Genomic DNA, 57,671 nt, shown 5'->3' on the forward strand with positions numbered 1-57,671 from the left:
TCAAAGCGATTGAGGCGGCTCGACGTGCACAGCTTGAAGAAGCGAAGAAACAGTCAGTGAAAGGCGACAACTCTGGTCGTGGTAACAGCGCTGACAGTGATAACAACGACAATAAAGATGATTTGGAGACGACGTATGCAAGCTAATACTCCGTCACACACTTATGATCTTGCACACTCGCATGATCATCACCACGAAGCTGCGGGCAACAAGTTGTTCGGCTTTTGGGTTTACTTGATGAGTGACTGTGTCCTGTTTGCCACGCTTTTCGCGACTTATGCCGTGCTTGAGAGTGGATCAATCGCAGGGCCGACAGGCAAAGACATCTTTGAACTGCCGTTCGTGTTTGTCGAAACCATGATGCTGCTGTTCAGTAGTATCACCTTTGGCTTTGGCATGATTGCAATGAAGCGCAAAGACGTTACCGGACTGAAGCGATGGATAAAAGTCACTTTCGTATTGGGCTTAGCCTTTATCTGTATGGAAGTGTACGAGTTTCATCACTTGATTGAAGAAGGCTATGGTCCTCAAGAGAGTGCGTTTCTTTCTGCGTTCTTTACCTTGGTTGGCACACACGGATTGCACGTAACGTTCGGTCTGATTTGGATGGCGGTGGCGTATCACCAGCTTTCAACCAAAGGCTTGAACGACAACATGTCGATGCGTTTCCAGTGCTTAAGCCTGTTCTGGCATTTCCTTGATATCGTTTGGATTTGCGTATTTACCATCGTGTACTTAATGGGGGTGATGTAATGGAACAGCATCTAGACAGCGGTGCAACGGATTATGTGAAAGGTTTTATTGCGTCACTAATTCTGATCATTATTCCGTTCTACATTGTGTGGTCGCATGCGCTACCAAGCACGGAAACTTACGTGATCTTGTTCGGTTGTGCGCTGGTGCAAATCTTTGTGCACTTTAAGTACTTCTTGCACATGGAAGCGAAATCTTCCGATGGGCGTTGGAACTTGGTGTCATTGATGTTTACTGCCATTGTTGTATTGATTCTTATCGCTGGCTCGGTATGGATCATCTACAACATGAACGTCAACATGAAGTTGTAGGCCAAGGTATGCTGAAAAAATATTTGTCTATTACCAAACCGGGCATCATTTTCGGCAACCTGATTTCTGTTGCGGCGGGGTTCTTCCTCGCCGCAAAAACAGAACCAGCCAGTGCGATGTTGTTACTTACAACATTAGCGGGTGTAGGGCTTGTGATTGCATCAGGTTGTGTGGTGAACAACATCTTTGACCGAGACATCGACCAGAAGATGAAGCGCACACAAAATCGAGAATTGGTTCAGGGCAACATCAATACAGACGTCGCATTCATTTATGCGTTAGTCATGTTGTTGGTAGGCACGGCGCTGCTGTTTCAATTTGTTAATCCGATGTCTGCGGTTGTGGTGTTGCTTGGCTATGTGTTTTACGTCTTTTTCTACACCATGTGGTACAAGCGTAATTCGGTTTACGGCACCTTAGTGGGAAGCATCTCTGGCGCGGTTCCTCCATTGGTTGGTTACCTTGGCGTGACTAACTACCTGAGCTTAGAAGCCGTCCTATTGTTCATCATGTTCTGTTTATGGCAGATGCCACACTCGTATGCGATTGCGATGTTCCGCATTCAAGACTACCGCGATGCAGGCATTCCCGTTTTACCGGTCAAAGAGGGCGTTGATAAAGCGCATCAACACATGAAAGCGTATGTCGTGGCGTTTGGTGCGGTTGCTTTGGGGCTATTTTTGCTTGGAGAAGCGGGTTATGAATACCTAGCGGTATCGGCAGCGGTTTGCTTTATGTGGACCAAAGTGACGTTCCGTAAGGTTGATTGCCTTAACTACATCCAATGGTCAAAGACAGTGTTTAAAGTTTCTTTGCTGGTGGTCATGAGCATCAGTGGTGTGCTAGGACTGGAGTTGATTCCGTTGCACTTTCTGTAAGCCCATATAAATAATAAAGGTAACGTGGGATACCCCGCGTTACCTATTATTAATAGACAGCTACTATCGTTATTTATAATCTAAAAATTAGCTATTGAAGTTAGCCCGGTTAATTTACATCTGTCATCACAATGTTTAACAATTTCTGTTGAGGATGTTGTAATCAGATGAGCTTCTTAAATTACAATTTAACTTACGGCTACCGTTTGCTACGTTGAGTATCACTTTGTTATAGATACCGTTAACATTATTAATGTCTGCATATCCGAAACTATCAAAGGTTGAATCATAGGAGTGATCACGATTATCACCTAATACCATTATTTTACCTTCTGGAACGTGCCAAGTAAGATTACTTTTTAATAATTTTGATTTTTCTTTCGAATACCTTACATTATAATCGTGAAGACCAACTTTCTCGTTTATATATATGTAACCATCTTCTTCATTCGTTATTCCATGAGATGCCTTTATACCATTGATATAAAGTTTTCCCATATCTAACATAACAGTATCACCTGGTATACCAATCACTCTTTTTCTGAATGAGATGTTTTCAGAACGGTGTTTTGGATGGTGCAGGAACCGAATGACATCACCGTGTTCAGGATTGTATCTACCCAAACGAACACCATTGACCATAGTCCAGTACTTACCTTCAAAAGTAGGCGCCATACTTGCTCCAGTGTTGGCGTTGATTGAGTTAGAGAAGTAGTAACATAGTATGAAAATCCAGAATGTTAGCGAAGTTGATGCCGAGATTACCCATTTAATGATCTTCATGTTGAACCCTACGGCTGCAATACTTCTCGGCCAATAATGTTACGCTATAGTTTGCAAAAACAAATGAGCCATGAGTCAGCACCAATACAGCAATTATTTCAAGAACATCGTTGAATCCACCATTAAACAAGTTCTTACATAAGAAGTAGTAAAGGAAGACACTAAGACTAATGAAAGTAATTGTTGTCACCAATAGTGACCATTCTAATTTTGATAAGTTTTTGTTCATTACAATTAAACCATAAATAGAAATATGATGGGTAAAACAAGTAATCGGCTCATTAATTTAAATGGTCGATACCAATAAAATGGAAGACGATGTGTAATGCTAGTCGATTTATAGTTGAGACGATAAAGTTCATCAACAAAAATCTGTAATAATTTTTTAACCACGGATAAGCCTAATTTATTATTTTAGTGTGTTGATTGTGGCAGTAAAACCTGACGTTTTTTGTCCAAAATTGTAATTTAGTTAAAATATTTTTTAAAAATTAATCTTATTTGATATATTTATAATTCCTGATAAATATATCATGGTATGAATGTGTATTATATTTTCACTTGGAGGATCCAGGTTGAAATTAATATATGATGACTATGCTATCTAATGTGAATAGACATTCATCGCTTGTTTAAGGTCTCGTATTACATTTTGACGTAGTTTTAATGGCTCTAAAATTTCCACACAATCTGCGTTGTGAATGAGCCAATGTTTAAAATCTAAGCTATCTCGAGCTCTTGCTCTGACAATGTAGTGGCTTTTCGATGTTTCTTCTATTTCCTGGCATTCACTCAGTTTAAATTCATTTACAAACTTGCTGTTACCTTCAGAATCTCTCGTCATTTTAAGTAATACTTCGCACGTTTCACCGCCGTTAACCCATTTACCCTTTGTCGTCGACAGGTAAGCGTGGAGGCAAAATTCAGACTTGTTACCCATTGAAAAACTTTGATTTGAGCGTATTTCAATGTTGTTTATCTTGTGCATCGTATAGGTACACATTTCTCCAGACATGGAGCTACCGTTAGAGCTTCTTTTGTAACGCTCTCGAGCGACAAGATAAAATACTTTTTGATAGACAAACGAAGCGTATGGATCAACCTCACAGCGATGATTGTTGTAATCAAATGAGAGTACTTGTCTATTTTCAAGTGCACTTTCTATGTCATAAAGCACGGATTGTTCAACTTGTGGCGCTACAAAGTCGTAGCAACTTACTTGAATTTTGAATGGCGCGCTATTTAGCGTTGTTTTTGCTCTTGAAATAAGCCTTAGGGCGTCGTTGAGTTTCGCTCCTGCTGACGGCAAAAGCCGTTCTCGCAATTGATTGCCAATACTACCTAACATTGAGATTGAATCACTCAATCCAGGGTTTACATCAAAATCAACGCCTTCTTTTACTTTATAACGAGCTTTCGATGCAGCCCCGTCACGTACTAATAACTCCGAATGCCCGGCCGGACCAGAACCTTGGGCTCCATGGTATTTATATACGGAGTCTAATATGCGCTCTGCCCACTTTTGTTGAGCCTCTTGTGAGGTGTCTCCACGGTAATAAAAAGGCTCTTTTCGAACATCATCAAGATACTCTTTAGGTGTGAGCCCTAGCTCCTTTGTTGAAAGTAAAGTGAGGCAGTGTAAATAGCAATAGAAGTCACCAAATGCTTTTGTAGACATGCTTTCTCTTATCTTTGATTCATGATGTGCCGTATTTAACCACAAATTTATTTTGGAGATTCGCAGGAAGTCACATTTTTTTTGTGGATATTGCTGTGACTGATTTTTTTTTCACCAATTACAGAGGGTATTTTGTAACTATTTGTTTTTGGGTTGAATTTTGAACAAAATTGCAAGGTGGGCTTTCAATACGGTGATGTTAATTCCAATAATGGTGGCTTTATATAATTGAGAGGGGATTTGTTTGTGGTTTCGAAGTGTTTTTGCTTAGTTAGCACAATGTTTTCTTGCTATCGGATCGTTATCGTTTGTGCTCAATGTTGAGGGGAGTGCCATTGAGCAAGTAAGGTTAGAATGAGTTGCTTACTCAGCAAAAATGTCATTAAACCAAGCTTCCAATTGCTCACGTTTATCTTGGGGGCCGTTGATGACGATTAAACGTTGCAAGCTTGCTTGATCCCAAGAAATGGTTCCTGTTGCTAGCGCATCGAACACGTCTAACTCTGTGATCAGAAGTAAATCTTCCTCGGTTGGTAATGTATCTCTTCCTGAAACTTTGACACCTTTAGCAAAGCTGATTTCGCTGTAGTGGCCTTTGATTGCTTCAAATAGATTGAACTCAATTTTGTTTGGATGTGCTTTGCCAAGTGCTGCTTGTATCGCAAAAAGGCGGAAATGATCAGGCTTATTTAAATTGCCAAATTCGTCATCTTGTCTTGCATTGATTATGTTGCCAAAGACTTCGAGAGAGCCCGGTTCAGTGATCAAGCTAAGTCCAGTATCTTGATGCAGGCCGCAAGCAAAAACCAAAGATGAACTGAGTGAAAGTAGCAGAGCGAAACGTTTTAGCATCTAGAAACCTTGAGTCGAACGTATATATTTCACATCACGCCATCAGTAAAGTTGATGTGAGCGGAGGAGTTTGAATTATATAATAAGCAAAAGATAAAGGGACCGCGAAGGGTCCCTATGTTTATCCGTTTGCTATCCTAGCGAGCCCTTAACTAACGTGTGTCAGTTAACGAACGATAAGCATCAGCTCTTCAGGGGAAAGAGGCTTATCGAAGTAGCTCATGAATAGACCAAAGGCTTGAATGTCGCCATTCGAGAACTTAAACGCACCAGACTGCATGTTGGTACCAATCACTTGTTGAGCGTTTGGACCAGCCATCAAGATTTGGTTCAATACTTGACGAGAAGTGTTGATTTGAACATCAGCGCCTTCTAGTGCCGTTTCATGAAGCTGAGCAATACCGTTACGCACTTCGATAGTAAATGACTCGTTGGTATCAGAGAAGTTGTAAGTTAGCGCAGTGTTCACATCTAGCGTGTTCTCTGCGATTAACGTCGATGTCATCATATCGAAGATTTGTTTACTTGGTAGGGCAGTTAGAACGTCTACAGAAGCAAAACTGATCATGTTAGAGAAGTCACGAGTACCTTCTAGTTCAGCTGCAGCATTCAACGCCCAGTTACGCCAGTTGATGTTCACTTGATCGGCAGACCATGCTTTGTAAGCTTGTGCCTTTAGTAAGCGCGCTTCCATGTCATCTTTGTTTACCGTGATAGGGTAAGAAAGAATCTCCGCTGCAAAAGTGTAGTTCTCTGCTTTCATCGCTGCTTTTGCTGTGTCGATGATGTTATCACGGCCGCCCATGATTTCTACGAAAGCTTTAGCACGCTGCTCATAAGCCATTGGCTCTAGTTGCCACGGATCGGCTTCGAAGAAACCGTTGTAGCCTACGTAAATTTGGCGAACAGCGTGTGCAACAGTACCATAATGCTCACCCAACCAAGGGTGTTCAGCTAGGTGTTTAGGCAGTTTAACTACTTCAACTAGCTCGTCAGGTGTTAAGCCTTTGTTCATGTGGCGAATGGTTTGGTCATGCGTGTATTGAATCGCATCGCGATAAGCGGTTAGTACATCTGCTACTGCTTCTTTACCTTCAACAGGGCGACCATGAGAGTTGATCATGACCTCTGTATCGAATTGACGCATTACGTCGATGCCTTTGAACCACATGCTCGGATCGCGGAACTTAGTACCACGAATGGTGTGTAGGTTCGGGAAGTTTTCACCTTGTAAAACCTCTGCGGCGTGCAGAATTTTCTGTTCAGGCAGATAAACCACGACTTCATCTTTAGTTTCAGACGGTACGTTTACGATTTGCATACGTACGCCAGAGATAGTGATGTCTAGCGTACCATTAGCTTCAATAAGTGTGTTTGGTTCAATGAAAGAGATATCGCCTTGCATGAAACGCGGACCGAGGCCATCGTTTACAGTGCCGTGTTCACCTTCTTCAACGTGTTTTGCTCCGGTGTAAGAGGTGCGATGGCCAAATAGCGTACCTAGGTTTGAAGACCAGTTTGCCACAGCTTCAGTTAGGCCCTCTTGAGCAATGATCTTAACTTCACCAGAAGCTACTTTCTCATCAGTTGTCCATGCACGAACACCAGAGATGTGGTCAATGTGGTTATGAGAGTAAATAATTGCAGTGACTGGTTTATCGGTAATCTGGCGGAACTGCGCTTTTGCTGCTTCTGCCATTTGAACAGATTCGCCAGGATCGACAATGATGATACCGTCATCGCCTTCAATCATGACTGGAGTATCTAGGCCAAAACCGTAAGCTAAGTAAACATTGTCATCGACTTGTATAACCGCTTGGTCCATTTTACGACTGTGTTTTGTTAGCGTTGGGTGCACGTGTTCAGACTCTTCTGTGTACGCCAATGTTTCACCGGTTTTAGAAAGAACCTTAATACGATCGCCTTTACCCCAAAATAGGTTTGATTCATGTTCGAACAAAACATCGTTTTTGTAGCGTGCGTTTAGATCAATATTTTGGTATTGAGCCGCTGAACTTGTTTGCAGTTCTTGACCTACTTTTGACGTTGCTTCTACCACTGGGGTCGCTGATGTAAAACCAGACACCAATAAAGCGCTCGCAATAGCAACAGGAAGTGCCATTTTTTTGAATGTATTAGTCATGAAGTGACCTTATATTTGGATACAGGAATTGGATTTCTTGGTTTGAATGATAGAGGTGAGAGAGGGGGCTATCTACGAGGTAATGATATTTTAAATTATCGTTTTTACGATGATTGGTTCTTTGAATGATTACATAAACGATTTATTTTGATTTGAATCAATTAGGGCTATGGGTTCATCTCAGATACAAAAATGCCCCGAAAATCGGGGCATTGGGTATTCTATGAATGAAAAGAAATCACACCTGATTTTGAAGCTCATGCGAGCGTTCAGCAGGTGATGATACCATCCAGTGCCAGCGTGTTTACCAAGCGCCTAAGTAAGACTTGTATGATTGTAGGCGAACGGTTGCTGCGCCAATAACATCAATGAAGCCCCAGAAAGGATGTGGTTTTTATGCTGAAATCCAAGCCGCGCCAGTTGAACCAATAGGGATGTTGTAACCTTCTGGTTCGATGATCTCAAGTACGATAGTACGACCTAAACCATTACCGTTTCTGACCACGTGTTGACCGACGCTTTGTGGCCCCTGAAGTGGAGAAATACTCGACTCTCCCGTACCTGCGTTGAAACTGTGTACTTTTGCTCTGAACACGTGCCCTGGGTATGCATCAACGAAGAACTCTGCAAAATCGCCTACTTGAACATATCCGTAAGTTTGGTCTGAAATACGCATCTCAAGGAACTTTTTGCTGGTGTTGTAAAGGTGCATGTTCCCCATTACAGACCCCTCAGCAATATTCACTATCGATACCTGACCGTCAAATTCAGCTCTAATCGTTTTCTTCTCTTGCGCCCAATTTACTTTTTGTAGATCGGCTTTTAACGACACAAGTTGAGCGTGCAGCACTCGAAGGTCTGAGTCGTACTTTTCTACGTCACGCAGATTGAAAATTTCAGGTGAAGTTTCAGCGCGCTCTAAGTCGCGAGTCATTTGCTTAATCTGTTCTTCTTTCTGAACAATTGAAGATTCGATCTTTGCTTTGTCTGCGGCAGAATCTATGTCGACAAGGGTGTAGATTATATCGCCTTCTTTAACCATTTGGTTGTGCTTAACAAGCACTTTGTCGATCTGCTGACCAAAGATAGGTGACATTACCGCGTGTGGTGCTTTCACAGTGGTTGAGTTTGTTAGATCAACAGGGGCCCACAAGCGAGAAATTACCGCTAACACTGCTAGAATTACCACGCCACCAATGGCAGCCCATGTATAGTTTTTGATGCTCTTTTTAAGTGCACCTGTCGCAAATAGTGACCATACGATTAGGATGTATGGGATCATCATCTCTTTCATTATGCGACCTCTTTTTCTGTAGGGGATGGTTTTGTTGGAGTCTTTTCATCGGCAGACTTTTTTTCTGAAGATTGTTCTACTGGAGACTGTTTTGTTTGAGACGGTTTTTCGGATGATACGCGGACTACAGCAGTTTCTGTATTGGTAGTGTCTTGTTTAGGCTGTACGCCACGGCGAATAACATCACTCAGTGATTGACCAATATGCTTCCAGTTCGCCAACGCGATAACTAATGCAATAACCCAGAATGTTTTGCTAATGAATAGACCACAAAGTGACAGTGCAAACACGATTTGTACGTGAGCACTTTTGTGTTCTTTCGCTTTATGCACGCCCAATTCATGTATTTGCCACATGCCATAAATGACAGCTAAGACGACCGCTATCGTGACCGAGAATAGGTAACCAGAGAAGTATTCTGTCTGGAAGAAGTTCATCATCATTTCGTTGGGATGATTATTGAATTGAGACATGTCGATGTCTTTAGAGTGGATTGTGCCTAACGGAGCAAGAGCCCATGCACCAGCTAACATCACTGCCATAAACAGGCAGAACTTAATCAAGACCAAAGCAATGGCCCAGACTTTCTGGAAAACGATTTTAATAAAATTCATATCTCAACCTACACAAATAAGGAGAGAGAATTTGTAGCCTAGAAGTCTAACTTTTGATGACATCTTGAAAAATAGGTGCTTATTATCTTGAATATGGGTGCGCATAATAAACAAGAGTATTAGATGGCCTTTAAAGTGAGACTACTTAGTCTAGACAACGGATTCTCGGTATCAAGAAGCGAATGCTTCCCTATAAATCAACACTTGTTGTCAGCCAGCAGACCGAAACTGAATGGCTAATGAGCAATTATCTTATTACGTGTAGTTCCTCAGCTATCGAGGGGGTCTTCCATGATCATTGACGCATTGCAGTTAGATATTTGTCAGCGTTCTGTTTTGGCTAAGAATTGATTTGTTGGCAGGATAATAGGAAGAGTTTTGAACAGTATCCACCCAGAATTACGATTTGATAATATCGTAATTACGATAAGTTACTTTAATTTCAAATCAGTTAGTTGATTTATTTGCTAGCGCTCAAATTCGGCTTGAAAACATCGTTGCTTAAGTTGGCTTGGATCAATGAAATGATTAATAAAAGCATCAATAAGTAATTGAGTGAAATTTATTTTTTTCATGATTATTTACAATAAGAGAGAAATGAAAATCAGTGACGAATGAGGCATCACTATGAGGTGTTAAAAATACATGCTTTCAATAATGAGTAAACGCGACTTTCAATCGTTGAATTCGAAGCATTGTAGCTAATAATAATCAAATGTATACCAAATCCAATCAGAACACAGTGTCACATTTAATGAGACAATATCATGTTTTTTTCAACGTATTGAAACTAGAATCTAAACCAATCAGTTGCCATTTGAGTTTAAGATACTTGGTGAACGGTAGATTAAGTAAAAGTTAGTGAGTTGGCTCTTGCGGTACTCACTTATAAATAAGTAAGCTCAGGAAGAAGGAGTGCTGCTGTCCTTATTGGGTTTGAAAGCATCACGCTGCTCGTCATCATCTCGCTAGGAATAGCAAGTTAATGTTTTTGCTGCTAAACCTATTGAGATACTTATTACGTGGGATGTTAGTGTCTCAATTTACCGCTCTAATGACGGATTCCTATTTCATTCTATCGTTTTTACGATAGCATGGTGTTTATGGTCGCCTAATGAGTAATTATATATGAGCAACGACATTCCAAACTTTAATTTACTTGCGGTGTTTTCTGCTGTAATGGAGCAAGGCAGTTTAAGCAAGGCCGCTGATCAACTCAGTACTAATCAGTCGACCATCAGTACCGCACTAATACGCCTAAAAAAAGAGATTGGCCAAGAGCTTTTTGTCCGTAAAGGACGAGGTGTGGTTCCTACATCGTATGCACAAAGCTTGTATGAACAGATCAAAACGCCAATTAATGAATTGAACGGTGTATTTCAATCTATGGCGAGCTTTGATGAGCAAGCCTCTGAACGTAAGTTTGTTATCTCTTCACCAGAGCATCTTCAATGGGTTTTACTCAATAGCTTTGCCGCGCTTCCTAACCAAAATTTGTCGCTTGAAGTGTTTGACCAACCAGACAATGATGATCGTATTTATGAAGATCTTCTGACTCAAGAATTCGATGCTATGATTGAAATTTTGGTTCCTGAGCATCCAAGTATAGCCAGTGAAGTCCTTTATCAAGGTGACTTTGCTATTGTGTGTCGTGAGGGGCACCCTCGAATTCAAGGTGAGATCAGCGAGGCTCAGTTTATGACTGAAAAGCATGCGGTACTAGACCGAACTCGCCGTAAAGTTCGTAGCTTGAGCCATTACACTTCTTTGGATTTATCTAAGCGCAAAATAGCGTTTCACGGACGATCACTGTTTAGTAATATCCTCTTATGTAGCCAGTCGGATTATATAACGGTTGTCCCACTTTCTATGGCTCTCCAGTTTCAAGAGAGGCTTGGTCTACAGTTGTTTAAGCCTCCGTTTGTTTATGAGCAGATGTCTCATTACTTAATTTGGCTTAAGAAGCAGAATAACGATCCCGCACATAAATGGTTTAGAGAGCAAGTCATCCGCACATCTGATGCGATGTCGAAAACGCTTAAAGATAGACGCTTGAGGTTCTAAGTGCGTATCTGACAGAAAGTATCAATTCAAGGGGGGAGCGCTAGCTTCCCCTTTTAATTTCATCGATCCACGCCTGTGTCACTTAATAACAAATAATTATCAAAATAAGAATATTTAATAATTTCACTGATTTTGAAGACTTCAGTAGTATGAATAACAACAGAGATAGGTAGCCTTTATGGCAAACCTAAACGAACATTTATTCGCTTCGTATTACGAGGCTTAGGTTCAAGTACGAAGGGCGAAATATGAAATTCCTACACACAATGATTCGAGTTGCTGATCTAGATAAGTCTATTGAGTTCTACACCAAAGTATTGGGGATGAAAGAACTAGAACGCCATGACAATACCGAATACCGTTACACATTGGTTTTTGTTGGCTATCAGCAAGGCGGTACGACTATCGAATTGACGCACAACTGGGATACTAATGAATATGAAATGGGTAACGCTTTTGGCCATTTAGCATTGGGTGTGGAAGATATTTACGCGGCATGCGACAAGATCAAATCGCTGGGTGGCAACGTGACTCGCGAAGCGGGCCCAGTGAAAGGCGGTTCAACGCGCATCGCTTTTATCACTGACCCAGATGGCTACCAAATCGAACTGATTCAACTAGGTTAATCGAGGAAATGACAATGACAAACGCACTATTTCAACCCATTCAACTGGGTAACATCGAACTAAAAAACCGTATTGTTATGCCTCCGATGACTCGTTCTCGTGCAACGCAACCTGGTAATTCAGCAAACGAAATGATGGCGGCTTACTATGCTCAACGCGCCTCTGCAGGTTTGATTGTGGCAGAAGGTACACAAATTTCACCTATGGGCCAAGGTTACGCTTGGACACCGGGTATCTACTCTGACGAGCAGATCGTTGGTTGGAAAAAAGTAACCGATGCAGTACATGAAAAAGGCGGTGTTATCTTCGCACAACTTTGGCATGTTGGCCGTGTTACGCACCCAGACAACATTGGCGGTGAGCAACCCATTTCATCTTCTGCACTAAAAGCAGAAAATGTAAAAGTATTTATCGATAACGGTACAGATGAACCGGGCTTTGTTGATGTGGTTGAACCTCGTGAGATGACGAAAGAAGACATCAAAGAAGTGGTTGAACAGTATCGCCAAGCTGCACTTAATGCGATCGAAGCTGGCTTTGATGGCATTGAACTTCACGCGGCAAATGGCTACCTGATTAACCAATTTATTGATTCTGAAGCAAACAACCGTACCGATGAATACGGTGGTTCAATTGAAAACCGCCTACGTTTCTTAGGTGAGGTGGTTGAAGCTATGGTTGAAGCGATTGGTGCTGACCGTGTTGGTGTTCGTCTTGCTCCTTTTACTTCGCTAAATGGTACGGTTGACGCGACGCCAGTTGAAACTTACACAGCGGCAGCTGCGTACTTAAACCTATACAAGATCGTTTACCTGCACATCGCAGAAGTAGACTGGGACGATGCGCCTGAAACGCCAAAAGCATTTAAGGCCGCCGTTCGTGCAGCTTATGACGGTGTACTGATCTATGCTGGTAAGTACGACAGTGAGCGCGGAGCAAAAGCGGTCGCGGAAGGCGTAACCGATATGGTTGGTTTTGGTCGTCCATTTGTTGCTAACCCTGATTTACCCGCTCGTATTCAAAATGGTCATCCGCTTGCTCTGCACGATCCAAATACCTTGTTTGGCGGTGCTGAAAAAGGCTTAACCGATTACCCAGAATACGCAGGTTAAAAACAGCTGTCTGAAGCAGAGTATTGAGATAGTATCTTGATCCTGTTGAATGTTTATAAAAAGCAACCTTGCAGAGTCGGGTTGCTTTTTTGTTATTGGATCGAATGAAAATGATGAACGTAAAAGCGATGCGCGGCGAGCTTTACCTGTTATGTGCAACTTTACTGGCTGGAGTTGGGTGGATTGCATCTAAGCTGGTGGTATTGGAAATGCCTGGGCCTGTGTTCATTGGTGTGCGATTCTTTGTCGCAAGCTTGATTTTATTACCGTTCTGTATCCATCATATCCGTAAGCTTTCTTTTAAGCAGATTCTCTCTCTCTGTGGTGTTGGATTGTTATTGTCTGCTTCATTGCAAGTGTGGGTGTTTGCGGTGTCGGTGACCGAAAGTTTATCTGAAGGGGCGTTTATCATGAGTTTGGCCATGATCATTGCACCGTTTGTTTCTTGGATAATATTTCGTGTTAAGCCTAATCGCGCCTTCTGGATGTCATTCCCAATTGCAATTATTGGTATGTTATTACTGACTTTAACGAACGGTTGGCACGTTGAACAAAGCCAGATCTACTTCCTATTGGCTTCAATGTTACTCTCTTTCCATTTTGTGATGAATAAGCGTGTTATCACTAACATCAAGCCAATTGCTTCGATTTGCGTACAGCTTTTTGTGGTGGGTATCAGTGGAATGGCGTTTGCGTCGATGACGGCTCAGCCGGAGTTTGAAATAACCAAAACGCTCATCTTCTGGTTTATTGTCTCTGCGGTTGTCGCAACATCGATCCGTTACTTATTGCAAACGGTGGGTCAACATTCAGTGAATATGGAAGTGGCAGCGCTGATTATGATTCTTGAGCCAGTTTGGACGTTGTTGTTGAGTGTGAGTATGTTGGAAGAAACAGTGGAGATGCAAAAATTAGTCGGAGGGGCAGTGATCATTGCCTCGCTTTTCTGTTATATCAAATGGTCGAGAAGAAAATAAAAACCCTCGCAGCTGAAGCAAGGGCTTTGTTTCTGCTTTTTTCATCGTAACTAATATAGATGCAATTAGCATCAACAACGTTTTTCTATTTAGGTAAAATGTCCACTGACTACCATTTACTTGGAGTGGTATTCTAATAATAATTTGACAATTATATCTTGGTTGCCCATTTCAGTTTCTTCGCCAAACATCATGGTTACGTAAATTCGTTTGGACAAAAATTATTTTAGTCGCCAGCTGAGAGTGTGATTTAACCGTTTATAGTGACCTTGGTGATCACAATATCTTCGCAAGGTACATCTTCGTGTCCCCAGCGGGTGGTCGTTGGCGCTGCAGCAATTTTGTTTACGATATCCATACCTGCCGATACTTTACCAAACACCGCGTAGCCCCAACCAGCATTGGTTGTTGAGGTATGATCTAAGAAGTCATTGTCATCAAGGTTGATAAAGAATTGCGCTGTCGCTGAATGCGGTGCGTCAGTACGAGCCATTGCTATCGAACCAATCACATTTTTCAATCCGCGATTAGCTTCGTTGACAATCGGTGCTCGTGTTGGTTTTTCTGTCATGTCGAGCGTGTGTCCGCCACCTTGGATCATGAAACCGTCGATAACACGGTGAAATGTAGTGCCTTCATAAAAGCCATCCTGGCAATACTTAAGGAAGTTTTTCGACGTTACTGGCGCTTTTTCAAGGTTCAGTTCAATCTCGATATCGCCAAAGTTGGTGGTGAAAGTAATCATAGTGCTACCTAAAGTTGAAGTTTTACTGAGTCGTAATGACGAAAGTGGGTTGAAGTATAGGGAAAATAAAAATGGATACCAGTGATGGTTTCGTTGTGGTTGAATTCCAGATAATCGCCAAAATCACGCCTGATACTGTTTGAGGAACATCTCAACACTTGAATTAACAATTACTTGCTTTTGCTGCTCGTCTGGTGATGGTGCATGACCTATGATTTGTGGCCAAAAGGCAAACGACTTAAGCAGAGCAATGAACTGAGTGGATGCAAACAATGGATCTAATTCAATCAAACGACCGTCGGCCAAAGCCGCTTTTATCCAGAGCGTTAGGCCACTTTCCGCTTGCGAGTATTTTTCCATGGCTTGATGTGCAAGCTCTGCATTGTGAAAGTACTCAGAAAACAACACACGAGACAAGTCGATAAAGCCCTCTGACTCAAGGAGCTCAAGTTCTTGATTGGCGATAGCTTCTAGTTGATCGATTAGTGGTAGATTGGTCTGATATGGGAAATGGGTCGCCGAGAGTGTTTTAGCCCAAATGCTGTTGAGTATTTCGTCCAATAACATCTCTTTACTGGCAAAGTGATTGTAAACAGTGCGCTTAGACACTTCTGCACGGTTTGATATTTTGTCCATGCTTGTCGATTTATAGCCGTGCTCGGTAAATTCAGCGATAGCAGCAGCAACGATCGATTCACGTTTCTTTTGGCTCAGTGTTTTTTTTACAGTCATTCGGCACTACTCAATAGGTCACGTTTAGCTTTGTATTTATCAATTTTACACCAATAAGTTTACTTTTAAAATGCTGGTCAGTTGCCGGTTTGTTACTCCAGTAAGACATGGCTACCCCGGTTTGGATCAATTGCACTGTTGTTGATAGTGGTTGAATCGCTTTGCAATGAGCTATGGGTGTCATAGAATCGGAGACGTATTAAATTTTATTGATATCTACGGAAGAGAATTAATAGTCAATGAGTAGTATTTTAGAGTGTATTCGTACTGTTGGACGAGGGGAAAGAGGGCGCAAGCCTTTGTCGTTCGAACAAGCTTATCGCATCATGGATGAGTATTTAAGCGGTGAGGTCGGAGACGATCAAATGGCTATGCTACTGATGTTAATTCGTGTGCAGAATGAAACTAATGAAGAAATTGCAGGCTTTGTAAAAGCGTTTCAATCTCGAGTGCCGGATTTGGGCGCAGATATTGATTGGCCGTGTTATGCCGGAAAACGCAATGATACGGCGAGTGGTAAACCGTGGAACTTGCTTGCAGCAAAAATATTAGCAGACGACGGCTACAAAGTGTTGATGCATGGCTATATGGATAAGCCAAGTGGTCGCACGCACGCAGAGACTCATTTAGACCTTGTGGGTGTTCGCCGCGCTGTAGACCCTCAAGATGCGAAACAGATCCTTGAAGAAGACGGTATTGCCTATTTACCTTTGGCGAATTTTGCTCCAGAAGCTCAGACTATGATTGGCTGGAAGCATCGTTACGGTTTACGTACCCCGATTAATACTGTGGTTCGAGCATTAAACCCTGGTGGTGGACGCTTGGGCTTACGTGGTAGTTTCCACCCAGGTTTCCCACAATTGCATGCGGAAGTTGAGCATGTCATTGGTAACAAGTCCCACTCAGTGATTTCATTTAAAGGTATGAATGGTGAGTCGGAATACAACCCGAAAGTGAGCCAAACCGTGTGGATGAGTTCTCCTGAAAAAGTAGAGTCATTCTACTGGGAAGGAACCATGAACCCGGCACTTCCTCTTCCTAAGGAGTGTGTATTAGGCACGCCGGAAGATGAGATGGAGTTGATGGCGAATAGTGTCGTTGACAGCATGACGGCGATTTTATTTGCAGAAACGCACGACAAGGCTGAAGCTTATGCAAAGGCTCTGCGTTTATGGGAAGCGTATTGTGCTCGCTAGCCGATAGTGAAGAGCATGAAATGAGAGAAGGTCAGCGATTGCTGGCCTTTTTTCTCCCTGAACTTTATTAATGTTCGTTTCGACTGATGGTAAAATGATATAGATTGAGTAAATAATATAAAGGCTACTTCACTCGCATCAGTCGATGCATTTTATCTTCAAATTGGATCTCGATAATTTGTGAGACTTTCATTTTTTCGACACGTTCTAACATTGCCGCTGTATATGCTTTCTTCTTCATCCACTCTAACGGTTCTTTAAAACCATCTTCATTAATTACAAACGATTGATCGGTAATTGAGTCTTCAAAGATGTGCACAACCCAGATACGCGATTGGAAATCCAATAGCTCGCTAAAGTAGCTTTTTAGCTCAGATAAATGGCCAGATAGGTAGGTTTGAGGTGAACGTAGCGAAATCATAGTTGACCGTATTTAGGCAATAAAAGCGATATGAGGTTTGTTCATCTAGGTCTATCGCTTATTGGAGACAATAGGCAAGCATTATTAGTGCGATTACCTACTCGAAAGGCTGTCACAAAATACGGTATTTGTGTGTCGTTAACAATGTTTGCGAGTGATAAGTTAGCTATTTCATGAATAAGCCGAAATCGATCTCTTGTTCTCTATGATATTTAACAAGCTTGACTTTCAGGTTGTGCTTGGCAGCCAGATTAATCGCTAGAGTCGACATGCGTTTGATTTCGTTCACACAGCTTGATATCAGAGGTTTCTCTTCGTTATCAACAATGGCGACGAGAGTGTTCTCTGTCCCGTCACTACCTGAATAAATGTACGCGTACATGTTGTTGTCGTGTTGCATAAGTTACCTGAATCTGACTCTTCATTTTTTGTATGGTGAAGATTACAGGGTTTATTTGCCCAAGCTAGCGCGGCTAAGTAAGCCTAAGAAAGGAAAAGTAAGGCTTTGTAAGAGCTCTATTTTTTATTTTTTTGACGGTGGGAAAATGCTCACAAGCCTTTTGTGACCTTGTTTTTTCGTCTTAGTAGGTTTTACCTATCAATAAAATTGTTGAAATCCATTTAGTAAAATCAAGATTTTAGACAACAATTAACTTAACAAGATAGAAAAAGACATAACGAAAAGTATTTAGGGAGAGCACAATGCATTCAATAAAAGTGAAAGATTACATGACGCCGCAGGTTGTGACATTCACTCCTGATATGCCGTTAAGTCTAGCGTTAGACAGAGTAATGCGTAGCCACCACATGGGCGGTCCAGTAATTGATGAGAATGAGCAAGTTATTGGCTTCCTTTCTGAACAAGATTTATTAGAGAAATTAGTTAAGGTGAGCTATTTCTGCCAAGACACACACATTGTCGGTGATTGTATGTACCAAGAGGTACTCTCGGTATCGCCAGACCTATCCATTATTGAATTGGCGGATATGATGCAAGTCGGGAAGCCAAAAGCTTACCCGGTACTCGATAACAAAAAGCTAGTAGGTATTATCACCAGAACCGATGTTTTAAGAGCAATTGGTAAGAACTTGGATGAATGCTTCAAACATCAGGTATAGTAGCGTGTTGAGAACGATTATTCTTCTTAATATCCTATAATTAGAAAAGGCGCTTTGGCGCCTTTTTCTTTGTCGAACGTTTTGCATGAAGCTTGTCTTTATAAGGTTTTAGTTTGTAGGAGCTCTCTTAGTCGATCGTTTAAAAGATCTAAAGTTTGTCGAGCTTTAGCTTGTGATATTTCAGTTTTTGGAGGTTTCATGTCAAATCAAACTGCAAAGTTTGTAGAAGGTTCAACGATGCGCCATATATTGGTGATGTCGGGAGCAGGCTCTGTAGGTTTGATGGCCTTATTTGTCGTCGATTTACTTGATATGTTGTTCATTAGTATGTTGGGACAAGTTGAACTAGCAGCTGCGGTGGGTTTTGCTGGGACATTGACGTTCTTTTCGACTTCTGTCTCGATAGGCACCTCCATTGCGATGGGCGCTCTGGTTTCAAAAGCAATTGGTTCCAAAGATAAGGAGCAAGCTCGAAACCTCAGTACCAGTATCATGTTAACCGCGTTTGTTATTAGCTCGACAATTACCGTGGTGATGTTTACTTATATTCCTGAATTACTGGCCGCGATTGGTGCGAAAGGGGTAGCGGCCGAACGTGCCCAAGCTTATCTACAAATTCTATTACCCAGTGGCCCATTTCTAGCGCTGGCAATGGCGGCAGGTGCAGGTTTAAGAGCAGCAGGTGATGCAAAGCGTTCAATGTGGGCAACGTTATCAGGCGGTATCGTTAATGCGATATTGGATCCACTCTTTATCTTTGGTTTTGGTTGGAACATTGAAGGGGCGGCTATCGCTTCTGTTTTTGCTCGCTTTTCGGTGTTGTTTTTCTCGCTTTATCCTTTAATACGTAGCCATCAACTTGTTGCTCCTCCTTCTTTGTTGCAATGGCGTATTAACCTTCGTCCTATTCTTGCTATTGCCATTCCCGCTATTATCACCAATACGGCAACGCCGATTGGCAATGCGATAGTGACCACAGGTATCGCCCAATATGGCGAGGATTTCGTTGCTGGCTTTGCTGTTATTGGTCGTTTGACGCCGGTGTGTTTCGCTGTGATCTTCGCGTTATCTGGTGCTGTGGGGCCAATCATTGGTCAGAACTTTGGCGCTGAGCGTATGGATAGAGTTAAAGAAACCTTGAACAATTCTCTGCTGGTTACCACGGCTTACACCATCGCAGTCTGTATTTTGCTGTATTTCTTACAAGATCTCGTGATTCAAGGCTTTAGCCTCCAAGGTGATGCTGCCATAATTGTTGCGGCTTTTTGTACTTATGTTGCTTTGACTTTTACTTTTAACGGTGCGTTATTTGTCGCAAATACGTCTTTTAATAACCTCGGGAAACCTTTGTATTCTACGGCTCTCAACCTGGGTAAAGCGACTTTGGGCACTTTGCCGTTCGTATACTTGGGTTCGCAGTGGTATGGCGCGTTGGGTGTGTTGTATGGACAAGCTTTAGGTAATGTCTTGTTTGGACTGTTGGGGATTTTGGTGCTTCGTTATCATATCGCTGAGTTGATGCAAGGCTCTGAAGTTGATCATGGCGAAGAAGACGTATCTATCGTGAGTTTGAATACGCAGCCTTTTTGTTCTCATGATGCCGTTCTGATTGATGATGTGTCTGCGAATAGAGAAGAGTGCGTAGAACTTAAGCAACGCTGATAATCCTGTCGTATTCGAATAAGGTTTTTAGAAAAAATTGAATTGCCTGATAACTTCTTCTTGACCTTGGAGTTAGCTCCAAGGTTTATAATTCTAAAGAACTTAAGGTTTTGTTACCGTCATTGGTTAGCTAAAACCTCAAGGCTTTTGAGTATTAAGGAGATAGATTATGTGCGCAAAACATGCAGCGTGCCGCTCAACAAAAGTGGACGTTCAATCGCAAGCGACTGGGGCGACCTGTTCTAGTCCGAAAATTACCAGCATTACAGCCTCAAGCTCTTCATCAACATGCTGTAGTTCTGCGACGGCTTCTGCCCCAGCAGATGGTTGTTGTGGTTCAGACAGTGGAGAAGAAGACCGGCTGCCCTTAACTGAACCTCTTAACGCCCAATTTTCAAAAAGTTGGCTAGTCTCGGGAATGGACTGTCCAGCTTGTGCTCGAAAAATAGAAAAAGCGGTCAGTAACATCAAAGGTGTTATTGAAGCTAAAGTGCTATTCGCTACCGAAAAACTGGTGGTTAAATTCGACGATGAAAGTCTTGCTGATACCATTGAACAGGTCTCTATCAAAACGGGTTTCCCTCTTACGGAAGTCGGTTCTAAGAAAGAAAAACAACAACCTGAGACTTTTTGGCAAGCCCATATCCAACCTAATTTACAGATTATAGCGATTGCAGCTGCAATGTTGTTCGCTGCACTTCTGAAAAGTACTTCTCCTCAACTAAGTGAAGGTTTGTTTACCGTAACTTGCTTACTCGGGTTATATCCGGTGGCTAAAAAAGCCGTTCAATTGGCACGTTCCGGAACACCTTTTGCGATTGAGACCCTAATGAGTGTCGCAGCTCTGGGCGCTTTGTACCTTGGTGAAACCGCGGAAGCGGCGATGGTTCTCTTGTTGTTTTTGATTGGTGAGCGCTTGGAAGCTTTCGCTTCATCGCGAGCAAGAAGTGGTGTTCAAGCCCTTATGGCATTGGTGCCAGAGAATGCGACCAAGATTATTAACGGTGAACGTGTTGAAGTGGCGGTGAGCGATCTTGTTCCTGGCGATGTGATTGAAGTAGCAGCTGGCTCTCGTTTGCCTGCTGATGGTCAACTGATTACCGACGCGGCGAGTTTTGATGAAAGTGCGTTAACCGGTGAGTCTGTTCCTGTTGAACATATCGAAGGTAACAGCATCATGGCGGGCGCCGTGGTTGTCGATAAAGTTGTGCGCATTACGATAACGTCTAAACAGGGTGAAAATGCGATTGACCGAATCCTCCATCTTATTGAAGAGGCGGAATCCCGTAAAGCACCTCTAGAACGCTTCCTCGATAAATTCAGCCGTTGGTACACACCGTTAATGATGTTGGTTGCATTGTTAGTGATTATTACGCCACCGTTGTTGTTTTCCCAACCTTGGGAAACATGGGTATATCGTGGTTTGGCCTTACTATTGATTGCGTGCCCTTGTGCTTTGGTTATCTCAACGCCAGCAGCGATTACCTCTGGTTTAGCAGCAGCAGCAAAGCGTGGTGCTTTAATCAAAGGTGGCGCTGCGCTAGAACAGCTTGGAAAAATCCAAACCATTGCATTCGACAAGACGGGTACTTTGACGGAAGGTAAGCCTCAGGTTACGGATATTCAGGCTCTATCAGGTTGGCAGCAAGATGCAATGCTACGTGTAGTTGGTGCTATTGAAGTTGGCTCTACGCATCCATTGGCGCAATCGCTAGTGGCGAAAGTAAAAGAACTGAATGTTGAGATCCCAGAATCGCATAATAAGAAAGCATTGATCGGCAGTGGCGTCGAAGGTGATGTCGATGGAATTAAGTATCAGGTTTTATCGCCTTCTAAGGTGACGTTCGATCTTGGTGCCGATGTTGTTTCTCAGGTTGAGGCATTAGAAGGCGAGGGCAAGACGGTTGTGGTTGCTCTTGAGCTTAAAGATCAAGAAGAATCAATCGAGCAAGCTGCGACTGTGATTGGTCTGATTGCTTGGCAAGACACGTTACGTAGTGACGCTAAGCTTGCGATTGAACGACTCAATGACTTGGGAATTCAATCTATCATGCTTACTGGTGATAACCCGCGCAGTGCAGCAGCGATCAGCAGCAAGATTGGTATGCAATATAAGGCAAGTCTACTTCCAAGCGATAAAGTGACTTACGTTGAAGAGTTATCTCAACAGTCGCATGTCGCAATGGTTGGAGATGGTATCAATGATGCACCAGCGATGAAAACCGCTAACATAGGTATTGCAATGGGTGGTGGTACGGATGTGGCGTTGGAAACGGCTGACTCTGCACTGACTCACAATCGCTTAACGGAACTCCCTGCGATGATTGAACTGTCGCAAGCGACCATGAATAATATCCGTCAAAACGTAGCACTTGCACTCGGTTTGAAAGGTGTTTTCTTGGTGACGAGTTTACTCGGTATTACCGGTTTGTGGGTTGCGGTGTTAGCCGATAGTGGTGCGACGGCACTGGTGACATTGAATGCTTTGCGTCTTCTTCGATTCAAATCTAAAGCAGATTAGGTTCAGCTCCCAGATATAGCTCGCTCTACAAATAACAAGCAGCTACTATAAAAAGCGTCTTTAGCGGTAATACGTTAAAGGCGCTTTTTGTCTCATTAGTATGCAACATAGGCGTATGGATTGCTTATTTTTGTGATGCCAATCGGTTTTTCGTGAAACTTGAAATCTTGTTGCGATCATTGGTGTGACCTGTGTCACTTCATTTTGTTATAGGCTTGGTTAGAGTGTGTGTGTACCCCACGAATTTACTATGAGCTTAAATAAGGGTTAACAAAGCCCAATAAGCCAAAAGGAGCGAACTATGTCTCAAGCTGTTTTCCATTTAGGTGTTACTGAAGCAGATCTTAACGGTGCTACTCTTGCGATCATCCCTGGTGATCCTGCTCGTGTACAAAAAATCGCAGAAGAGATGGAGAATCCAGTATTTCTTGCTAGCCATCGTGAATATACGCTTTATCGCGCAGAGCTAGACGGTAAGCCAGTTGTTGTATGTTCAACAGGTATCGGCGGCCCATCTACTTCTATTGCTGTTGAAGAGCTTGCTCAACTTGGTGTTCGTACTTTCCTTCGTGTTGGTACTACTGGTGCTATCCAGCCACATGTAAACGTGGGTGACATGATCGTTTCTACAGGTTCTGTTCGTTTAGACGGTGCTAGCCTGCACTTTGCGCCAATGGAGTTCCCAGCGGTAGCTGACTTCGAAGTAGCAACAGCAATGAAAGCGGCAGTTGACGAATCAGGTGCAACAGTTCACATGGGTGTAACGGCATCAAGCGATACGTTCTATCCTGGTCAAGAGCGTTACGACACGTTCTCTGGTCGCGTTGTTAAGCGTTTCCAAGGTTCTATGCAAGAATGGCAAGATATGGGCGTTTTAAACTTCGAAATGGAATCTGCAACGCTATTAACTATGTGTGCAAGTTCTGGTCTGAAAGCCGGTTGTGTTGCTGGTGTAATCATCAACCGTACTCAAAAAGAGACGCCTGATCACGAAACGCTAAAAGTAACAGAAGCTCGTTCAATCAAAGTGGTTGTAGAAGCTGCACGTAAAATGCTTTAAGTTGTAAAAATACTTTTAGTCTTAAAGTGCTTTAAGTCTGTTTCCAAGATTTAAAAATGGCCGCATCGAATGATGCGGCCATTTTTTATGAGGCAAAGAAATTAAAGGCATAGATAGTTGAAAGATGAAAATAGAGCAAAACAGACGAATAGCTGGAGAAAAAAAGGCGAGTGACTCAATAGTCATTCGCCTTTTTAGATTTACTTAATAGCGTTCAGCTCTCAAGAGTCTATTTATTTTTAGCACTCTAAATCTTCATCACCACCGGCGGCGGTAAACCATGCCGCTAGGTGTGTTTTAAGATCTTTTAATTCGTCAGGGCCAATCAATGCAAGGCCAAGATCTTCTGCTCGTGTGATGTCGTTATGACGAAGAGGTCGGAAACTCACTAACATTGCACGTGCTTGTAGGCCACCCAGAAGGTCTCTAAGCGATTCCAGTTTGTACAAGGTATCATCGCCATCATCACGCATACCTTTGGTCTTACACTCGATGATGTGCAGCTTATTGTTCACTACAGAAGCAACATCAAGCTCGTTACGCACCTCGCGTTCACCTAATTGGCGGTATACCTGAACATTTAAAGAGCGATCTTGAATGGTTGGCATGTCATCTTGGATTTGCTTAACGGTACTGTGAACCAAAGTCTCTAGCCATTCGCCATTAGAGAAGCGTCGTGCATCTTCATTGGCGAACGTCAAAATACCATTATCATAAGTGGCAATTTTAGCTTCCACCAAATCACTTAACAGCATGTTTAGCTCGCGATAACCTTGTTGCTTCTCAGACAACCCAACATCAAGCCTCTGTTCTTTACGGCAAGTCGTTGCAAGGTAGTTCAATGTAGCGAGGCCAGGGCCGAGTTCTAGTGCATTACTTGCCCAGCGTTCGCCCAGTTCATAAAGCTTCTGATCAAGTTGAGGAGACAGCTGTACATCGCTGAATTCACCACGAGCACCGAACACCGTTAGGTAGTCGTCGATGGTAATACGGTCTTGTACTTGTGCGTCTTCTTTGCCATTCGGATAAAGCCAGCACAGCTTGTCACTGTTTGGTTCAACAACAAAGATTGGCCAGTGGTAAGTACGAAATACTTCGTAGACAGAAAGTAGGCGGTGACGAAGACCACAACTTGCGTTGAGTTTCACTTCTTCTCCACGAGCTTTGAGGTCTTCAGCAAGGTTTTGGATAGACTCTTTAATTGCGGATGTATTTACGAGGGTAGGAATTTCGAAAAACTCACTGGTAATGTCGCGTTTTTGTAAAACGCTTTCTAAACGTTTGTACATACTGACTTGATTCTTGTCTCCGATAAACACGATGTGAGTACTGATCGTTCGGTTATCAAGTAGTGGGGTGAGCAAGCGAATGGGGTCTTGATCGATAATGCCAACATGAACAGCCATATAAATTCCTTATTAGCGGCTCGCTCATAAAGGTGAAAGATAAACGGAAAACAGCAAGCCTTAATAATCATATAATGACAAAGCTCATAAAAAACAAGGGCAACCCTTGATAAAAGTTGCCCTTGTTCAATTAGTTATCACTATTGAGTTAGATATCCCAACATTTTAGGTTCATATCTATAGATTCTTTGGTTACCTATAGTTTGAACTGATGAACTAAATCGCCTTGCTGATTCGCAAGTACTGTTAGGTTTTGGCTGGCTTCTGCAATCGACGACATTGCTTGGTAACTTGCATCAGCGATATGGTTGATGTCTTCGATGTTACGTGCGATATCGCCAGATGTTTCACTTTGCTCAGCGGCTGCTTGAGATATGTGTGTACTCATGTGGCTAATCTCTAGAATCAATGCTTGGATCTCTTCCATCGCACTGTTGGCACTTGAAGCTTGTTCAACCGACATGTCCATATCACTCATGCAGCTTTCAATCACATTGCTTGCTGTTTTCGAGCTTGATTGCAGATTGCTGATCATCGTCTCGATTTCCGAGGTCGATTGTGTGGTCTTTTGCGCCAGCACTCGAACTTCATCGGCAACGACTGCAAAGCCTCGACCTTGTTCGCCGGCGCGTGCTGCTTCAATCGCTGCATTCAATGCAAGTAGATTGGTTTGTTCAGCAATGCCGCGGATGACATCAAGAATCGATCCAATTTGGCTACTCATTTGTTGAAGTTCGCCCACCGCGCTGACCGATTCAGTAAGACGTGATTCAAGTTGATTGATAGTGCTGATATTGGTGTTCATGATCTGGCGACCAGACTCAGAAGCCGATTCCACTTGTTGAACCATAGTCAATGAACTTTGCGCGCTGTTCGCTACCTCTTGTACCGAGTGAGACATTTCTGTCATTGCCGTCGCGACTGTCGCTGTTTGCTCGCGCTGGCTGTTCAATTGAGCCTGAGTCTCTGATGAGGTTTTTTGGTTCACGCTTGCCGTTTTAGTTAGGTCATCTGAAGCATCATTCAACTTAACTAAGATATTGTGAAGGTTGTCGGCTAGGGTGTTTATGTGGCCACTTACACGACTGAACTCGTTGTTATAACGAATATCGATGCGTTGCGTCATATCACCTTCAGTTAAGCCTTCAAGTGTTTTCAGAATGCGTGTTAATGGCTCTCTTACACTGTTGGCAATATGGTATCCAATCGCTGCAGCAAACAGCGTCACCACAACGCCGATTGCGATGGCATTGAACAAACCCTTGTCGTAAATGCTGCTCGCGTCTGCCAATGAAGAGTTGAGTTGTTCTTCTGCGGTTACATTGAATGAATCAAGTACGGCCATGGCTTGGTCTACTTCAACGGCTAAGTTGGCAATGTTGACGTATAACGCTTGTTTCGCCTGTAAGTAGTTGTTGTGCTTGTCTAAGACACCGCCTTTTTGACCGACGTCTTTTGTGAATTTTTGAACTGACTCATCGAAGACATTTTTAAGTGCAGGTAATTGCGTTGATAGCCCGCGATAAGCGTAGTTAAGGTGAGTAACGGCCTTTTTGTTTTGGTTAACGGCTTTTTGCACAAATGCCACATCAGAACTAGCTAGCGCATCTGAAGTAATCACCTCAGCGTCTTGCAGTTTAATGAAGTAGCTTTTCGCCATTACTTTTACAGAAATGCTTTTTTGGTCAGCAACGTACTCTTTCATACCTACAGTCAATTCGGAGTGTAGACGTTGAAAATCACGTGATGCTTTTTGTACTTGTTCTTGTGCTTCGAACATTGCCACGTAGTTGTTCATCGCTTCATCGGCTTCGGCGAAGTAACGCTGTTCCATCGCTCTTAACTGGGCAATACGTTCAACAAGTGTAGTGTTGTTTTGACTCGCGGTTTCCAAGCTTCCAAGCACTTCAGAAAAAGAGTTTTGTGATGAGGCAAACTCTGTACGCATTGCAGACATACGCTCAGCGTTTTGTGTGGTTAGGAAGTCCTTGAATGACTTATCAGCAGAAAGTAGTTGAACACTTGTTTGATTTGAAAGCGCAACAAGTGGTAGTGAGGTTTCTGAGACACTCTCAAAATTGCTATGTATCTGATTCATGCTGTTCATCATGATGGTTATCGTGACTGCGAACATGATGATGATCAGTGCGAAACCAGCGTACATACGCTTGATCACAGATCCCTTCATGGCTTTCTCCCTAAATAAAATGCAGACCTAATGTCAGGTCAAAGTAAAACTAACAAAATTATCAGCATTCTATTGAGCTCGACTTACGCATTTTATGACGCACACGTCAAAAATAACCCTTACTTATAACCAACATGCCATTCTTGAGAGGTAAGGCTCGTTTTCTTTGATTTGAACGGTGTTTTTTATTATGCTTTAAAGAGGATTTATTGTGGTTTGTTGCGGCATAGCGCATACTCAAAACATTAAAAACTCAATGTTTTATCGGAGAAAAACATGGCTGAAGAAACCATCTTTAGTAAGATCATTAATAAAGAAATCCCTGCAGATCTACTATATCAAGACGACTTAGTAACGGCGTTTCGCGATATTAACCCTCGCGCACCAAGTCATATTCTAATTATCCCTAACAAGCTGATTCCGACAACGAATGATGTTGAAGTGGAAGATGAAGCCATGATGGGGCGCATGTTTACCGTGGCTCGTAAGTTAGCAAAAGAAGAAGGCATCGCAGAAGATGGCTATCGTCTTATCGTAAACTGTAACTCTCACGGTGGCCAAGAGGTATACCATATCCACATGCACTTGGTTGGTGGTCGCCCGCTTGGACCGCTATTGATTAGCTAGTTGAACAATTAGTTGGTTAAGTAATCAGTTGGTTTAGTGAACATGTCGCTGAATGCTTAGCCAGTTAAATGATTGGCTTGTTGGATAAATTGTAGGTTATATGCCAACTTTAAACTTCATCTGTTGTCTGAATAACGGCATCAATTAGGCGAGGCGACACTTTTCAACGTATTTATTTTGAGAGTATTGATTCGCCTTAATCGTATAGAAGTTGGCATTTTAAACATGCACGGAGACGTTAAGTGAAGCAACAGTTTAGATTCGCTTCCATTGCCCTGCTATCGGCGTTGACTGCGGGATGCGCGAGTATGTCGGCAGGAAGTCTGTTCAGCCATTATAGCGCTCAAAACAAAGAGATATACCAAGCAGTGAAGTCTGGAGATTATTCAGAGGCTCAACAAGAGTTACCAGATTACGCAGCAGGAGACATTCTTGATAATTTTGAAAGGGGTAGAATTAACCTGCTTGATCAAAAGTATCCGGAGAGTAAGTCTTCGTTTGAGTTGGCCGACCAGGCAGTAAGAGATCAACAAAGCAAAGCCGTGATCTCAATCTCAGACAGTGCGACCAGCGTTGGTGCATTGGCTGTGAATGACAATATTACCGAGTATGTCCCGCCAGATTATGAATTGGGTTTTCTTCATCTTTATCTCGGCTTAAATTACTTGAAGAAAAACGATTTAGAAGGTGCGGTGATAGAAATGCGTCGCGCCAACCAAGTACAAGAACAAGCAAAGAAACAACGTGAAGCTGAGTTAGAAAGAGCAGCGAGTGATGCCAAGTCTCAAGGTTTATCAGCCAATGTAGGCAGCATTCTTGCGAATTACCCTGATGCGGGTAAAAAGCTGCAATCGGTACAAAATGCCTATTTGATGTTTTTGTCTGGGCTGCTTTATGAAGCATCAAATGATTTAAACAGTGCCTACGTTGACTATCGACGTGCTCTGGCCGTGATGCCAGAAAACCAAGAAATTATCGATAGAACAATGTCGACAGCCGCTCGTTTAGGAATGCGACAAGATTTAGCAACGCTAGAAAAGCGCTATAAGCAATCGTCGAAGCTTGGTAACGGACAAGGGCGAGTGATTGTGCTTCAAGAGCAAAGCGCAGTGCAAGCGATGGATAGTTGGCGACTAGATTTACCTATTTATGACAGTCGTGATCAGGGAGCAATATACTCTTTGGCGCTGCCATACTATCCAAACCAAAACGTCGAACGTTTTTCTGCTTTAAGAATCAATGGGCAGCCTTTGTCTGAAAGCTTAATTACTGACGTGAACGCGATGGCTCAGAATGATTTGTCTGAACGAGTGACGAGTATCGTTATTCGCCAAGCGCTGCGTGTTGTGGCAAAAGATCGCATCCGTAAAGAAACCACTCAAGGTAACGATGTAGGTAACATTCTGTTTAATGTGTGGAACACCTTTACTGAGCAACCAGACACGCGCAGTTGGCAATCATTACCTGCCGAGATTAAGAGCAGCACGTTTGTAGCAAATAGTGGTCAATATACGTTAGAAGCAGGCGCTAAAACGTATGATTTCGATATACGAGAAGGGCAGACCACCTTGGTTTGGATTTCTCGACAAGGGAACAACGCAACAATGTGGCATAAACAGCTAGGGAGGCTGTAATGAAAAAGTGGTTAGTGAGCTTCGCAGCGGTTATGGCTCTGGCTGGGTGTGCTGATAATACAGCTGGCGTAAGAGTTGATAGCCTGACTCAGAACGTTTTCTTTGGTGACAAGGTATTGGGTAGCCGTTTATTGGTTGAAGATATCCGTACTGATCAAATCGATGGTCATACTAGAGGAATTGTTCGTTTGAATAGTAACTATAAAGGCGATCAAAATATCCTTTATCGTTTCTACTGGTACGACGATGCTGGTCTTGAGGTCAATTTAAAACAAGGTCCTTGGAAGCAAGCAATTGTTCGTGGTTTTGAAAGTATTTCGTTGTCGGAAGTGTCGGTAAACCCGAGCGCAACTCAGTTCCGAGTTCAGTTCCGAGAGCAGTAACTCAGATTTAAGAAGCGGATCGATTGATTTGCCTATGTAAGTATTTAAGAGTGAGGGTGATGCCCCATTCAGTGATAAATTGAGGAAAGAAAATGAAAAAGAGTGTCATTGCGCTACTAGGTTTAGCGGTTATTTTAGGCGGTTGTTCGAACAAGGTAAGCTACGGTGATGCACAAGCTGTAGAAACCACGACAATCGATTTCGGTTCAACTGATCTTCAAACGATTGCTGGTGAGATGGTTGATAGCATGATGGCTTCAGGTTCAGTGTCTTACATTACTAGTGAGCAGCGTCCAATCGTGTTCGTAGAGCGTATTAAGAACAAAACAAGTGAGCACATCGATACTGAGTCAATCACTGACACTATCAGTACTAAGATGCTGAACTCTGGTAAGTTCCGTTTTGTTGATATGGACCGCGTAGAATCGGTTCGAGATCAACTGAACTTCCAAAACAATGATGAGCTTGTAAATCAAAGCTCAGCGATCCAGTTCGGTAAAATGGTAGGTGCTCAATACATGTTGTATGGCAATCTATCAAGTATCGTTAAGAAAGCGGGTAGCGATGAAGACGTATACTACAAAATGACAATGCGTCTAATGGATCTTGAGTCTGGCCTGATTGAATGGGCTGACGAGACTGAAATCCGTAAGCAACAATCTAAGAGCCTATTGGGTCTTTAATTTCGCTTACTCGCCAACCAAACGCAGCCAGTATTGATAGCGTCTAATCTTGGCTGCACATAGCTTGGTCACATGCCAATTCAGTGTGTTATACGCTGTTAGTAAAAAGACACTGGCTTTTGGTTAGTGTCTTTTTTTATATGGAAATTAATACGTTATAGGGATGAGCAATGGCAATTTTTTCTTGGTCTGAAGCTAAACTTCTTGATACCAGTTTGAGTTCGCTTGATAGCCACTTCTCTGAACCTCCCATTAGAGCACAGACTTTGACTGGCGGTTTGACTAATCGTTGTTGGAAATTGGTTTCAGCAGGGGGTACTGAGTATGTATGGCGTCCAATCACACCGATCACCAAAGCGTTTTTCATTTCTCGTCATGAAGAGTATCAAGTGCTCTCAACTATTGAACGCCTTGGTATAGGGCCAAGCCCTATCGTCATTAATGAGAGTGGGTTATTGGTCGAGTGGATTGCTGGCGATACGCTCTACGAAGGTTTAGATCTTGATGAATTATTGAAAACGTTGCTCTCAGTACATTTAGTTAACACCAAGCGATTACCCCTCCAACCATTTAGTTTTACTTCGCGAGTCGATCATTATTGGCTCCAGCTAGATGCTATTCACAAGACTGACGTTTACACTCAAATTTATCAACAATGGCGTATTGCTCCGAGTATTCCACATGTCGACTTATCTTTGTGTCATTTTGATTTAGGTGGATACAACCTAGTGCGAAACAGTGATGGGATTAAGATCATTGATTGGGAATATGCCTCGTTAGCTGACCCAAGGCTTGATCTTACGTTAACCATTGCGGTTGCGGATGTCCCGGTGATTGAAGCCGTTAACAAGTACTGTCAACTAAGAGGGATCCATGATGTTCAACCATGGCTAGACGGTGTAGAAGCATGGTTACCAAGAAGTAGAATGATGGCGATGTTATGGTACTTACTGGCTCACCAACTGTGGGGCGATGAAAGTTACTTGCGCGAAGCAGAGGCACTCAGCTGCACTTTCTGTAGTTAGGATCACGTTTAGGAAGTGAAATATATAATTTCGGGGCTCTTCCCTTTAAAACCTTATTTTTCATGTTAGATTTATCTAAGCGTACCAGCATTCAACGGAGGAGGTACAAATGATTATTTACCTGCACGGCTTCGATTCTACAAGCCCTGGCAATCACGAAAAAATACTGCAGTTGCAATTCATTGATGATGACGTTCGTTTCATTAACTACAGTACTTTGCACCCCAAACACGATATGCAACATCTTCTCAAAGAAGTGCATAAAGTGATTGAACAATCAGATGATCCGCATCCTATTATCTGTGGCGTCGGTTTAGGTGGTTTTTGGTCTGAACGAATTGGTTTTTTGTGCGGCATTAAGCAGGTGGTGTTTAACCCTAACCTGCAACCTGAGAACAATATGGTTGGTCGAATTGACCGTCCAGAAGAGTATGAAGACATCGCAACTAAGTGCGTCGCGCAATATCGTATGAAAAATAAAGGGCGCTGTTTAGTGGTGCTATCTCGTGAAGATGAAATTCACGATAATACTAAAACCGAAGCGGCGCTCGAAGATTACTACGACATTATCTGGGATGAGAAAGAGAACCATAAGTTCAAAAAAATCTCTCAACACCTTCAAGCAATGAAAGCCTTCAAAAACGCCTAATTACTTCGTTTTATTTTATAAAAGCAGCACCCATGAGTGCTGCTTTTTTACATCTGAAACTGTTGGGGTGATATTGATAAATCTGTTGTATATGGTTTATCGACGAGTTTGCGCAATCGTTAACTAATTCGTGCCGAATCCTCATTAAGGATAAGGATTTTTGTTGCGGTCATCTTTTTGCTATATATAATGTTCTGAAGCAAAATATTTTGATAAATATCAAGAAAAATTGAGAGCGAGTGATAAAACTTGCCCATTATTTGTGTTCTACCTCTCAGGTAGTCACCTTTTATCCATGTAAACAGGACTTCAAACCTGAGTTTGTTGTTCGTATCCCTCTAACTACTCGTGAGTTGCTGTTATTCGTTTTCGCAATTATTAGATAAGCCATAGCCTTTGAGCGCAGGCGAGTAGATACATAGAATTTATCGGTTGGAGTAATCGAGCCGAACCCCATTTATTCATTTTGTAGAGGATTGTCATTGTGACAAAAATTATCGTAGTAGGCGGCGGTGCTGGTGGTTTAGAACTAGCAACCAAGCTAGGCCGCACTTTAGGTCGTAAAAAACGTGCCCAGATTACTCTGGTAGACCGTAAAGCGAGTCACCTATGGAAACCATTACTTCATGAAGTAGCAACGGGTTCATTGGATGAAGGTGTTGATGCATTGAGCTATCGTGCGCATGCAAAAAACCATTACTTCGATTTTCAAATGGGCAGCTTGAACAACATCGATCGTGAGCGCAAAGTGATTGCACTGAGCGAGCTAACAGATGATCACGGTGAACTGCTTATGCCAAGCCGCGAACTTGAATACGATATTCTAGTGATGGCTTTGGGTTCAACGTCAAACGATTTCAACACTCCTGGCGTTCGTGATAACTGTATTTTCCTTGATAGCCCAGAACAAGCGCACCGTTTCCGTACCGAAATGAATAACCAGTTTTTAAAGCTGCACGCTAAGAACGGTCAAGGCACGGTAGATATCGCGATTGTTGGTGCTGGTGCAACGGGTGTTGAGCTTTCTGCAGAGCTACATAATGCAGTGAAAGAACTTCGTACTTACGGCTTTGGTGACTTAGATTCAAGCAAGCTGAACGTAAACCTTGTTGAAGCGGGAGAGCGTATCCTTCCAGCTCTACCTCCTCGTATTTCGAGTGCAGCACACTCTGAGCTAACTAAGCTTGGTGTAAACGTGCGTACCAACACCATGGTGACGCAAGCGGATTCTGAAGGCTTAACTACCAAAGACGGCGATAAGATTCCGGCACAAATCATGGTATGGGCCGCAGGTATCAAAGCACCAGATTTCATGAAAGATATTGGCGGTCTTGAGACTAACCGAATTAATCAACTGGTTGTTAAAAACACGCTGCAAACCACGCTTGATGACAACATCTTTGCTATCGGCGATTTGGCGCAATGTACGCAGGCGGATGGTTCATTTGTTCCACCTCGTGCACAAGCCGCTCACCAAATGGCAAGCTGCGCATTCACTAACATCATTGCTAAGATGAATGGTCGTGACCTGAAAGATTACGTATACAAAGATAAAGGCTCATTGGTTTCATTAAGCCGTTTCTCAACAGTCGGTAGCCTGATGGGTAACCTTACTAAAGGCTCTATGATGGTTGAAGGCCGTATCGCTCGTATCGTCTACATCTCTTTGTACCGAATGCACCAAATGGCACTGCATGGACTAATAAAAACATCGCTAATGATGTTGGTTGGTCGTATTAACCGTGTGCTTCGTCCAAATCTGAAACTTCACTAATCAGGTAAGCTTGTTAAAGGCATTACGTTGATAATAAAAAAGAGCTCTTCGGAGCTCTTTTTTAATTGTGTGTACCGTCATATCTGAAAATTGAACGGCTTATCATCTTTTAAAGCAGTAAAGCCGCAGTTAAGCAGTTGGCGGTAATACTGAGTAAACCACACCATCTTTTGGTTTGCCGTTAAAGACAAATCGATTCTTGGCAATCGTTTCTCGCTCAGCACCGCATTTCTCGATCAGTTTTTGACTTGGTAGGTTTTCTGTATCACATACAATCTCTAATCGTGTTAATTTCAGTTGAGCAAAGCAAAACTCAAATAATGCCTGCATCGCTTCTTTGGCGAACCCTTTTCTTTGAAATTGATCGCCAACCCAGTAACCCAAACTCGCCATATTAAAGGTATGGTAGAGCTCGTTGATGGCCACCATACCGACCAGTTTTCCGCTGCTGCGTTCGAAAATACCAAAGCCAAACGCATCGGCTTTAACCCAGTTTAAACGAGTCGCCAAAATGAATTTTTCGGCTTCTACGATAGAAAACGTGTCATGACACCAATCAACCCAAGGAAACAAGCTTGGAGATGATTGAACCAATTGAGCAAACTCTGGAGCATCACAAGCTTCAATTATCTTGAGATTGAGACGTTGTGTATTGATTTGAAAATCAGGGCTCATAAGAAGTACCAAATAAAGAGAGTACTTATAAAGTAAAGTACTTAACAAGACGCCCTCGCAATGGAGGGCGTCTTGAATTGTTATTTATGTATAGTTGGAGCGTTATTTGATAGCTATTTAGCTAGGCCCAAGAACTCAAGCTAAAGCGCTAAGAATCAAATAGCCCTCTAGGCAAAGCCAATTAGCTTACTGCGCTACGCGGCGAACTTGGATCACCATACCTAAAAGCGGATGGTCTAGGTAGTGAGTTTCAGTACTGCGCATACGACGTTTTTGGTCCATACGGTAGCTTTTGAGGAATTCTTCTACTTCAACGGTAGGTGAAACCTCCGTAAGGTTACCGACTTGAACATTGCTTTCTGCGCCGCTTACTGGTGAGTCTAGTTCGATTTGTTGTTCTTGTAGAGTCACTTCACGAACACTTGGTGCTTTTAAATCCAATGTCGTTTCAGCGTATAGGTAATGCTGAACGTAGATTTGTAGCTTGCCGTCTAATTCGTATAGTGGCTTATCAATAGTCTCTTCTTGGAAGCCATCAGCACCTGTCGTGGTAGCTGTGGTGGTTGTAACCGCACCTTTTTCAGAACCATCGACATTAAATTCTTTAGAAAAATCTTTACCTGCTTGAATGTGGAAAACAGGTGCAGAGCTCTTACCTTGGTCACCTTGACGCCAAGCCGTATGCATTAGAACTTCAAACCCCGCGTGTTTACGCAGTTTGTCTTTCTGAGGCGTTAGTTTATATTCCGAGTAAGGAAGCATTTGTACACCTTTCTTTGCTCGATACTGGGTGTCTTGAAATGAACCAACGCGCTCAAGTGAAATTTTAGGCTGTGTATTTGGCCAAGATTCGTTCACTTTCTCTGCATCAACTGCGCGCTTAAAAATGATCACTTCTATATCAAATTGTCTCTGAGCCAAACTTGGCAATGAGACGAACAATAGTAGCAGTGGGATCAGTCTTTTCATTTTTACTCCGTCTTCCAACCGATCTGTCGGCTGGATAATTTATATGTGCAAGTGTATTGGGTCTTATGCTGATGGCAGTAAGTTCTGTCTGAATTCGCCCAATAGATCACTAACAAATTGAATTCGTTTCCGTCTGTCGACCAATGGTACCGTAAACTTGAACTTAGTTGGTCCTTCCATTGAAAACTTTTGCGGTTGAGATTGCAACAGTTTAACAAGGTAGGTTGGGTTTATGTCAGCGTCTGGGTAGAATTCTAAGAATCCACCCTTTTCGTGAGCCTCAATTTTCTTCACCTTGATAGACGCTGCGGATAATTTAAGCTCTGAAACCGATAACAAGTTCTTGGTTGCATCAGGTAGAAGACCGAAGCGATCAATTAACTCGACTTTCAACTCGGCTAACTCATCGGTATCACTTACGCTCGCGATACGTTTGTACGTAGACAAGCGGGTATTGATGTCCGGGATATAATCGTCTGGCAATAGTGCAGGTAGACGCATCTCAATTTCTGTTTGTTCACGCAATAAGTCATCAAGTGATGGTTCTCGACCCTCTTTCAATGCTTCAACGGCTTGTTCGAGCATTTCCATGTAAAGCGTAAAGCCGACCGACTGAATCTGACCGCTCTGTTCATCACCTAACAGCTCACCTGCACCACGAATCTCTAAGTCATGGGTTGCGAGGGTGAAGCCTGCGCCTAGGTCTTCTAAAGAAGCAATCGCATCTAATCGCTTGATTGCATCTTTCGTCATTGCTTTTGGATGTGGCGTTAGCAAGTAAGCATAAGCTTGATGGTGAGAACGACCCACACGTCCACGCAGTTGGTGCAATTGTGCTAAACCAAGGTTATCGGCTCTGTCCATCAAAATGGTGTTTGCCGTAGGTACATCGATACCGGTTTCAATAATCGTGGTACAAACCAACAAGTTAAAGCGTTGATGGTAGAAGTCATTCATGATGCGCTCTAGCTCTCGCTCTCGCATCTGACCATGAGCAACAGTGACACGTGCTTCTGGGATCAGTTTTTGCAGTGACTCAGCCGTCTTTTCAATGGTGTCTACTTGATTGTGTAAGAAGTAAACTTGACCACCACGCATGATTTCACGCAGCACCGCTTCTCTGACGATGGCATCATCATTTTCGCGAACAAAGGTTTTTATCGCCAAGCGTCGAGCTGGTGGTGTTGCGATGATTGATAAGTCACGCATGCCGCTCATCGCCATGTTTAATGTACGAGGAATAGGTGTGGCGGTTAGCGTTAGGATATCGACATCCGCACGCATGGCTTTCACTTTCTCTTTCTGACGCACACCGAAGCGGTGTTCTTCATCGACGACTAACAAGCCAAGATCTTTAAACTTGAGGTCACTAGAAAGTAACTTGTGAGTACCCACTAAGATGTCGACTTTACCGTCGGCGACATCTTGCATAATCAATTTCTGTTCTTTAGCCGACTTAAATCGCGATAGCACTTCGACACGTATCGGTTGGTTCGCGAAACGGTCGCGGAAGTTTTCAAAGTGTTGCTGAGCAAGTAGCGTCGTTGGTACTAACACAGCCACTTGTTTGCTGTTGTCGGTACATACGAATGCCGCGCGCATCGCGACTTCGGTTTTACCAAAGCCAACGTCACCACACACTAAGCGATCCATTGCTTTTGCTTGGCACATGTCAGACATAACGGCATTGATCGCCATTGCTTGGTCATCGGTCTCTTCAAATGGGAAACCCGACTTGAAGGTCGCGTATTGGCCACGGTCGAGTACAAACTTGTAGCCAGGTTTTAGCTCGCGCTTGGCGTAAACATCAAGCAGTTCGGCTGCAACGTCACGGACTTTCTCTGCCGCTCGTTTACGAGCTTTCTGCCAGGCTTCACCACCGAGTTTATGTAGCGGTGCAGAATCTTCAGCGCCACCAGAGTAGCGGCCGATTAAGTTCAGAGAAGCAACAGGTACGTAGAGCTTGGCATCATTTTGATACTCAAGCGTTACGTATTCGGTTTTCATTCCACCGGCTTCTAATGTTTGCAGGCCAATATAGCGACCAATACCGTGGTCAATGTGAACAACGGGCTGACCCGGTTTAAGTTCGGCCAAATGACGGATGACGGTGTCGCTGTTAACGCTTTTTTTGTCTTTTTTGCGGCGCTGAACAACACGATCACCCAACAGGTCGCTTTCACAGATCAGGGCGATATTTTGCTCTTCGTGGATAAAGCCATGCTCAGCAGAACCGAGGATCAGGCTGAACTTGTCTTTGCCTTTAATTGCCGCGTCGAGGTTTTCAACTTCGCTTGGACGAATTTTGATGCCTCGAAGCAATTCACTTAGGGCTTCACGGCGGCCTTCAGACTCAACCGAAAAGACCACTTTGCCGTCGAAGGCTTCAGTGAACTTTCTTAGGTTTGCGAGTGGCTCTTTGTTCTGATGTTGAACACTGAGATCCGGTAGAGGCGCAATAGGTAAATTGACACGTCCGGCTTTCTCTTCAATCGTGTCTAAGCTCAGACTGACCTGTGGCTTCTGTTTGAAATGCGCGAATAGTTCGTCTTTTTTGAGCCAAAGTTGCTCAGGTGTCAGCAGTGGTCGTAATGGATCGACACCGCGCTGTTCGTATCGGTGAGCCACGTCGGTTAGGAAAGCATCAACTGCAGTTTCGACATCACCGAGAATTAAGATTTGCGCTTCGTCGGCAACATAGTCGAATAAGGTTTCGGTATGCTCGAAAAACAGGGGCTGCCAATATTCAATACCAGCAGGCCAAGTGCCTTTAGAAACTTGCATGTAGACAGATTCTGGTTCGCGGCGGGCATCGAACTGTTGACGCCAGCGAATGCGGAAATCTTCAATGGCACTTTCTGAGGTTGGGAACTCGTGAGCAGGCAGCAGTCGGATCTCGGAAATGTCTTCGATCGATCGTTGGTTCTCAGGATCGAAAGTACGAATTGTGTCGATTTCGTCATCGAAAAAGTCGATACGATAAGGATCTTTACTGCCCATCGGGAACAGGTCAAGAATCGAACCACGGCTTGCGTATTCACCAGGGCCAAATACCTGATCAACGTAGCGATAGCCCGACTTTTCAAGTTGAAGACGCAGTTTCTCTAACGAGTACAGATCGCCTGTTTTTACCATTAGAGTGTGTTGTAACAAAAAGTCACGCGGCGACTGACGCTGCAGTAGCGTGCTGATCGGAACGATCGTGATGCCATCTTTTAGTGTCGGTAGTGCATAAAGGCGCGCGATACGGTCAGAAATGATCTCTTGGTGTGGCGAGAAGCTGTCGTATGGTAGTGTTTCCCAATCAGGAAATAGAGCAACTTCTGCCGCTGTAAATTGTTCAATTTCAGATTGAAGTTTAAGCGCAATTTGTGGGTCCGGAACAGCCAATAAAGTATGGCTATTGTGTTGCTCTGCGAGTTTGGCAATGGCAAGAGCGAGAGACGAACCAACGAGGTTACCGATGTGCTTTTTGTCACCGGCTCCTTTGAGTGTAGGTAATGTAAAAATAGATTGTTTAGTCATGTTTATTTACTTGTTATCTCGTTCTAAAGAGCGTTGACGCAATAGCTTTTGCTGTTGATGAAGCGCCGCTTTGATGAGCAGATCTTGGTCTGTATCGCGAAGGTGAGCATATTTAAATTTGATTTCGAAACCTGAATCTTTAGCTTCGCTAGCAAACACTTCCGCATAACAATAAATGGCAGCCGCTGGGTGTTCTAAAAAAAGCTTGGCTTTTACCAAACGACCCGGTTCTATGTCTGCTTTTGAAAAACAGGAAAACTGACTCGCACCGAATGAGTAGGTGTGAGTTCGAAACTTCTCATCATCTTGTTGCGATAACATGAAGCTCAACAAGAGGTTTAACTTAGAGTTTTGCGCGTCTAATAAGCTGGTGATATTCTTCAAGTCGCTATTTTTCAGTTCAGCACGAGCACTGTCGGCTAACAGGTCCAACTGGCTAAATTCACTTGCCACAACAAAGGGAGCAGGGATCTCGGATTCGAACTGAATTTGAGAGGGTAAAGTGAAGTTACTTTCCATTGGCTCTATATTAGCAGTAAGGCTGTGGTGAACGGTGAAAAACTCTTGTTCTGTCATGCGTTAGTTCCTTGAAGTGATCTATTGATTATCGCTATGTGGCCGCAGTAATCAAGGTCAGTTAATTGAAAGTCCTAAATAGTTGTTTGAAATTTGTCGATTTGACAAGGTTCTGTTTTTCAAGCCTAACTAATTGAGTTAATTCACTCTATATTTTCAATTACCCCCTACACAGTAACAGCAATACCCGTTACATTAACCCGCATCCCTTTTTGATGGTTCAAAGTATGTTTCATCCTATTTCAGTGTTTGTTGGCCTGCGTTATTTGAAAGGCCGTTCAGGTGATCGCTTTAGCCGTTTTGTTTCTTATATGTCGACAGCAGGTATCACCATTGGTGTGCTGTCTCTGATTACTGTTTTATCGGTAATGAATGGATTCGAAGCGCAGTTAAAAGACCGAATTCTTGGCGTTCTTCCTCAAGCTGTGGTTTATGAGCAAGGAGGGACGACCTCTTTTTCTGAACAAGCGCCAAGCTTTGCAGAGCAGATTTCTCTCAATGGTCATGTTGAGCCGATTGTACGCAGTGAGGCGGTAATTCAAAGTCCGGCTCAACTGTCTGCAGGCCTTTTGATTGGCATCGAACCTAATTCAGATGACCCTCTTCAGAACCACTTGATTGCGGGTAGATTGTCTTCACTGAAAGCGGGTCAGTATCAGTTGTTCCTTGGCCATACTTTGGCGAGAAACTTGAAAGTATCTATGGGTGACAAAGTTCGCCTAATGGTGACCAGTGCTAGCCAATATACGCCTCTAGGACGAATCCCAAGTCAAAGAAACTTCACAGTAGCGGGTATTTTCAATACGGGATCTGATATCGATGCTCAATTGATGGTGACAGATATCCAAGATGCCGGGCGTTTGATGCGTTACAAGTCTGACACGATTTCAGGTTGGCGACTGTTTTTTGATGACCCGTTTGAAGTAGCAAAATTATCAAACCAGCCTCTGCCTGAAGGTTGGGTATGGAGCGACTGGCGTGATCAACGCGGTGAACTATTCCAAGCCGTTCGCATGGAAAAAAACATGATGGGTTTGATGCTTGGGCTGATCATTGGTGTTGCTGCATTCAATATTATCTCCGCACTTATCATGGTGGTGATGGAGAAACAGTCTGAAGTGGCTATTCTTAAAACCCAAGGCATGACCGATGGTCAAGTGATGGGGATTTTCATGGTTCAAGGTGCCAGCAGTGGCGTTATTGGCGCGTTATCTGGTGGTGTATTAGGTATTATCTTAGCCATGAACCTAAATACTATTTTAGAAGCGATGGGCGTGGCTCTGTTCTCGTTTGGTGGGCAACTGCCAATCATGATCAACCCAGTTCAAATCGCCGTTGTTGTGGTGTTGGCTATTGCACTTAGCCTGATTGCCACTGTGTTCCCTTCTTATCGTGCATCATCTGTGAAACCTGCTGAGGCCCTTCGTTATGAGTAATTTTCTTCAATGTAATGATATCCGTAAAACGTACCGTGAAGGCTCGTTGGATACAGAGGTTCTTAAGGGAGTCAGCTTTGAAATCGAAAAAGGTGAATTGGTTGCTATCATTGGTACCTCTGGTTCCGGTAAAAGTACCTTACTGCATATCCTTGGTGCGTTAGATGATGCTTCGGCGGGCAGTGTGAGCTTTCTCGGGCAAGACTTAGCATCTTTGAGTTCGAATAAGCAGGCGAAGCTTCGCAACCAACATCTCGGCTTTGTTTATCAATTCCATCACCTTCTTTCGGACTTTTCAGCGTTGGAAAATGTGGCAATGCCTCTGCTTATTGGAGGCGAGAAACCAGCTAAAGCAAAAGAAGAAGCACAACGTTTACTAGATAAAGTGGGGCTAAGTCATCGTGTCGACCACCGACCTTCAGAGCTTTCTGGTGGTGAAAGACAACGAGTGGCGATTGCACGAGCTTTAGTTAACAAACCCGCGTTAGTGTTAGCGGATGAGCCGACAGGTAACCTCGACCACAACACCGCACTCTCTATCTATGACTTAATGCGCGAATTGAACCACGAATACGATACTGCTTTCTTGGTTGTAACGCATGATGGTGAGCTTGCGGGTAAGATGGACCGCCAACTGCACATGCAAGACGGTTTATTGGTTAACGTAGAAAAAGAGGAGAGCTAAGTGTTTTCTTCTTTATCTCTGTTGATAGGCGGCCGATTTAGTCGAGCAAAGCAACGAGACAAGATGGTCTCGTTCATCTCTTTGTCTTCGACGATCGGTATTGCTGTCGGCGTCGCGGTGATCATCATTGGTTTATCTGCGATGAATGGCTTTGAGCGTGAACTGCAGTCCCGAGTACTTTCTGTTATCCCGCATGGAGAATTTGAGGGAGTCAATGAACCTGTGACACGTTGGGAGCATGTGATCGAGCAAGCGACCCAACATGATGATGTGGTAGCGGCTGCGCCTTATGTGAAAATTACTGCGCTTGCCGAAAAAGGCAAAGAGCTCAAAGCAATTGAAGTTCGCGGTGTTGATCCACAACTTGAACAACAGGTATCAAGCCTATCGAGTTTTATCGATAAACAAGCTTGGAGCGAGTTTAAGGCAGGACAACAACAGATCATTCTGGGCTCTGGTGTAGCGAATGTGTTGGGTGCGAAAGTGGGTGATTACCTGACTTTGATGATTCCAACGGTAAACGGTTCTGTGAAGGTTCAGGCGCCAAAGCGTGTTCGCGTTAAAGTGGTAGGCTTGCTGACTCTAAATGGCCAAATAGACCACAGCTTGGCTCTAATCCCTATTGGCGATGCTCAAGTTTACGCTAACTTAGGGGAGGCAGTGACTGGGGTTTCTTTAAAAGTGATCGATGTTCTGAATGCAAACTCGATTGTGCGTGAAGTTGGCAATCAGCTTGACGTGTATGTGTATCTTCGCAGCTGGCAACAGAAGTTTGGTTTCTTATACCGCGATATTCAGTTGGTTCGCACCATCATGTATCTAGTAATGGTACTGGTTATCGGTGTGGCTTGTTTCAATATTGTCTCGACTCTAATGATGGCAGTAAAAGACAGAGCATCAGAAATTGCCATTTTAAGAACCATGGGCGCATCGGATGGACTTGTGAAACGCATTTTTGTTTGGCAGGGCGTGTTTTCGGGCGTATTAGGTAGCTTAATTGGCAGTGCGATAGGTGTCTTAGTCGCGCTTAATCTAACGACTATTATCAAAGGGCTTGAGAAGCTTATTGATCACCAATTTTTGTCCGGTGATATCTATTTTGTCGACTTCTTGCCTTCGCAGCTCGATATGACAGATGTTGTTGTCGTTTCTGGTACTGCTATTGTTCTGAGCCTACTGGCTACGTGGTACCCAGCATCACGAGCGGCTAAGTTGAACCCAGCAGCGGTGCTTAGTTCAAAATAACATGTCTTATTAATAGCCTTGGTTCTTAATAAGGAATAAGCCGCACTTCGACAGATATAAAAAAGGATCCCTAGCGGGATCCTTTTTTATTGAATTCAAACTGTAATATTTACAACTCTGATTACATAGCAATCTTGTAGAGATCCGTGACTCATCTGATTTTTACTGTTGTCCGTTTAAAATAACGAGTAAATGAGTATAGGTTCAATACCTTGCTTGTCGCTTCTTCCAACTTCTTACTACTGAGTAACGCCATAAACCTCGAATACCAAAGTAGCCAATCATTGCTGAAACCACACCACAAATCAGACAACCCAGTAAGAATGGTGGCCCGATTGTGCTCATTTGCGCCAAGATGAAATCCCAAGACAGTTCGAAATGAAAAGCTTGAGGCGGAACATGCATCACAAACGCTCCGACTTTATAAGCAAAGTAGAAGAGTACTGGCATGGTGACCGGGTTGCTGATCCAAACGAGTGCGACGGCCAAAGGTAGGTTCACGCCACATGCGACAGCAAGACCAGCAGACATAATCATTTGACTTGGAAGAGGGACAAACGCCATGAATAACCCAACAGCAAACGCACCAGCCGCAGAGCGACGATTAAGGCACCATAAGTTGGGGTTGTACAAAACATTGCCAAAAACTTTCAATGCTTTCTGACGCTTGATTAGCTCATGGTCAGGCATAAATCGTTTAATAAACTTTCTTGGCATAGGAGGAAGCTACTCTCTTGTTTAACTCTTGGTTCTTGATTTCATTCGCTGTGACAGTTGTGTCAGCTAGCTTTTGGCCTGTGATGCCACATTGGGTTTGGGCACCATTGATGCTGTTGTTACTTTTAGCATCAACAAAGTATAGCGTTTTCCGGAGAGCAAGAGGTTCAGTAACAGCCTTGATACTAGTTATCTGTCTAGGGAATGTGATTGAAATGCAGACAAGTCGATTATTTCAATCAGGGCAGAATACTACCATAAATGCGTCAGTTGTTAGCCTTTTTAGTGAAAATAGCCATGGTTTTGAAAGCGTAATAGTAGCTAGATCAATTGGCGGCGAAAAATTAATCTTCCCTCAATTGATAAAACTGAGATTATTTACTCCATTCAAGTTAACGCTTGGAGACCGTGTCTATTTATCGATGTCAATAAAGCCCGTATGGGGCAAACTCAATGAAGCGGGCTTTGATCTCGAAAAGCATCTGTTTAGTGCTGGAGTGGTGGCCAACGCAAGTTACCGAGCAGAGACTAAATATCGAATTCACTCAAGCACCAACTTACGTTCTCAGTGGTTTGAAAGCAGTTTAGAAAGATTGAGCCAACTAGCGAATGCCGACCTCATTATGGCGTTGAGTTTTGGTTATCGAGACCTTATTCCGCCCCAGCGATGGGATTTGCTTAAAAGCAGTGGATTGATTCACTTGGTGGCTATTTCTGGATTGCATATCAGTATAGCCTTCGGCATTGGTTATCAATTGGGGAAGTTAGTTAGATTATTATCACCTCAGCTTCTTTGGCTACCTACACTGTTCGGGTTAGGGTTGGCGTACTTTTACAGTTGGTTTGCTGGCTTTACATTACCGACGTTAAGGGCGCTTGTGATGTGTGTTATCGCAAGCTATTTCTTGTGGCGTGGTCAAAATATCAGCTTGGTCCGTTATGTGGCTTTAAGTCTGTGCGTGGTCTTATTGATTTGGCCATTCTCAGCATTGTCGAGTAGCTTTTGGTTGTCCTTTGGTGCCTTGGGCGCTGTTCTCTATATTGCTTCAAACAATGCCCCATCTTCTTTAGATGTCACGCTTACGAGCCGAGTATTACAACTCATCAAAATACAGCTAATGCTGACAATACTTATCGCTCCCTTTTCTATGTTGTTCTTTGAAGGGGTTAGCCTGATCTCGGTTTTCTATAACTTACTACTTCTGCCTTGGGTATCGTTGGTAACGATTCCATTATTGTTTTTGGCAATGTTTATCAGTTTCTTATCTGAGTCGGTATTCGGTGCAAGTGGATCAGTGTTGTTAGCAAGCGAGTGGGAGTTGTTAGGCAAGGGCTTTGCTGGTCATTTGTGGGAGCTGGTTGATTTGTCGTTTGAGCCCCTTGTCTTTAGCCTGCCATTTTCGGAAAGGTTTTGGATTCAAGTTGATAACCACACCATTGAGCTATCTGTATTACTCATCTTGTTTTTCGGTTTTTGTAGCCGATACCTCCAACGAACGTTATCGATATTTGTCGTTATAGTCTTTGTATTGTGGTGGGAGTTTGGCAAGTTCAAGCATGACACATTAAGAATTGATATTTTGGATGTTGGACATGGACTGTCTTTGGTTTTGGAAAAGAACACTCAAGTTGTGGTCTATGACCTTGGTAACGCGTGGCCTGGGGGCTCAATTGTAGAGTCTTTACTGATCCCTACTTTAAATCAGAGGGGAATTCATGAATTGGACGGTGTTATTGTTAGCCATTTTGATTCCGACCATGCTGGTGGCTATCCGGCGTTACTTGAAAACTACACGCCAAAGTGGGTAAGGGTCAGTCAGAGTTTCAATGAACAAACTCATCTTAATACTCAAGCCCAGCTTAATCTTCAAGCATGTATTCTCGGAGAAAGTTGGAACTGGCAAGGTGTCGATTTTAAGGTTTTATGGCCACCTCAAAGAGCGAAGAGGGCGTACAACCCACATTCGTGTGTCGTAAGGCTTTCTGCTCCCGATTCAGAGTTCTCAATGTTGCTCACTGGTGATATTGAATTGGTCAGTGAGTGGTTACTTTCTCGTGAAGGTGACCAACTTCGAAGTGATGTCATGTTGGTTCCACATCACGGTAGTGACTCATCGTCGATCAAGTCCTTTATTAAAGCCGTATCTCCTCAACTAGCGATAGCTTCTCTGGCCAAAGGTAATCAATGGGGAATGCCGAACGAATCAGTTGTCGGACGGTATAAAGAGGCGGGGAGTGTTTGGCTTGATACTGGAGAGAGTGGGCAAATAACCATCACTCTTAGTAAAGAAGGTTGGCAATATCATGCGATTAGAGAACAACAAGGCGGGCAGTGGTATAGGCAGATGCTTCGTAAGGGAGTAGAATAGATAGATTATTGTGAGAAAATTAAGCGATTCTATGTCAACACAAACAGATGAAACTACCTGGGTCACATTTAAAAGACTTTGGACTTATATTCGACTATATAAGGCAGGCCTAGGTGTTGCGGTTATTGCGCTTATTATAAATGCCGTCTCTGATACCTATATGATTTCCTTACTAAAGCCGTTACTTGATGAAGGCTTTGGTAATGCTGAATCTGACTTTTTACGCACGCTTCCAATTATCATCTTTGTCATGATGTTCGTTCGTGGCGTCAGTGGTTTTGTGTCAACCTATTGCTTGAGCTGGGTCTCTGGCAATGTGGTGATGGAAATTCGTCGAAAAATCTTTAGCCATTTCATGCATATGCCGGTTTCTTTCTTTGATAAAGAACAGACAGGCGCATTGTTATCTCGAATTACGTACGATTCAGAACAAGTGTCTGCTGCCACCAGTAAAGCGTTAGTCAGTATTGTTCGTGAAGGTGCAAGTATTATTGGCTTACTGACGCTGATGTTCTGGAATAGTTGGCAGTTGTCTTTGGTGTTATTCGCTGTAGCGCCTCTTGTCGCGTGGGCGATCAGTATCGTATCGAAGCGATTCAGAAAGATCTCCAAGAATATGCAAACCAGTATGGGTCATGTTGCTTCTTCAGCTGAACAAATGCTGAAAGGGCATAAAGTGGTTCTAACTTACGGTGGTCAAGACCTAGAAAAACATCGCTTTGATAAAGTTAGTAATCAAATGCGCCAACAAAGCATGAAACTAATCACTGCTCAAGCGGCTGCTAACCCAATCATTCAGATGATCGCGTCAGTGGCGATTGTTGTTGTTCTATTCCTTGCTAGTGTTGACTCTATTAAAGCTGAGCTTACCCCTGGTACGTTTACCGTTGTCTTCTCTGCAATGTTTGGTTTACTACGTCCGCTAAAAGCATTAACCAACGTAACGTCTGAATTCCAACGTGGTATGGCAGCAAGTACCACTCTATTTGGTTTGATGGATCTAGATACAGAGCAAAATAAAGGTACGTTGAAGCCTGAAACGGTAACGGGTGAAGTTGCGGTTAAAGATGTGACTTTTACCTATGACGGAGCAGAGAAACCAGCACTCGACAAGGTGAGTTTCAAAATTCCCAAAGGTAAAACGGTTGCACTTGTTGGGCGTTCAGGTTCGGGCAAGAGTACCATTGCCAACCTGTTTACTCGTTTTTATGACGTAGATTCAGGCTCTATCGAACTTGATGGACATGATATTCGTGATTACGAATTGAGGAATCTACGTGAGCACTTTGCCCTTGTTTCTCAGAATGTGCACTTGTTTAACGACTCGGTAGCGAACAACATCGCGTATGCAGCTGAAGAAAAATATTCTCGCGAACAGATTGAACACGCGGCTAAACTTGCTCATGCGAGTGAGTTTATTGAGGGCATGGAAAATGGCATTGATACGGTTGTAGGTGAGAATGGTGCGAGTCTTTCTGGTGGACAAAGACAGCGGATTGCGATTGCACGAGCTTTATTGAGAGATGCCCCTGTGTTGATTCTTGATGAAGCAACGTCTGCACTGGATACAGAATCAGAAAGAGCCATTCAATCTGCCCTAGAAGAGCTACAAAAAGACAAAACAGTACTGGTGATCGCTCACCGACTATCGACCATCGAGCAAGCTGATGAGATTTTAGTGGTTGATGACGGTCACATTGTCGAAAGAGGTGCACACGCTGAGCTAATTGCACATGATGGCGCTTATGCTCAACTGCACCGAATTCAGTTTAGCGGATAAGATTAGGTCTTGTTGTGATCGAAAAGATTTGGTTTAACAATCACCCGTTAAAATACATTCTCTGGCCGTTATTATGGCCATTGAGTTTGCTGTTCAAAATGATCAGTAGCCGACGTCGTGACGCTTATCTATCGAGGAAAAAAGAGACCTACCGTCCACCATTGCCTGTGATTGTTGTTGGTAATATTACTGCTGGTGGCAATGGTAAAACACCGGTTGTGATTTGGTTGGTCGAGATGCTGCAGGCTAACGGCTTTAAACCCGGAGTCGTTTCCCGAGGCTATGGGGCAAAAGCACCAAGCTACCCGTTAGTGTTGGATGAGAGCACGCCGGCTGAACATTCTGGTGATGAACCTCGTTTAATCAGAAAGCGAACGGGTGCGCCTGTAGCGGTTGACCCTGTGCGTGCAAACGCGGTGAAAGCTTTATTGAATGAAGGTGTTAATGTCATTATCACTGATGATGGCCTTCAGCATTATGCACTTGAACGCGATATTGAGTTTGCGGTTATCGATGGTGCGAGACGCTTTGGTAGTGAATGCCTCATTCCTTTGGGTCCGTTAAGAGAGCCAGTATCTCGTTTAGATGACGTAGACTTTTTGGTTAACAATGGCGGTGAAGTGCAGGGACGGGAGTTCTCTATGTCTTTGCTACCAAGCCAAGCTGTTAACCTTAAGACGGGGCAGAAAGTACCAGTAGAAAAATTGCAAAAGCTGGTGGCTTTTGCTGGTATTGGTCATCCACCGCGCTTTTTTAAAACATTAGAAGATCTTGATGGTGATGTGGTTTTCACACAGGGTTTCGCCGACCATCAAGATTTCGATAAAGATGAACTTTATGCCTTAGCAAAGAAAGGTATGAATATGATTATGACAGAAAAAGACGCTGTAAAATGCGAAGAATATGCGCAAGAGAACTGGTGGTATCTTCCGGTATCTGCGCAGTTCGATGAAGATTCGCAACAGCAAATTTTAAAAAGAATAAAAGAGGTTATGGAATACTATGGATCACCGTCTGCTTGAGATCGTTGCTTGCCCTGTATGTAAAGGTAAACTAACTTTTGACAAGGATAAGCAAGAGCTTGTTTGTAAAATTGATCGCCTTGCTTACCCAATTAAAGAGGGTATTCCTGTTCTTTTAGAACCTGAAGCTCGCACCGTTTCAATGGATGAGGGTAAATAATGTCGTTTACGGTTGTCATTCCGGCAAGATATCAATCGAGCCGTTTGCCAGGAAAACCATTGGCTGATATTGGTGGAAAGCCGATGATACAATGGGTTTACGAGCAGTCAATGAAGGCGGGTGCTGATAACGTTATTATCGCTACCGATGACGCTCGAGTTGAGAAAGCGGTTAAAGCATTTGGTGCGACCGTTTGTATGACATCTCCGAATCACGAATCAGGTACAGAGCGTTTAGCTGAAGTGATTGAAGTGATGAACATTCCTGATGACCATATTATCGTGAATGTTCAGGGGGATGAGCCACTAATCCCACCTGCGATTATTAATCAGGTTGCGAATAACCTCGCGAACAGCACAGCACCAATGGCAACACTCGGTGTGGAAATTACTCATGCTGATGAAGTGTTTAATCCAAATGCTGTTAAAGTTGTGACCGACAAAGACGGTTACGCTCTGTATTTTAGCCGAGCAACCATCCCTTGGGATCGCGATGCTTACGCTAACAATGGCACCGCTGCGAAGTCTCCTTTACTACGACACATTGGTATCTATGCTTACCGAGCTGGGTTTATCAATACGTACATTAATTGGGAGCCTAGTACGCTTGAACGTATAGAGTGCTTGGAGCAATTGAGAGTGCTTTGGTACGGCGAGAAAATTCACGTAGACGTAGCAATGGAAGCTCCTGCAGCTGGCGTGGATACTCCAGAAGATTTGGAAGCGGTTCGTGCCATTATTGGTTAAGCTTCTTTGAGTCTCCATACAAGATCTCTAAGCCTTGTCAATGACGGGGCTTTTTTATATCAAGACAAAGCCGGTGCGAGTCTTATTGACCTAAGGTGATTGATATTGAGTCGGTTGCATTCGTTGATGCATCATCAAGTTTGAATTATCTGAGATTTACCTCGCTCGACTTTCAATTTTTCTCTATAATATGCCGCCTACAAAGTAGTGGCTAATTGCTAGTACATAATAAAACTTACGACAAAACGTGGAGTAAAAGATGCCTTCTCAAAGCCCAGTGATTACGGTTGATGGACCAAGTGGTGCAGGTAAAGGTACCCTGTGTATGTTACTAGCAGATAAGCTAGGCTTTTATCTTCTAGACTCAGGTGCTATCTATCGCGTATTGGCTTTAGCAGCAATTCACCATGGTGTGGATACTGAATCAGAAGATGTTTTGGTGCCGCTTGCGACCCATCTAGATGTTCAGTTTATTGCTGAAGGCGATTTGGTTAAGGTTATCCTTGAAGGTGAAGATGTGTCTGGTGAGCTTCGTAAGGAAGAGACTGGTATGGCGGCTTCAAAAGTGGCTGCCTTACCTCGCGTTCGTGAAGCACTGCTTCGTCGTCAACGCGCATTCAATGCTGCTCCAGGTTTAGTTGCTGATGGCCGTGATATGGGAACTGTTGTGTTTCCTGAAGCTGAAGCCAAAATATTTTTAGATGCAAGTGCTGAAGAGCGTGCGAGTCGCCGCCTTAAACAGTTGCAACAGAAGGGGTTAGATGTTAAATTTGACGACCTTTTGAGCGAGATCCAAGAGCGAGACGATAGAGATCGTAATCGCCCAGTGGCGCCACTTCGCCCTGCAGAGGATGCTCTAGTGCTTGATTCCACCTCAATGAATATTGAGCAGGTAGTAGAAAAAGCACTACACTATATTGAATCGAAACTGGCTGGGTAATTTCGCCGAGCTAGTACGAACGTTGGTCGCAAGGATGATGACCGGCGAATTTATCAACCCCATGCGGTAGGATACCCATGGACGTTTAATTATTGAAGATTAAATAATGACTGAATCTTTTGCTCAACTCTTTGAAGAGTTTCTATCTGAAACTGAATTCCAACAAGGCAGCATCGTTAAAGGTACTGTAGTAGCTATCGAGAACGGTTTCGTTCTTGTAGATGCTGGTCTTAAGTCTGAATCTGCTATCCCTGCTGAACAATTCAAGAACGCTGCTGGCGAACTTGAAGTTGAAGTTGGTGCTGAAGTAGACGTAGCTCTAGACGCTGTTGAAGATGGTTTCGGTGAGACTCAACTTTCTCGTGAGAAAGCTAAGCGCCACGAAGCTTGGATCGTACTTGAGAAAGCTTGTGAAGAAGCTGAAACTGTTGTTGGTATCATCAACGGTAAAGTTAAAGGCGGTTTCACTGTTGAACTTAACGGTATCCGTGCTTTCCTTCCAGGTTCTCTAGTAGACGTACGTCCTATCCGTGACACTGCTCACCTAGAAAACAAAGAGCTAGAGTTCAAAGTAATCAAGCTAGACCAGAAGCGTAACAACGTTGTTGTTTCTCGTCGTGCTGTTATCGAATCTGAAAACAGTGTTGAGCGTGACGAACTTCTTGAAACTCTACAAGAAGGTACTGAAGTTAAAGGTATCGTTAAGAACCTTACTGACTACGGTGCATTCGTTGACCTTGGCGGTGTTGACGGTCTTCTACATATCACAGATATGGCTTGGAAGCGCGTTAAGCACCCATCAGAGATCGTTAACGTTGGTGACGAAATCCTAGTTAAAGTTCTTAAGTTCGATCGTGAGCGCACTCGTGTTTCACTAGGTCTTAAGCAACTAGGCGAAGATCCATGGGTAGCAATCGCTAAGCGTTACCCAGAAGGTCACAAGCTTTCTGGTCGTGTTACAAACCTAACTGACTACGGCTGCTTCGTTGAAATCGAAGAAGGCGTTGAAGGTCTAGTACACGTTTCTGAAATGGATTGGACTAACAAGAACATCCACCCTTCTAAAGTTGTTAATGTTGGCGACGAAGTTGAGGTTATGGTTCTTGATATCGACGAAGAGCGTCGTCGTATCTCTCTAGGTCTGAAACAGTGTAAAGCTAACCCATGGCAGTCATTTGCAGAAATGCAAGCTAAGGGCGACAAAGTTACTGGTAAGATCAAGTCTATCACTGACTTTGGTATCTTCATCGGTCTAGAAGGCGGTATCGACGGTCTAGTACACCTATCTGACATTTCTTGGAACGCTGCAGGCGAAGAAGCTGTACGTGAATACAAGAAAGGCGACGAAATCTCTGCTGTTGTTCTAGCAGTAGATGCAGAGCGTGAGCGTATTTCTCTTGGCGTTAAGCAAATGGAAAACGACCCGTTCAACGCATACGTTGCTGACAACAAGAAAGGTGTTCTTGTAAACGGTACTGTTACTGCAGTTGACGCGAAAGGCGCTACTATCGAGCTAATCGAAGGCGTTGAAGGTTACATCCGCGCTTCTGAAGTTTCTCGCGACCGTATCGAAGATGCATCTCTAATCCTAAGCGTTGGCGACAGCGTTGAAGCGAAGTTCACTGGTGTAGACCGTAAGAACCGCGTAATCAACCTATCTATCAAAGCTAAAGATGAAGCTGATGAGCAAGAAGCAATGGCTTCACTGAACAAGTCTGAAGAAGGCGCGTTCGGTAACGCAATGGCAGACGCATTCAAAGCTGCTAAAGGCGAATAATAGCTTCTCACTAAGAGAATTATAGCTATCTAGCCAAGAAAGGAGCCGTAAGGCTCCTTTTTTTTTGCTTATTTTTCCGATAGGTCTATAATTTCTAAAAAGAAAACCAACGAGGGTAACTATGACTAAGTCTGAATTGATTGAAAGACTATGCGCTGAGCAAACGCATCTTTCTGCAAAAGAAATTGAAGACGCTGTAAAAGACATTTTAGAGCACATGGCTTCAACACTAGAAAGTGGTGATCGAATCGAAATTCGCGGCTTTGGCAGTTTTTCTCTGCATTACCGTGAACCTCGTGTTGGACGTAATCCTAAAACTGGTGACAAGGTTGAGTTGGAAGGTAAATACGTTCCTCACTTTAAACCAGGTAAAGAGCTACGTGAGCGAGTAAACTCAGGACTGTAGCCTACTTATCGGAATTAAGAAAAGCGGCATACTATAATGTATGCCGCTTTTTTATGACCATAATATGGTGGTCTGATTAGTAATTTTCCTGCATAATCGTACAGCTAACTAACCAATGAGTGATGAACTATGAAAATTATAAAAATAGTCGCCGTTATCGCACTTTTCCTAATTGCACTGGCTTTAGGCTCTCAAAACCAAACGACGGTGAACTTTAACTATCTGCTAGCGCAAGGTGACTTCCACCTATCAAGCTTACTAGGTGTGGTCTTCGTTTCAGGTTTTGGTCTTGCTTGGTTAGTCTTCGGCAATATGCATATGCGATCTCAACTGAAAATTCATCGTTTGAAGAAACAACTCAATAAGCAATTAAAGCAGGTAGCTGCTGATACCAAAGCTTAAAGGTCTTATTTGATGTTAGAGTTACTGTTCTTACTTTTACCTATTGCTGCCGCTTACGGTTGGTATATGGGTAATCGTAATGCTCAGCAAGAAAAACAGAAACAATCACACCAGATCTCCCGTCAATATGTGACGGGTTTGAACCTATTACTGTCGGATCAATCTGATAAAGCCGTTGACCACTTTATTGAACTACTTCAGGTAGATAATGAGACCATTGATACTCATTTGGCCTTGGGTAATCTGTTCCGTTCAAGAGGTGAAGTTGACCGCGCTATTCGTATCCACCAAAATCTTATCTCACGTTCGGGGCTTACTCTCGATCAGAAAAACCTCGCCTTACAACAGTTAGCTAAAGACTATATGGTCTCTGGCTTTCTTGATCGCGCCGAAAAAATCTTTGAACAACTTGTAGAAGAACCCGATCATAAAGAGGGTGCTTTACAGCAATTGGTTGCTATCTACCAACAAACTCGCGAGTGGAACAAGGCTATCCATTATGGAAATATTCTAGTTAAGCTCGGTAAGAAAAAGATGAAGATGCGTGCGACTGTTGCGCACTTCTGGTGTGAACTTGCGATGCAAGAACAAGCTGATGGCAATCGCTCTAAAGCGCTTCAGCATTTTAAAAAGGCACTTTCCGAAGACCCCAAATGTGTCCGTGCTAGTATTGCTTTAGGCAAATTCCATTTAGCTAACGAAGACTACCAAAAGACAATAGACTGTCTGGAATCGGTACTCGAGCAAGATATCGATTTCATTAGTGAGGTGTTGCCAACCCTTGCTGAGTGTTACCACAAGCTTGGACAAGAAGCTCAACTGGTCGAATTCCTTAAAGCGTGTATCCAAAAGAAAGCCGGCGTATCTGCGGAATTGATGCTTGCTCAATTAGTTGCTCACCATGAAGATGTTGGCTCTGCTCAAGAGCTACTCACCAAGCAGCTTGTTAAAAACCCAACCATGAAAGGCTTCTATCGATTAATTGATTATCACCTAGCAGAAGCAGAAGAAGGTCGAGCGAAAGATAGCTTAACCACGCTTCAATCAATGGTTGGTGAGCAGCTTAAAGTTAAGCCTCATTACCGTTGCCGCCAATGTGGTTTCTCAACACACTCAATGTATTGGCACTGTCCTTCATGTAAAGGGTGGGGGACGATCAAGCCTATTCGTGGGCTTGATGGTGAATAGATTTGTGGTCATTTTAAGACCAAATTTTTAATTGCAGCTTTCGGGCTGCATTTTTATGACTGTTATTTATCACCCGCTATGTGTAGGTGAGTAAATATTTTGTAGAAAGTTAACTGCGTTAGGAGATGAAATGAACGACCAAAAAATCATTGTAGCCTTGGATTATGACAACCAAGCGGATGCGTTAGCCTTTGTTGATCGTATTGACGCAGCATCTTGCCGCTTAAAAGTCGGCAAAGAGATGTTTACCTTGTTTGGCCCTGAATTTGTTCGTGAATTGCATAAACGTGGTTTTTCAGTCTTCTTAGACCTAAAGTTCCACGATATCCCGAACACATGCTCAAAAGCCGTTCGTGCCGCCGCTGAATTAGGCGTATGGATGGTTAATGTACACGCCAGTGGCGGCGAACGTATGATGACCGCTTCGCGTGAGATCTTAGAACCATATGGTAAAGAACGTCCATTGCTAATCGGGGTGACGGTACTAACCAGCATGGAGCAATCTGATTTGGCGGGTATTGGTTTGGATCTTGAACCACAACAACAAGTTATGCGTTTGGCTTCTCTGACGAAAAACTCAGGTTTAGACGGTGTTGTATGTTCTGCACAAGAGGCTTCTTTGTTGAAAGGCACTCTTGGTCAGGAGTTCAAGTTAGTGACTCCAGGTATTCGTCCTGTAGGCGCTGATGTTGGCGACCAGAAGCGTATTATGACGCCTTCTAAAGCGATTGAGTCAGGGTCTGACTATCTTGTTATCGGTCGTCCAATTACTCAAGCTCCAGACCCTGCAGCGGTTCTTGCTGAGATTAACGGTACTCTAGCTTAAGTTTCTCTTATAGTTAGCGATACGAATAAAGAAGGCCAGCAAATTGCTGGCCTTCTTGTTTGTTTTTGAGAAACAGAATTTGTTTGGGCTAGATTGGCTTACTTTTAAACCGGAGTGCCACTATGGAATTTGAAATCACTGTCTTCTGAAGTAATAAGGTCAGCTTCCACTTGAGCGAAGTGGGCAATACGCTCTGAAATATCTTTCCCTGCGATCTGTTCTGCTAGCTCAAGGTAGTCTTGGTAGTGGCGAGCTTCTGAACGAAGTAGAGACACATAAAATTTTTCCATGTCTTCTTCTAAGAAAGGAGCTAACTTAGCGAAGCGTTCACATGAACGAGCCTCAATAAACGCACCGATGATCAGTTTATCAACCAGAGCATCTGGCTCGTAAGTTTTAACTTGCTTGATCAAACCTTTCGCATAACGACCTGCTTCAATCGGTTGATAAGTAACGCCTTTCTTTTCCATCAATTCCATCACTTGATAGAAGTGATGCAGTTCTTCTTTAATCAACAGCACCATTTTGTCGATCAGGTCAGCACCGTAGTTACACCCTTCTTTCGCTGTGATTTGTTTGGATACGTTGCTCTTACCACGAAGTGACTCTAGGTCTCCAATACGGCGGTAAGCAAACTGCTCGTATGGCAAGATCCATTCATTCAGTTGCTTGGCACTCTCTTTATCAACCGCGTACTTGCGGATAAGGAACAGAGCGCTTTGAGCCGCTTTAAGCTCACAAAGCATGTGATCGCGTAGAATGATGTGCAGATTTTCTGGCTTTTTGGCTTCATCGATCCATGAATCTGGCGTTTCAGCTTTAAGAAAGGAGTTAATTGGAGCTAATAGTTCTTGATACATGGTAGGGGCAAGTTTGTTGATAATGCGGGATTTTATCACAGCTCACTAGAACTCCCTATACAGAGAAAGGAAATTCATTTGGTACAAAAAAGACCGCCTATTTAAGTAAATATGGCGGCCTTTTCTTGTTTGGGTTAGACGATTACCATTTCTTCTTCTGACCAAATAGAGCATCCATATCGTCGTCACGCTCTTTAGATTCCATTTGTTGTAAATCTTGTGCGTTTTTGTCTTGGCGTTTCTGGTCAAGATCGTTAAGCATCTGTTGAAGCTTTTCTTTTGCTTGATTCGAGTATGAATCGTTTTTCGTTGCTAGTGCATCAATGCCTTTTCGCAGTAACTGAATGGCCGTACCCGGCTGTCCGCGAGATATTGAGTCATTTGCACGCTTGATAACGTTCTCGATATTGATGCGGATCTGAATGGTTTCTAAGCGAGCGTTTTCTACGACATAAGCTTGCGTTTCAAAACGGCCTTTATTGTGTTCGTTGCGCACTGTATCACGTAGGCGTTTAACAAGCTTCAGCATCATTATCGCTTGCTTATCACTACTTGGTACTCGGAAAGCTGTGCTTTCGCCACCTTGGTAGTTTTCCTTAAGCTGAGTGATTTGTTGTTTTACGCTTTCGATTCGTTGAGCAAGTTGCTTATTTTTAGGGTCGAGTTGATACATGTTTTCTAATGCATCAAGAATTCGATTGTTTAAGCATACAAGAAGATCTTGGCTAAAAGGCATGTGATGAGCGTTGCCAATCAATTCTTCTGTTCCATCAATAATGGTTAGATAACGAGAAGCTTCCTGTTTCTTCGCTGTCTCTACCTTAACTTTGTATTGAAGCATGATGTTGTAGCCTAAAACCAACACCAAAAGAACGGCTACTAAGGTGATTATTAAACCAATATTCATATATTTGTGTCTGCTTGTTATTTTCTATAGCTAACTGGAGAGGATACACGATTCCATTGTGTATCGGCACTCGTAAATTGCAATTTCTGATTATCTCTTGTTGAGCGAAATCGGCAATCAAAACTTACCTACTAATGTATGAGAATGAGGAGTGGGTTGCAAAGCGTTAGTGATATTTATGTTTGTTAGTGTCTAAAAGCTCAATTTTTCTGTCATTTTTGTGCTTGAAGCGTTATAACTATTAATTATATTACACAAGACTATAACGCTCTCTTTGCAAATAAGTTAGCACAGAAATGAGTAAAGGATTACGAGGTTAGATATGAAGTTACAGCAACTGAAGTACATTGTTGAGGTTGTTAACCATAACCTAAATGTTTCTGCAACGGCAGAGAGTTTATACACATCTCAACCTGGTATCAGTAAGCAAGTTCGATTGCTAGAAGATGAACTAGGTATTCAGATTTTTGAGCGTAGCGGTAAGCATTTAACGCAGGTAACTCAAGCTGGCGAAGATATCATTCGCATCTCACAAGAGATCTTGGCTCGT

General features: G+C 43.2%; 52 protein-coding genes and 1 pseudogene (1 of these 53 running past the window's edge). 34 read left to right on the forward strand and 19 right to left on the reverse strand.

Annotation, left to right across the window (positions count from 1 at the left end; genetic code table 11):
* Nucleotides 1-117 precede the first annotated feature (117 nt).
* The 3 genes from cyoC to cyoE are packed head-to-tail and all read left to right on the forward strand — an operon-like array spanning nt 118 to nt 1,942.
* On the forward strand, nt 118-753 hold the full coding sequence (gene cyoC / locus IQO02_RS21195; protein ID WP_081275622.1) for a cytochrome o ubiquinol oxidase subunit III: 636 nt from the start codon (nt 118-120) through the stop codon (nt 751-753).
* Nucleotides 753-1,064, forward strand: a complete 312-nt coding sequence (gene cyoD / locus IQO02_RS21200; RefSeq protein ID WP_102282725.1) for a cytochrome o ubiquinol oxidase subunit IV — start codon at nt 753-755, stop codon at nt 1,062-1,064. The genes cyoC and cyoD overlap by 1 nt, the downstream gene beginning before the upstream one ends.
* 8 nt (nt 1,065-1,072) lie before the next feature.
* Nucleotides 1,073-1,942 (forward strand): heme o synthase, encoded by an 870-nt coding sequence (gene cyoE, locus IQO02_RS21205; RefSeq protein ID WP_196769468.1) that lies wholly within the window; start codon nt 1,073-1,075, stop codon nt 1,940-1,942.
* A 135-nt stretch (nt 1,943-2,077) separates the two neighbouring features.
* Here cyoE and lepB read toward each other — a convergent pair whose 3' ends face one another.
* The 6 genes and pseudogenes from lepB to IQO02_RS21235 form a co-directional block, all read right to left on the reverse strand.
* The gene (gene lepB, locus IQO02_RS21210) at nt 2,078-2,704 is read right to left on the reverse strand and encodes a signal peptidase I (protein ID WP_229632046.1); all 627 of its coding nucleotides are present in this window, start codon (nt 2,702-2,704) and stop codon (nt 2,078-2,080) included.
* Nucleotides 2,705-3,329: 625 nt separating this feature from the next.
* On the reverse strand, nt 3,330-4,403 hold the full coding sequence (locus IQO02_RS21215) for a helix-turn-helix transcriptional regulator (protein WP_010439820.1): 1,074 nt from the start codon (nt 4,401-4,403) through the stop codon (nt 3,330-3,332).
* A gap of 363 nt (nt 4,404-4,766) precedes the next feature.
* Complete coding sequence (locus IQO02_RS21220) at nt 4,767-5,255, reverse strand: hypothetical protein (RefSeq protein ID WP_046208841.1); 489 nt, start codon at nt 5,253-5,255, stop codon at nt 4,767-4,769.
* A 166-nt stretch (nt 5,256-5,421) separates the two neighbouring features.
* Nucleotides 5,422-7,398 (reverse strand): alkyl sulfatase dimerization domain-containing protein, encoded by a 1,977-nt coding sequence (locus IQO02_RS21225; RefSeq protein ID WP_065099468.1) that lies wholly within the window; start codon nt 7,396-7,398, stop codon nt 5,422-5,424.
* Nucleotides 7,399-7,702: 304 nt separating this feature from the next.
* Nucleotides 7,703-8,692: pseudogene (locus IQO02_RS21230) on the reverse strand (efflux RND transporter periplasmic adaptor subunit).
* A complete protein-coding gene (locus tag IQO02_RS21235) occupies nt 8,692-9,306 on the reverse strand; it encodes a magnesium transporter (RefSeq protein WP_010439832.1) in 615 nt (204 codons plus the stop codon). Before IQO02_RS21235 ends, IQO02_RS21230 begins: the two are co-directional and overlap by 1 nt.
* A 1,128-nt stretch (nt 9,307-10,434) precedes the next feature.
* On the opposite strand from IQO02_RS21235, the gene IQO02_RS21240 reads away from it, so the two are divergent.
* From IQO02_RS21240 to IQO02_RS21255, 4 genes are all read left to right on the forward strand, one after another.
* Complete coding sequence (locus IQO02_RS21240) at nt 10,435-11,370, forward strand: LysR family transcriptional regulator (RefSeq protein ID WP_010439834.1); 936 nt, start codon at nt 10,435-10,437, stop codon at nt 11,368-11,370.
* Nucleotides 11,371-11,618: 248 nt separating this feature from the next.
* A complete protein-coding gene (gene gloA / locus IQO02_RS21245; protein WP_010439836.1) occupies nt 11,619-11,996 on the forward strand; it encodes a lactoylglutathione lyase in 378 nt (125 codons plus the stop codon).
* Nucleotides 11,997-12,010: 14 nt separating this feature from the next.
* Nucleotides 12,011-13,108 (forward strand): alkene reductase, encoded by a 1,098-nt coding sequence (locus IQO02_RS21250; RefSeq protein ID WP_010439838.1) that lies wholly within the window; start codon nt 12,011-12,013, stop codon nt 13,106-13,108.
* A gap of 110 nt (nt 13,109-13,218) precedes the next feature.
* Nucleotides 13,219-14,085: a DMT family transporter gene (locus IQO02_RS21255; RefSeq protein WP_016788961.1), complete on the forward strand. Its 867-nt coding sequence runs from the start codon at nt 13,219-13,221 to the stop codon at nt 14,083-14,085.
* A 250-nt stretch (nt 14,086-14,335) separates the two neighbouring features.
* Here IQO02_RS21255 and IQO02_RS21260 read toward each other — a convergent pair whose 3' ends face one another.
* Both IQO02_RS21260 and IQO02_RS21265 read right to left on the reverse strand, forming a co-directional pair.
* A complete protein-coding gene (locus IQO02_RS21260; protein ID WP_102282592.1) occupies nt 14,336-14,830 on the reverse strand; it encodes a peptidylprolyl isomerase in 495 nt (164 codons plus the stop codon).
* Nucleotides 14,831-14,953: 123 nt separating this feature from the next.
* The gene (locus IQO02_RS21265; RefSeq protein WP_016768545.1) at nt 14,954-15,562 is read right to left on the reverse strand and encodes a TetR/AcrR family transcriptional regulator; all 609 of its coding nucleotides are present in this window, start codon (nt 15,560-15,562) and stop codon (nt 14,954-14,956) included.
* 239 nt (nt 15,563-15,801) lie between these two features.
* Between IQO02_RS21265 and IQO02_RS21270 the strand changes: the two genes are divergently transcribed.
* The gene (locus IQO02_RS21270; protein WP_022570806.1) at nt 15,802-16,758 is read left to right on the forward strand and encodes a glycosyl transferase family protein; all 957 of its coding nucleotides are present in this window, start codon (nt 15,802-15,804) and stop codon (nt 16,756-16,758) included.
* A gap of 124 nt (nt 16,759-16,882) precedes the next feature.
* Here IQO02_RS21270 and IQO02_RS21275 read toward each other — a convergent pair whose 3' ends face one another.
* Both IQO02_RS21275 and IQO02_RS21280 read right to left on the reverse strand, forming a co-directional pair.
* The gene (locus IQO02_RS21275) at nt 16,883-17,179 is read right to left on the reverse strand and encodes a hypothetical protein (RefSeq protein WP_010439849.1); all 297 of its coding nucleotides are present in this window, start codon (nt 17,177-17,179) and stop codon (nt 16,883-16,885) included.
* A gap of 166 nt (nt 17,180-17,345) precedes the next feature.
* Nucleotides 17,346-17,579, reverse strand: a complete 234-nt coding sequence (locus IQO02_RS21280) for a hypothetical protein (RefSeq protein WP_010439851.1) — start codon at nt 17,577-17,579, stop codon at nt 17,346-17,348.
* Between the two features lie 302 nt (nt 17,580-17,881).
* Between IQO02_RS21280 and IQO02_RS21285 the strand changes: the two genes are divergently transcribed.
* From IQO02_RS21285 to udp, 4 genes are all read left to right on the forward strand, one after another.
* Complete coding sequence (locus IQO02_RS21285) at nt 17,882-18,298, forward strand: CBS domain-containing protein (RefSeq protein ID WP_010439854.1); 417 nt, start codon at nt 17,882-17,884, stop codon at nt 18,296-18,298.
* A gap of 198 nt (nt 18,299-18,496) precedes the next feature.
* The gene (locus IQO02_RS21290; RefSeq protein WP_010439856.1) at nt 18,497-19,960 is read left to right on the forward strand and encodes an MATE family efflux transporter; all 1,464 of its coding nucleotides are present in this window, start codon (nt 18,497-18,499) and stop codon (nt 19,958-19,960) included.
* Nucleotides 19,961-20,129: 169 nt separating this feature from the next.
* Nucleotides 20,130-22,481, forward strand: a complete 2,352-nt coding sequence (locus IQO02_RS21295) for a zinc/cadmium/mercury/lead-transporting ATPase (protein ID WP_102282591.1) — start codon at nt 20,130-20,132, stop codon at nt 22,479-22,481.
* A gap of 301 nt (nt 22,482-22,782) precedes the next feature.
* Complete coding sequence (gene udp, locus IQO02_RS21300; protein ID WP_004736272.1) at nt 22,783-23,541, forward strand: uridine phosphorylase; 759 nt, start codon at nt 22,783-22,785, stop codon at nt 23,539-23,541.
* Between the two features lie 239 nt (nt 23,542-23,780).
* Here udp and IQO02_RS21305 read toward each other — a convergent pair whose 3' ends face one another.
* Together IQO02_RS21305 and IQO02_RS21310 are read right to left on the reverse strand one after the other, a co-directional pair.
* Nucleotides 23,781-24,947: a DUF1887 family protein gene (locus IQO02_RS21305; protein ID WP_010439869.1), complete on the reverse strand. Its 1,167-nt coding sequence runs from the start codon at nt 24,945-24,947 to the stop codon at nt 23,781-23,783.
* A 196-nt stretch (nt 24,948-25,143) separates the two neighbouring features.
* Nucleotides 25,144-27,135 (reverse strand): methyl-accepting chemotaxis protein, encoded by a 1,992-nt coding sequence (locus IQO02_RS21310; RefSeq protein WP_016784651.1) that lies wholly within the window; start codon nt 27,133-27,135, stop codon nt 25,144-25,146.
* A 276-nt stretch (nt 27,136-27,411) separates the two neighbouring features.
* Here IQO02_RS21310 and hinT point away from each other — a divergent pair, with 276 nt between their 5' ends.
* The 7 genes from hinT (at nt 27,412) to IQO02_RS21345 (ending at nt 33,910) form a co-directional block, all read left to right on the forward strand.
* On the forward strand, nt 27,412-27,762 hold the full coding sequence (hinT, locus tag IQO02_RS21315) for a purine nucleoside phosphoramidase (protein ID WP_010439874.1): 351 nt from the start codon (nt 27,412-27,414) through the stop codon (nt 27,760-27,762).
* Between the two features lie 242 nt (nt 27,763-28,004).
* Nucleotides 28,005-29,396 carry a COG3014 family protein gene (locus IQO02_RS21320; protein ID WP_102282590.1) on the forward strand — a complete coding sequence of 464 codons (1,392 nt, stop codon included), beginning with the start codon at nt 28,005-28,007 and terminating at the stop codon, nt 29,394-29,396.
* Nucleotides 29,396-29,779, forward strand: coding sequence for a YcfL family protein (locus IQO02_RS21325; protein WP_010439879.1), 384 nt, complete (start codon nt 29,396-29,398; stop codon nt 29,777-29,779). The genes IQO02_RS21320 and IQO02_RS21325 overlap by 1 nt, the downstream gene beginning before the upstream one ends.
* Before the next feature lie 92 nt (nt 29,780-29,871).
* Complete coding sequence (gene lpoB / locus IQO02_RS21330; RefSeq protein ID WP_010439883.1) at nt 29,872-30,462, forward strand: penicillin-binding protein activator LpoB; 591 nt, start codon at nt 29,872-29,874, stop codon at nt 30,460-30,462.
* Between the two features lie 170 nt (nt 30,463-30,632).
* Complete coding sequence (locus IQO02_RS21335; protein WP_010439886.1) at nt 30,633-31,487, forward strand: phosphotransferase; 855 nt, start codon at nt 30,633-30,635, stop codon at nt 31,485-31,487.
* A 109-nt stretch (nt 31,488-31,596) separates the two neighbouring features.
* Nucleotides 31,597-32,136, forward strand: coding sequence for an alpha/beta hydrolase YcfP (gene ycfP, locus IQO02_RS21340; RefSeq protein WP_010439888.1), 540 nt, complete (start codon nt 31,597-31,599; stop codon nt 32,134-32,136).
* A gap of 484 nt (nt 32,137-32,620) precedes the next feature.
* On the forward strand, nt 32,621-33,910 hold the full coding sequence (locus tag IQO02_RS21345; RefSeq protein ID WP_010439890.1) for an NAD(P)/FAD-dependent oxidoreductase: 1,290 nt from the start codon (nt 32,621-32,623) through the stop codon (nt 33,908-33,910).
* Between the two features lie 129 nt (nt 33,911-34,039).
* Here the strand turns inward: IQO02_RS21345 and IQO02_RS21350 are convergent, their stop codons facing one another.
* The 4 genes from IQO02_RS21350 to IQO02_RS21365 form a co-directional block, all read right to left on the reverse strand.
* On the reverse strand, nt 34,040-34,585 hold the full coding sequence (locus IQO02_RS21350; protein WP_016768550.1) for a GNAT family N-acetyltransferase: 546 nt from the start codon (nt 34,583-34,585) through the stop codon (nt 34,040-34,042).
* 186 nt (nt 34,586-34,771) lie between these two features.
* The gene (locus IQO02_RS21355; RefSeq protein WP_016768551.1) at nt 34,772-35,554 is read right to left on the reverse strand and encodes a peptidoglycan binding protein CsiV; all 783 of its coding nucleotides are present in this window, start codon (nt 35,552-35,554) and stop codon (nt 34,772-34,774) included.
* A 63-nt stretch (nt 35,555-35,617) separates the two neighbouring features.
* Nucleotides 35,618-39,079 carry a transcription-repair coupling factor gene (gene mfd / locus IQO02_RS21360; protein WP_010439896.1) on the reverse strand — a complete coding sequence of 1,154 codons (3,462 nt, stop codon included), beginning with the start codon at nt 39,077-39,079 and terminating at the stop codon, nt 35,618-35,620.
* A gap of 6 nt (nt 39,080-39,085) precedes the next feature.
* Nucleotides 39,086-39,655: a hypothetical protein gene (locus IQO02_RS21365; protein ID WP_016786288.1), complete on the reverse strand. Its 570-nt coding sequence runs from the start codon at nt 39,653-39,655 to the stop codon at nt 39,086-39,088.
* A gap of 227 nt (nt 39,656-39,882) precedes the next feature.
* On the opposite strand from IQO02_RS21365, the gene lolC reads away from it, so the two are divergent.
* From lolC to lolE, 3 genes are read left to right on the forward strand one after another with little or no spacing between them, the layout of a single operon-like run.
* Entirely contained in the window at nt 39,883-41,091 is a 1,209-nt protein-coding gene (gene lolC, locus IQO02_RS21370; protein WP_016793332.1) for a lipoprotein-releasing ABC transporter permease subunit LolC, read from the forward strand.
* Nucleotides 41,084-41,776, forward strand: a complete 693-nt coding sequence (gene lolD / locus IQO02_RS21375) for a lipoprotein-releasing ABC transporter ATP-binding protein LolD (RefSeq protein WP_010439900.1) — start codon at nt 41,084-41,086, stop codon at nt 41,774-41,776. The genes lolC and lolD overlap by 8 nt, the downstream gene beginning before the upstream one ends.
* Nucleotides 41,777-43,021, forward strand: a complete 1,245-nt coding sequence (lolE, locus tag IQO02_RS21380) for a lipoprotein-releasing ABC transporter permease subunit LolE (RefSeq protein ID WP_010439903.1) — start codon at nt 41,777-41,779, stop codon at nt 43,019-43,021. It begins immediately after the preceding gene.
* Nucleotides 43,022-43,225: 204 nt separating this feature from the next.
* Here lolE and IQO02_RS21385 read toward each other — a convergent pair whose 3' ends face one another.
* Nucleotides 43,226-43,738 carry a DUF2062 domain-containing protein gene (locus IQO02_RS21385; RefSeq protein WP_010439904.1) on the reverse strand — a complete coding sequence of 171 codons (513 nt, stop codon included), beginning with the start codon at nt 43,736-43,738 and terminating at the stop codon, nt 43,226-43,228.
* A 215-nt stretch (nt 43,739-43,953) separates the two neighbouring features.
* Here IQO02_RS21385 and IQO02_RS21390 point away from each other — a divergent pair, with 215 nt between their 5' ends.
* The 11 genes from IQO02_RS21390 to pyrF all read left to right on the forward strand — a co-directional run bounded on the left by IQO02_RS21390 (nt 43,954) and on the right by pyrF (nt 55,354).
* Entirely contained in the window at nt 43,954-46,107 is a 2,154-nt protein-coding gene (locus IQO02_RS21390) for a DNA internalization-related competence protein ComEC/Rec2 (protein WP_102282589.1), read from the forward strand.
* 31 nt (nt 46,108-46,138) lie between these two features.
* A complete protein-coding gene (gene msbA / locus IQO02_RS21395) occupies nt 46,139-47,887 on the forward strand; it encodes a lipid A ABC transporter ATP-binding protein/permease MsbA (RefSeq protein ID WP_010439908.1) in 1,749 nt (582 codons plus the stop codon).
* Between the two features lie 14 nt (nt 47,888-47,901).
* Complete coding sequence (gene lpxK / locus IQO02_RS21400) at nt 47,902-48,909, forward strand: tetraacyldisaccharide 4'-kinase (protein ID WP_016788014.1); 1,008 nt, start codon at nt 47,902-47,904, stop codon at nt 48,907-48,909.
* A complete protein-coding gene (locus tag IQO02_RS21405; RefSeq protein ID WP_004736429.1) occupies nt 48,890-49,069 on the forward strand; it encodes a Trm112 family protein in 180 nt (59 codons plus the stop codon). The genes lpxK and IQO02_RS21405 overlap by 20 nt, the downstream gene beginning before the upstream one ends.
* Entirely contained in the window at nt 49,069-49,815 is a 747-nt protein-coding gene (kdsB, locus tag IQO02_RS21410) for a 3-deoxy-manno-octulosonate cytidylyltransferase (protein WP_010439916.1), read from the forward strand. The genes IQO02_RS21405 and kdsB overlap by 1 nt, the downstream gene beginning before the upstream one ends.
* A gap of 259 nt (nt 49,816-50,074) precedes the next feature.
* Complete coding sequence (gene cmk, locus IQO02_RS21415; RefSeq protein ID WP_102282588.1) at nt 50,075-50,755, forward strand: (d)CMP kinase; 681 nt, start codon at nt 50,075-50,077, stop codon at nt 50,753-50,755.
* A gap of 106 nt (nt 50,756-50,861) precedes the next feature.
* Nucleotides 50,862-52,532: a 30S ribosomal protein S1 gene (rpsA, locus tag IQO02_RS21420; RefSeq protein ID WP_010439921.1), complete on the forward strand. Its 1,671-nt coding sequence runs from the start codon at nt 50,862-50,864 to the stop codon at nt 52,530-52,532.
* Between the two features lie 121 nt (nt 52,533-52,653).
* Nucleotides 52,654-52,938, forward strand: coding sequence for an integration host factor subunit beta (gene ihfB / locus IQO02_RS21425; RefSeq protein ID WP_010439923.1), 285 nt, complete (start codon nt 52,654-52,656; stop codon nt 52,936-52,938).
* Between the two features lie 129 nt (nt 52,939-53,067).
* Complete coding sequence (locus IQO02_RS21430; RefSeq protein WP_016786286.1) at nt 53,068-53,340, forward strand: LapA family protein; 273 nt, start codon at nt 53,068-53,070, stop codon at nt 53,338-53,340.
* A gap of 12 nt (nt 53,341-53,352) precedes the next feature.
* A complete protein-coding gene (lapB, locus tag IQO02_RS21435; RefSeq protein WP_016769333.1) occupies nt 53,353-54,528 on the forward strand; it encodes a lipopolysaccharide assembly protein LapB in 1,176 nt (391 codons plus the stop codon).
* A 130-nt stretch (nt 54,529-54,658) separates the two neighbouring features.
* Nucleotides 54,659-55,354: an orotidine-5'-phosphate decarboxylase gene (pyrF, locus tag IQO02_RS21440; protein WP_016788776.1), complete on the forward strand. Its 696-nt coding sequence runs from the start codon at nt 54,659-54,661 to the stop codon at nt 55,352-55,354.
* Between the two features lie 104 nt (nt 55,355-55,458).
* On the opposite strand, the gene miaE is transcribed toward pyrF, so the two are convergent.
* Nucleotides 55,459-56,253, reverse strand: coding sequence for a tRNA isopentenyl-2-thiomethyl-A-37 hydroxylase MiaE (miaE, locus tag IQO02_RS21445; protein ID WP_277815638.1), 795 nt, complete (start codon nt 56,251-56,253; stop codon nt 55,459-55,461).
* A 103-nt stretch (nt 56,254-56,356) separates the two neighbouring features.
* Nucleotides 56,357-57,121 (reverse strand): hypothetical protein, encoded by a 765-nt coding sequence (locus IQO02_RS21450; protein WP_010439937.1) that lies wholly within the window; start codon nt 57,119-57,121, stop codon nt 56,357-56,359.
* Between the two features lie 322 nt (nt 57,122-57,443).
* Between IQO02_RS21450 and cysB the strand changes: the two genes are divergently transcribed.
* Nucleotides 57,444-57,671: the 5' end (the start) of an HTH-type transcriptional regulator CysB gene (cysB, locus tag IQO02_RS21455; RefSeq protein ID WP_010439939.1), read on the forward strand. The gene runs 747 nt beyond the window's last position; only the first 228 of its 975 coding nucleotides appear in the window; it begins with the start codon at nt 57,444-57,446; its stop codon lies off the right edge, out of view.

The organism is Vibrio sp. OPT24 (genome assembly GCF_015163545.1).
Taxonomy (GTDB): domain Bacteria; phylum Pseudomonadota; class Gammaproteobacteria; order Enterobacterales; family Vibrionaceae; genus Vibrio; species Vibrio cyclitrophicus.

What these genes read in the sequence shown, in the direction of transcription:
- cyoC (WP_081275622.1), top strand. Translation starts at nt 118, where the DNA reads ATGATTTGGAGACGACGTATGCAAGCTAATACTCCGTCACACACTTAT.
- cyoD (WP_102282725.1), top strand. Translation starts at nt 753, where the DNA reads ATGGAACAGCATCTAGACAGCGGTGCAACGGATTATGTGAAAGGTTTT.
- cyoE (WP_196769468.1), top strand. Translation starts at nt 1,073, where the DNA reads ATGCTGAAAAAATATTTGTCTATTACCAAACCGGGCATCATTTTCGGC.
- IQO02_RS21215 (WP_010439820.1), bottom strand. Translation starts at nt 4,403, where the DNA reads ATGTCTACAAAAGCATTTGGTGACTTCTATTGCTATTTACACTGCCTC.
- IQO02_RS21220 (WP_046208841.1), bottom strand. Translation starts at nt 5,255, where the DNA reads ATGCTAAAACGTTTCGCTCTGCTACTTTCACTCAGTTCATCTTTGGTT.
- IQO02_RS21225 (WP_065099468.1), bottom strand. Translation starts at nt 7,398, where the DNA reads ATGACTAATACATTCAAAAAAATGGCACTTCCTGTTGCTATTGCGAGC.
- IQO02_RS21235 (WP_010439832.1), bottom strand. Translation starts at nt 9,306, where the DNA reads ATGAATTTTATTAAAATCGTTTTCCAGAAAGTCTGGGCCATTGCTTTG.
- IQO02_RS21240 (WP_010439834.1), top strand. Translation starts at nt 10,435, where the DNA reads ATGAGCAACGACATTCCAAACTTTAATTTACTTGCGGTGTTTTCTGCT.
- gloA (WP_010439836.1), top strand. Translation starts at nt 11,619, where the DNA reads ATGAAATTCCTACACACAATGATTCGAGTTGCTGATCTAGATAAGTCT.
- IQO02_RS21250 (WP_010439838.1), top strand. Translation starts at nt 12,011, where the DNA reads ATGACAAACGCACTATTTCAACCCATTCAACTGGGTAACATCGAACTA.
- IQO02_RS21255 (WP_016788961.1), top strand. Translation starts at nt 13,219, where the DNA reads ATGATGAACGTAAAAGCGATGCGCGGCGAGCTTTACCTGTTATGTGCA.
- IQO02_RS21260 (WP_102282592.1), bottom strand. Translation starts at nt 14,830, where the DNA reads ATGATTACTTTCACCACCAACTTTGGCGATATCGAGATTGAACTGAAC.
- IQO02_RS21265 (WP_016768545.1), bottom strand. Translation starts at nt 15,562, where the DNA reads ATGACTGTAAAAAAAACACTGAGCCAAAAGAAACGTGAATCGATCGTT.
- IQO02_RS21270 (WP_022570806.1), top strand. Translation starts at nt 15,802, where the DNA reads ATGAGTAGTATTTTAGAGTGTATTCGTACTGTTGGACGAGGGGAAAGA.
- IQO02_RS21275 (WP_010439849.1), bottom strand. Translation starts at nt 17,179, where the DNA reads ATGATTTCGCTACGTTCACCTCAAACCTACCTATCTGGCCATTTATCT.
- IQO02_RS21280 (WP_010439851.1), bottom strand. Translation starts at nt 17,579, where the DNA reads ATGCAACACGACAACAACATGTACGCGTACATTTATTCAGGTAGTGAC.
- IQO02_RS21285 (WP_010439854.1), top strand. Translation starts at nt 17,882, where the DNA reads ATGCATTCAATAAAAGTGAAAGATTACATGACGCCGCAGGTTGTGACA.
- IQO02_RS21290 (WP_010439856.1), top strand. Translation starts at nt 18,497, where the DNA reads ATGTCAAATCAAACTGCAAAGTTTGTAGAAGGTTCAACGATGCGCCAT.
- IQO02_RS21295 (WP_102282591.1), top strand. Translation starts at nt 20,130, where the DNA reads ATGTGCGCAAAACATGCAGCGTGCCGCTCAACAAAAGTGGACGTTCAA.
- udp (WP_004736272.1), top strand. Translation starts at nt 22,783, where the DNA reads ATGTCTCAAGCTGTTTTCCATTTAGGTGTTACTGAAGCAGATCTTAAC.
- IQO02_RS21305 (WP_010439869.1), bottom strand. Translation starts at nt 24,947, where the DNA reads ATGGCTGTTCATGTTGGCATTATCGATCAAGACCCCATTCGCTTGCTC.
- IQO02_RS21310 (WP_016784651.1), bottom strand. Translation starts at nt 27,135, where the DNA reads ATGAAGGGATCTGTGATCAAGCGTATGTACGCTGGTTTCGCACTGATC.
- hinT (WP_010439874.1), top strand. Translation starts at nt 27,412, where the DNA reads ATGGCTGAAGAAACCATCTTTAGTAAGATCATTAATAAAGAAATCCCT.
- IQO02_RS21325 (WP_010439879.1), top strand. Translation starts at nt 29,396, where the DNA reads ATGAAAAAGTGGTTAGTGAGCTTCGCAGCGGTTATGGCTCTGGCTGGG.
- lpoB (WP_010439883.1), top strand. Translation starts at nt 29,872, where the DNA reads ATGAAAAAGAGTGTCATTGCGCTACTAGGTTTAGCGGTTATTTTAGGC.
- IQO02_RS21335 (WP_010439886.1), top strand. Translation starts at nt 30,633, where the DNA reads ATGGCAATTTTTTCTTGGTCTGAAGCTAAACTTCTTGATACCAGTTTG.
- ycfP (WP_010439888.1), top strand. Translation starts at nt 31,597, where the DNA reads ATGATTATTTACCTGCACGGCTTCGATTCTACAAGCCCTGGCAATCAC.
- IQO02_RS21350 (WP_016768550.1), bottom strand. Translation starts at nt 34,585, where the DNA reads ATGAGCCCTGATTTTCAAATCAATACACAACGTCTCAATCTCAAGATA.
- IQO02_RS21355 (WP_016768551.1), bottom strand. Translation starts at nt 35,554, where the DNA reads ATGAAAAGACTGATCCCACTGCTACTATTGTTCGTCTCATTGCCAAGT.
- mfd (WP_010439896.1), bottom strand. Translation starts at nt 39,079, where the DNA reads ATGACTAAACAATCTATTTTTACATTACCTACACTCAAAGGAGCCGGT.
- IQO02_RS21365 (WP_016786288.1), bottom strand. Translation starts at nt 39,655, where the DNA reads ATGACAGAACAAGAGTTTTTCACCGTTCACCACAGCCTTACTGCTAAT.
- lolC (WP_016793332.1), top strand. Translation starts at nt 39,883, where the DNA reads ATGTTTCATCCTATTTCAGTGTTTGTTGGCCTGCGTTATTTGAAAGGC.
- lolD (WP_010439900.1), top strand. Translation starts at nt 41,084, where the DNA reads ATGAGTAATTTTCTTCAATGTAATGATATCCGTAAAACGTACCGTGAA.
- IQO02_RS21385 (WP_010439904.1), bottom strand. Translation starts at nt 43,738, where the DNA reads ATGCCAAGAAAGTTTATTAAACGATTTATGCCTGACCATGAGCTAATC.
- IQO02_RS21390 (WP_102282589.1), top strand. Translation starts at nt 43,954, where the DNA reads ATGCAGACAAGTCGATTATTTCAATCAGGGCAGAATACTACCATAAAT.
- msbA (WP_010439908.1), top strand. Translation starts at nt 46,139, where the DNA reads ATGTCAACACAAACAGATGAAACTACCTGGGTCACATTTAAAAGACTT.
- IQO02_RS21405 (WP_004736429.1), top strand. Translation starts at nt 48,890, where the DNA reads ATGGATCACCGTCTGCTTGAGATCGTTGCTTGCCCTGTATGTAAAGGT.
- kdsB (WP_010439916.1), top strand. Translation starts at nt 49,069, where the DNA reads ATGTCGTTTACGGTTGTCATTCCGGCAAGATATCAATCGAGCCGTTTG.
- cmk (WP_102282588.1), top strand. Translation starts at nt 50,075, where the DNA reads ATGCCTTCTCAAAGCCCAGTGATTACGGTTGATGGACCAAGTGGTGCA.
- rpsA (WP_010439921.1), top strand. Translation starts at nt 50,862, where the DNA reads ATGACTGAATCTTTTGCTCAACTCTTTGAAGAGTTTCTATCTGAAACT.
- ihfB (WP_010439923.1), top strand. Translation starts at nt 52,654, where the DNA reads ATGACTAAGTCTGAATTGATTGAAAGACTATGCGCTGAGCAAACGCAT.
- IQO02_RS21430 (WP_016786286.1), top strand. Translation starts at nt 53,068, where the DNA reads ATGAAAATTATAAAAATAGTCGCCGTTATCGCACTTTTCCTAATTGCA.
- lapB (WP_016769333.1), top strand. Translation starts at nt 53,353, where the DNA reads ATGTTAGAGTTACTGTTCTTACTTTTACCTATTGCTGCCGCTTACGGT.
- pyrF (WP_016788776.1), top strand. Translation starts at nt 54,659, where the DNA reads ATGAACGACCAAAAAATCATTGTAGCCTTGGATTATGACAACCAAGCG.
- IQO02_RS21450 (WP_010439937.1), bottom strand. Translation starts at nt 57,121, where the DNA reads ATGAATATTGGTTTAATAATCACCTTAGTAGCCGTTCTTTTGGTGTTG.